Origin of the sequence: Paenibacillus alvei DSM 29 (assembly GCF_000293805.1) — a bacterium.
Classification (GTDB): Bacteria; Bacillota; Bacilli; order Paenibacillales; family Paenibacillaceae; genus Paenibacillus_B; species Paenibacillus_B alvei.
In genome coordinates this window covers 57,672-115,342 of record NZ_AMBZ01000004.1, presented here as the reverse complement: position 1 = coordinate 115,342, position 57,671 = coordinate 57,672, and the positions used below count along the sequence as shown (strand labels likewise).

Here is a 57,671-nt window from a genome sequence, read left to right as displayed (position 1 = left end):
TTGAGCAGTTCCACTCGGAACTGTTCGTTCATGACATACAGAGTAGATTGATTCTTGGCCGCAGCCTGCTTAATGACCTCCAGCGCCTCTGGTTGCTCTACTGTCGTCACAGCTGGAACTCCAGGCTTAATGATGCCCGCTTTCTCGAAAGCAATCTGCTCGATAGTATCCCCCAGTATGTCCATATGATCATGACCGATATTCGTGATAATGGATACGATTGGAGTCACGATATTTGTTACGTCAAGTCGTCCGCCAAGCCCGGTTTCCCATACAACAACATCCGGGAACGTCACTGTCGCATAGTACATAATGGCGAGCGTAGTAGATACTTCAAACGTCGTCGGCGATCCTAGCGGCGTTTGCGCGATTTCATCCACCAACGGCTTCAGTTTGTTCACAAGTTGAAGCAGCGTTTCTTCAGGAATGTCCTCGTTATTGTATTTTAAACGATTCGTATACTTCTCAATATAAGGAGAAGTAAAGGTACCGACATCATACCCGTTAGCAAGTAAAACACTCGTTAACATCGCACAAGTCGAGCCTTTGCCATTCGTGCCCGCGACATGAATGAATTTTAATCGACGGTGTGGAGAACCTAACCGCTCCATCATCAATTCTACCCGATCCAAGCCCGGACGGATTCCAAACGGAATTAATGAATTGATCCAATCAATTGCGTCTTCTACCCGAACAAAAGGAAAATCGGTTGCTTCCGTCTCATTTGTCTCCGACATGATCCTCATCCTTTATCAGATGTCATTAAACGGCCGAACCGGCAAGGAGCAATGCCCAAACCCGGATCGGCCATACATATCGCACAGGTTGTTTACGCTTCTGTTAATTCTGTAATACGCGCCAATACTTTGTCTCTCTTCTCGCTGTAATCACGCTGCTTGGCACGCTCTTCCTCGATGACCGAAGCAGGAGCCTTCGCGATGAAGCCTTGATTAGCAAGCTTCTTATCGACACGTTCAACTTCTTTGTTCAGATGCTCGACTTCTTTCTGAAGACGGGCAATTTCTTGTTCAATGTCAAGAAGGCCAGCAAGCGGCAAATACAGCTCAGCTCCAGTAACAATGGCAGTCATTGCCTTGTTCGGCGCACCAGCCTCTATGCTTACCTCCAGCTTGGATGTACCACAGAAACGCTCTACGAACTCTAGGTTATTCGTAATGTTCGCTTCGATCGTGCGATCAGCCGGCTTCACAATCAGCTCTACCTTCTTACTCATTGGCACATTCACTTCAGCACGAATATTGCGCACTGCACGGATCATATCCATAAGAAGCATCATCTCGCGGACTGCTTCAGGCGCTTCGAATTCGGCATGGTATACAGGCCATTCCGCAAGCGTTATCGTTTCGCCGGAGTGCGGCAAGTGCTGCCAAATCTCTTCTGAGATGTATGGCATGAATGGATGAATCATGCGCATTGTACGGTCAAGCACATAGGCAAGGACAGATTGCGTCTTTTTCTTCGCTTGTTCATTCGAGCCATACAAGCTGAGCTTCGCAAATTCAATATACCAGTCACACAGATCGTCCCAAATGAAGTTATTGAGCACACGGCCTGTTTCGCCGAACTCGTATGCATCCATGAGGCGCGTAATTTCACGAGCCGTCTCGTTCATACGGTGAAGGATCCAGCGATCCGCTGTGCCCAATTCGCCTGTAATGTCGATATCCTCATAGGTCACGCCCTGCAAGTTCATTAAAGCGAAGCGCGATGCATTCCAAATCTTATTCGCAAAGTTGCGCGCCTGCTCGACACGTTCCCAACGGAAACGCAAATCTTGCCCTGGCGTACTGCTTGTGGAAATCATGAAGCGCATTGCATCGGCTCCGTACTTCTCGATAACTTCAAGCGGATCGACGCCATTGCCAAGCGATTTGGACATTTTTTTCCATCAGCATCACGCACCAAGCCGTGCATCAGAACGTCCTTGAACGGAATTTCATCTGTAAATTCCAGTGCCGTAAAGATCATGCGGGACACCCAGAAGTAAATAATGTCATAGCCTGTAACGAGCACGTTCGTTGGATAGTAGCGCTTCAGATCTTCCGTCTGATCCGGCCAGCCAAGCGTAGAGAACGGCCACAACGCAGAACTGAACCATGTATCGAGTACATCTTCATCCTGCTTCAAATGGCTGCTTCCGCACGATGTACATGCAGTTGCATCTTCTTCTGCAACATGAATGTGTCCGCAATCCTCACAATACCAAGCAGGAATGCGATGGCCCCACCACAGCTGACGAGAAATACACCAGTCGCGCACATTCTCGATCCAATGCAAATACGTCTTCTCAAAGCGTTCCGGCACGAAATTAACGCCTTTGCCCGTTTTTTGCGCTTCGATTGCGCGCTCTGCGAGCGGCTTCATTTTCACGAACCATTGTGTTGACAAATACGGCTCTACAACTGCGCCACTGCGCTCGCTGTGTCCAACCTGATGGGCATGATCCTCAATTTTGATCAACACACCTTGTTCTTGTAAGTCCTTCACGATCTGTTTCCGGCAATCCGCACGATCCATTCCTTGATATTGACCAGCCAGCTCATTCATTTTGCCGGACTCATCCATTACCGTTATTTGCGGCAATTGATGGCGAAGTCCCATTTCGAAGTCATTCGGATCATGGGCTGGTGTAATTTTAACCGCACCGCTTCCGAAGTCTTTATCTACATATTCGTCTGCAATTACAGGAATCTCACGGCCTACAATCGGCAGCACCAACATTTTGCCAATCATATGTTGGTAACGCTCATCCTTTGGATGAACCGCTACTGCTGTATCGCCGAGCATAGTCTCTGGGCGAGTTGTTGCAACAGTAATTGAGCCGCTGCCGTCTTTAAGTGGATACTGCAGATGATATAGATGCCCCTGCACTTCCTTGTACTCAACCTCAATGTCGGACAATGCCGTGCGCGCTGCCGGATCCCAGTTAATAATATATTTACCGCGGTAAATGAGCCCTTTCTCATACAGCTTCACAAATACTTGGCGAACCGCACGGGACAGACCTTCATCCAACGTAAAGCGCTCACGGGAGAAGTCCAAGGACAGCCCCATCTTCGCCCATTGTTCGCGGATCGTATTCGCATATTGCTCCTTCCAATCCCATACACGTTCCAGGAACGCTTCACGCCCCAAATCATAGCGTGTTACTCCTTCTTCGCGCAGCTTCTGCTCTACTTTCGTCTGCGTTGCAATACCAGCATGGTCAGAGCCTGGAAGCCACAGCGCATCATATCCCTGCATCCGCTTGAAGCGAATAAGAATATCCTGCAATGTAAAGTCAAGCGCGTGACCAATATGAAGCATGCCGGTAACGTTTGGAGGCGGAATCACGATCGTGAACGGTTCAGCATCCTTGCGAACACCTGCTTTAAAATACTCGCCTTTCATCCAGAAATCATACCATTTCTGCTCCGCTGCCTTCGGATCGTACGTCGTTGGCATGGACAGTTGCTCTTGATTCTCTGTCAATCAAAATCCCTCCGTTACTTAATCATGAGTGTCTAATCGACAATACTATGCCTATAGAACCGAAGCGAATAACAACCCTGCGCTGTCTCCCATAACACTTCCTCAAGCGTCTAAACTATGGCATTTGTAAGGGATGCATTCACTTCTGCAGGCAAATAAAAAACCTTACGTCGCAAAGGACGAAAGGTTTATCTTCCGTGGTACCACCTTTATTCCGCTCTTATATACAGACTTCCAAGCATACAGATTCTGCTGAGCGGCACTTCAGTTGCAAATAACGGCTGCGGCCGGCCTGTTCTAGCGTATGAGGAACACGATGAACACAATGTTCATACATTACCTTGATACGTTCAAATGGGCAACTCCCAGGTGACTTCAGCGCTGGACGATCCTGCAGGCGTTGCACCGTGTCGCTCTGCTCTCTGTAAGGGGCCGATCGCTTACTAATCCTGTTCATCGTTTTTCAATCAGTCAGCTATGAAAGTAAACAATAACATTTACGATATATTGTACCTTCGCACAACCTGCGAGTCAATAGACGGAGCGCAAAAGGATGCTGATAATTGGTTCCCTATTAGTCATAACCTGTTTTTCGTTTTTCATAACATGTACTATAGGAGGTGTTTTATATGGAACGGTGGTGGTGTCGTGTTCGAGGTTCCATTAAAGGGGTTCTTTTCCCCATCATTTGCTTGCAATTTATCCGCACGTTGCTTCTGCCAACAGCATTTGACGTATTTTTGCTTTTTGTACTATTCCTCATTTTCATTGGATTTTTGTGGGACGTGTATTGAAGCTTGTACAGCTGCATGCAGACACAAAGAAACCCGTCGCTCAATGAGCCATACGGGTTTCTTGCCTTTATGGAGATATCGTTACGAGGTGGGAATGTAGAGAACTTGCCCTTCGGATACATCCGATTCCGCCAAGCGATTGTAGAGAGCAATCTCTCGTGAATTCATGCTATATCGGTCTGCTATCGTGTCGAGCGTTTCGGAACGCTGCACAATACACAAGCGCACTTTTTTGAATGCACGTTCATCATCCAAACGTTGGAGGAATAACGACTGCCACTTTACTTCCTCTCCAGAGGCCTCCGTATTCGTCGCTGCCTGCTTCGCAGTCTCCTCTTCCGTCTGAACCCGATCCGGCTCTTGTGGCTCCCGCTTCATCGAAAGCAATGAACTGAACCCGAGCGGCTCGGCTGCTTCTGGCTCACTATTTTTCCCCTTGCCAATCGCAATCTTCATTTCCTGCTTTACTGCAGCTGCCGGATCAGCATCCGACTGTTCATTGACAACAGATCCGGCTTCTACACTCTCCCGCTCATCATCATGAGTTGAGACAAGTGACTCAAGCTCTTCTGACAATTGGGCAGCCGCTGAATCATCCGTTTCTGTAGAGGATACACGTTCCTTACGCTCACGCTTGTCATGGCTTGCAACGGGTTCGCGAGCATGGGCTTCCTCAGAGAATGTATGGAAATCAGACGGAGCTCCCTTCGGTGTGCGCACATGTTCACCTTCATGCGAATCAGCATTCGTTTCGCTTGATGCCTGCCGCTCGTCCTCCGAAGCTTCGGCACTTTGGCCTTCCATTTGCTCTTCCGCTTCTAGAATCTCCTTGTTCCATTGGGAACCACTCCACGTCAGTGGAACTCGTTGAGAATTGGATGAAGTGGTGTCGGATGGCTCATGATTTGATTGAGCAATCAACTGCTCATCTTCAGTTTCATCTTCGCTGGCTTCCAGTTCTTCTGCAGCTCGAGTATAAGATTCAGATTCTTCTTCCTCTTCATCTTGCATAAACTCGTGATCCTGTTCCTGCTTTTGTTCTTCGGAATTCCATGCAGAGCTGTACTCTCTATATTCCTCTCTTGGATCTGCATCCGATTCTACATTCGATGATTCGTTATTCGATTCATCATTCGATCCTCCGTTGCTCTCAGACAAACTCTCTTCATGACTCGATGTAAATGCCGGTGTATATGTACCGTAGTCACGCAGCCATGAAGGTTCCTCCTCATCCTGCTCGATCTCTGTTTGATGCACGACCGTAAATTGCTCAGGTTCCCAAGCTGCAGGCTCGATACTTTCCATCGAGATGCCGCGCAGCGATAAAATTCCTGTTATATTCAATGTTCGTGTCGATAATAGATCAACATCAAAGTGCTCAATGTCGACCGAAATATCTTCTAAGCTGCGCACCCGGTTTAAGGGCAGTGTGATTTCAACTGGTATCCAATGCTCAAGCGAATGGCTGCTTCGCAATTCATCGGCACCTACGTATGCTCCTGCCAGCAGCAAGCTGCCGCGCACCGTCACCTGGTCACCAGCAGGAATGACCTGAATGTGCGGTGTCAACTCCACTTCTTCCAATTGATCAATGCCGACCACTTCGTCGGACAAATGCACACGTTCATAAATATCAAATCGCAATCCATATGATTCATCGTTCACAGACCGCTCCTCCTCCCGCAGTTCATATGCCATCCTCCCTTGTGACCAGCACACATGCAATTCGACAACGATGTTAAGCTACAGTCGCAAAGTCAGACTCGTATCACTACTTCATCTATATGGGAAGAAAGAGAGGAGCATGACTATATTTTTGCCGTAAACGCAACATGTCCTCTGGCCACGGGACATCCACCTGAATGTGTTCTCCCGACAACGGATGGCGGAAGCGCAAGCTTTCTCCGTGAAGCGCTTGTCTGCGAATCAGCTTGTCATCCCCGCCGTACATCACGTCTCCTGCAAGCGGGTAGCCCTTTGCACTCATATGCACCCGAATTTGATGTGTTCTCCCTGTCTCCAGAGACAACCGAACTAGAGACAGCTCTGAACCAGGCTGCAACGTATCATAATGAGTGATCGCACGTACCCCACTGTCACTTACCCGATATTTTCCGCGGTGATGACGATCCTTTCCTATTGGCGCATCAATTGTTCCAGAAGCCGGAGTCGGCGTTCCGTGAACAATCGCATGATAGATACGTTCAATCTTTTTTTCGCGCATCATTTCATCAAGAATAACTTGCGAACAGGGCTGCTTTGCATACTATACGGGCCCTGTTGTATCAACATCAAGCCGATGGATATGCAGTACCTTAGCCGACTGTCCTGTCCAAGCATAATGGCATGCTACAGCATGAGCCAAACTGTCCCGTCTCTTGGCCTGCTCAGGTGTCGAAGGATGAACTGCCATTCCCGAAGGCTTATAGGCAACAAGACAGGCATCATCTTCATACAGCACCTCTGCAGGCTCATCTGCAGGTTCATAGGAATCCGATTCACGAGTAAACCATCTCAGCCTCAGCCTATCTCCAGCCGTGCGAATATCTCCCTCATGCTTCATTCTTTGAACGAAATTTTTCGGCAAGCGCAGCTCTCCGATTAACCAAGAAAATGTTGACTCTTCCTCTTTGAGCACTCCCTTGCCAGGCATGAACTCTACCCATTCACCTTGGCGTCTCCAATACCGTGTCATGCCGCACCTCCACTCTATTTCCTTTTCATTTCATTTCAAAGCCCGGCACTCCGCTAGAGACGGGAATCGCCGGGCTTATCGTCGTTCTATTCCGTTGCAGGGTGTAGTCTAAAAGACTATCTTTCTACCCCGTTTTAATTCACTCTATGCTTAGATAGACTTTTTCAGTGCTGCGTAGTGAGCTTGTATCGTAAACTCAATATCTTCATCAGTATGAGCTGCTGATACAAACATCCCTTCGAATTGCGAAGGCGCTACATTGACCCCTTCATCCAACAAATGCTTGAAATAGCTGCGGAACAATTCCAAGTTGGAAGTACGTGCCGTATCAAAGTTCGTGACCGCTTCATTCGTAAAGAACGGGCATACCATCGAGCCGATGCGATTGATTGTACATGGCACTCCAAGCTCCTGAGCATTTCGCGTGAAGCCCTCCTCAAGCATTGCGCCCTTGCGATCCAGCTCATCGTACACCTCCGGCGCAAGCAAAGACAATGTCGTGTAGCCCGCAGCCATCGCCAGTGGATTGCCGCTTAACGTGCCGGCTTGATAGATCGGTCCGCTTGGCGCAATCTGCTCCATGTATTCGCGTTTTCCTCCGTATGCACCTACTGGCAGTCCTCCGCCAATAACCTTTCCAAAGCAAGTCAAATCCGGTATAACGCCAAACAAGCCTTGCGCACAGCTATAGCCTACACGAAATCCGGTCATGACTTCATCGAAAATGAGCAAGCTTTCAAACTGCTCTGTTAAATTCCGCAGCCCTTCCAAAAATCCTTCATTCGGCGGAACAACTCCCATGTTACCTGCTACCGGCTCCACAATGACACAGGCTATGTCTTCGCCATAGCGTTCAAAGGCCAGTTTCACTGCCTCCAAATCATTGTAAGGAACTGCTATCGTATTGCTGGCCACCCCTGCAGGCACCCCTGGGCTGTCCGGCAGTCCTAATGTAGCTACACCAGAGCCAGCCTTGATCAGCAAGCTGTCTCCATGACCATGGTAGGAGCCTTCAAATTTAACAATCTTACTCCGCTTCGTTATTCCACGGGCCAGCCGGATCGCACTCATTGTTGCTTCCGTTCCCGAATTAACCATGCGGACAATATCTACCGAAGGCACACGCTCACATACCAGCTTGGCCATAGCCGTCTCGATCTCAGTAGGCGCACCAAAGCTTGTCCCTTTCGCCGCCGTTTCTTGGATTGCACGAACGACCTCTGGATGCGCGTGACCCATAATTAACGGCCCCCACGAACATACATAATCGACAAATACGTTGCCATCGATATCATACAGTCGGGAACCTTCCGCCCGCTCAATATAGGCAGGCGTTAGTCCGACAGATTTAAATGCGCGAACAGGGCTATTCACACCGCCAGGTATGTATTTTTTTGCTTCTGCAAATGCTGCCTGCGAACGAGTGTCTACACGGCCAGATTTTTTTCAGACATGTTGGTAGCTCCTTCTTATTTATTCCTCTGTTCTATGTTACACTAGTAAAAAATCGGCTTGGCAAAGAGGGGAAAGTCATGATTGAATTGCTAAAACGCGTCCCACTGTTCTCTGATTTGACTGATGAACAGCTGGAAATCGTATCGTCCATCACATCCCGTCGGGAGTATGCCCCACATACGATTTTGTTCCAGCAGGGAGATCCAGGACACACATTCTGCATCGTATTACGCGGTGCCGTCAAAGTATACACATCCAACAAGAAAGGACAACAAAAGATCCTTTCCGTCTTCAAGAGCGGCGACAACTTCGGCGAGCTTGCGCTTATTGATGGCAAGCCGCGTTCTGCTACAGCAGAGACACTGGAGGATACCGTATTATTGACCGTTACTTCTGAAAGCTTCCATCTATTGCTGCGAGCCCATTACGACATTGCGAAGCAGGTTATGATTCAACTGTGCGGGCGGCTTCGTTCGACGAACGGATACGTCTATGACTTAACGTTCCTGGATGCTCCTAGCCGCATCGTGAAGAACATTGTCCGTATCGCTCAGCAGCAAGGCGAACGCCGTGGAGACAAAATCTACATCCGTACCGCCTTCGATCCCGATGCCATGTCAGGGCTTGCTGGTGTGCATCGCAACGTATTAGAGCAGGTAATCCGCGATTTGGAGCATCAGCGCATCTTGACGCTGCAACCTACCGAATACACACTGGATGTATCCAAGCTGTTCCAGAGTCCTTACGTAAGCTAGCTTCCTAAATGATTGGGCAGACAAGTACCCCTCCGCTGCATTTCGCTAAATGTGCTGGAGGGGTGCTTGCTATATATTCCATCCGCTTGCCCTGATAATTAGGAACGATCTGACAGCCAGCGCGCTGCATCCTTCGCATGGTACGTAATAATCATATCCGTTCCTGCACGCTTTAAACCAAGCAGCAGTTCAGTAACTATTGCCCGCTCGTCAATCCATCCAAGCTTGCTCGCAGCCTTCACCATGGAGTATTCGCCGCTCACATTATAAGCGACCAGTGGCAGATCGAACTGATCCTTTATCACACGGATGACATCCATATATGCCATGGCCGGCTTCACCATCAGCATGTCCGCGCCCTCCAGAACATCCTCTTCTGCCTCGCGAACCGCTTCACGCACATTAGCAGGATCCATCTGGTATGTCTTGCGATCGCCAAATTGCGGTGCGGAATGCGCTGCATCCCGGAATGGGCCGTAGAATGCCGAAGCATATTTCACAGAATAAGACATGATTGGCACATCACTGTAGCCCGCTTCATCCAGTCCTGCTCGAATCGCGTGCACGAATCCATCCATCATATTGGAAGGCGCAATGATATCGGCTCCCGCTTCGGCCTGGGATACAGCAGTACGAACTAAGTACTCGAGCGACTCGTCATTATCGATTTCGCCAATTTCACAGCCATTCACTTCATGCACATGTATCATGCCGCAATGACCATGATCAGTATATTGACAGAGGCAAGTATCTGCGATGACGAGCAGTTCGGGATGAGCAGCCTTTATTTGTCTTGTCGCTTGCTGTACAATTCCGTTCGTGTCGAACGCAGAACTTCCGACAGCATCCTTCGATGCCGGAACGCCAAACAACACGATAGCTTGAATCCCTACTTGTACGATTTCATTAATTTCTTCATCCAGACGATCTAGCGAAAAGTGGTACACGCCTGGCATGGAGCTGATTTCTTCCTTAATATTGGTGCCATGCGTTACAAAAATAGGCATAATTAAATCATTTACGGTTAATACTGTCTCGCGTACCATATTGCGGAGAGCTGCCGTCTTCCGTAGGCGGCGTAATCTTGTAGTTGGAAATACCATATTAGCAACCTCCTTGAATGTGTATATTTGACTTTTCACTATTGCATAGCTTGCTCATTGCTTCTACCAATCCTTTTATGGTAGAACGCTCGGCTACTGCATCAACCTGCAAGCCTAATTCGCGCGCTGTACGCGCTGTAATATCTCCGATGCAGACAACCTGAGCGCCGCTCAGTTTCGCTACTGGATTCGACACGCCCATGCGTGTTAACGACGCGATCAGGTTCGTTACAGTCGAAGAACTCGTAAAGGTAATAAGATGAATGGCGTTATCCTCAAGCAGTTCTAATAAGCAAGGATCATCCTCTTCGGGCAATACAGTCTCGTACAGATCGATCTCATCGACAATAAGACCATGCTGATGTAGGGTCTCCTTTAGCCAAGGACGTGACAAATCCCCGCGCGCTAGCAGTACGCGCTCCCCTGACGCAACGAGCGGGCGCAGTACGTCCCATACCCCTTCTTGACTAAACTGAGCAGCAGATACATCCGGCTGTACACCGTATTCACGAAGCGCCTCAGCCGTTTTTGGTCCAACCGTCACAATTCGTGCGCCAGCCCATTGACGAATGTCCTGGCCTTGATCCTGCAAATGCTGGAACCAATACGAAACACCATTCACGCTCGTTAGAATGAGCCAGTGATACTGCCTAGCCTGCAGGAATGCCTGTTGAATCGCCTGCTTCTGCCGCGCCGAGACAGGCGCACGCATTTCAATGACAGGAAATTCATAAGGCTCCCCTCCAAGCTGTTCGACGGCCCGCACAAGCTCGCTTGCTTGGCTACGGCTTCTCGTCACAAGCACACGCTTCCCGAATAATGGCCGCTCTTCTGCCCATGTAAGCTGTTCCCGCAGCTTAACAACGTCACCTACGATAATGATTGCAGGCGATTCAAATCGGATCCGCTCTGCTTCATCCGCAATCGTCGCTAAAGTTCCAACAATGGTGAACTGCTCTGCCCGTGTTCCCCAGCGTATCAATGCAACAGGTGTCTCCGCTGCCCGCCCATGGCTCATTAATCGTTCTACTATCGCACGCAGCTTGCCAATCCCCATAAGAAACAACAAGGTGCCTGCTGATTGAGTCATCTGTTCCCACTCAATGAATTCGTCCAGCTTGTCAGGATTTTCGTGTCCTGTGACTACGCAGAAGGAAGAGGCATACTCACGATGTGTCACGGGAATGCCGGCATAAGCCGGAACCGCCACCGCTGAGGTGACACCCGGAACGATCTCGAATGATATCCCATGCTCCTTCAGCACAGCCGCTTCTTCTCCTGCTCTGCCAAATACACATGGATCTCCTCCCTTTAAGCGAACAACCCGGTGTCCTTCCAGAGCCAGATCGGCAAGAAGCTGATTAATGTCCGCTTGCTTCATCGCATGCCTATCAGGCAGCTTACCGACATAGATCCTGCGTGCGCCGGGCTTCATATGCCTAAGCAGCTGAGGACTGGAAAGGCGATCATAGACAACAACATCCGCTTCCTGCAAACAGTTCAAGCCTTTGACCGTAATCAAGCCAGCATCTCCCGGCCCTGCGCCTACTAGATACACGATACCTAATTCAGAGGAATGCCGTTCCATTCTTATCAGCCCCTTAATTGGGATAACATTTGTTCCGCTCCTTGATCCAGCAGCCGCTCTGCAACTGCAATACCAAGTTCCTCTGGATGTTTACCTACCATAGTGTCGCTCACAATCGTATTGTCCTCGGCTGAGCCGACAAGGCCAGTCAAGCGCATCGTGCCATCAGCACCATGAAGCTCTGCATATGCCCCGATTGGAACTTGGCAGCCGCCATTCAAACGTCCTAAGAAGGCACGTTCTGCCTGAACCGTAAGAGCGGTGTCTGCATCGTGATAACGTGCAAGCAGCGCCAATACTTCTTCATCATCTGCGCGGCATTCAATCCCCAGTGCCCCTTGGCCTACTGCCGGCAGGCTTACTGCTGTGGGCAAGTAAGATGTAATGCGATCCTGCCAGCCCATCCGGTGCAGTCCTGCTGCAGCAAGAACAATCGCATCGAACCCTTCCGTATCAAGCTTCTTCAGCCGCGTATCAATATTGCCGCGCAATGGCTCGATTTGCAGATCAGGACGCTGCGCCTGTAATTGACAAGCTCTGCGCAGGCTGCTGGTACCCACCTTGGCGCCTATGGGCAAATCTTCGATCGAGGTGCCCGACTTCATAATCAAGCAATCTCTCGGATCCTCCCGTTTCGGCACTGCGCCAACCGTAAGTCCATCCTGCAGCTCCCATGGCATGTCTTTCATACTATGAACCGCAATATCAACTTCCTTGTCAATAAGCGCCTGTTCGATTTCCTTTACGAACAGCCCCTTGCCGCCTACCTTGGACAAGGTCACATCCAGTATGCGATCGCCCTTGGTTACGATCTTTTAATTTCGAAGCGATACGGAAGATTATTTTCTTGGCAAATGGCTTCCAACGCTGAAATAACATGCCCGGTCTGCGTCAGCGCCAAGGCACTCTGCCTTGTTCCAACAATGATAGTACGCATCTAGTTGCCCTCCTGCTTGCCTATATTATGGATTCATTTATTGATAATTGCGCGAGCCATGCCTCTATCCACTCTTCCCACTTGGGAAGCGGAACGTGTTGCTCATAAGTTCGCCAGCATTCCACTGCATAATGCCGCATTGCACGCTGGCGCTGGGCTGTGTCAGGCAGTACCGTATGGGCAGCTTTACGTGCATGCAGCAGCAGTTCCGCAACTTGCGCCAACTCCTCGTCCATGAGCTTGGACAGCTTAGCAAGTATGCTTCGCGTCAAGGTGGGACTCGCACCGCCCGTCGATACAGCCAGATGGACATCACCATGCTGAATCGCCCCAGGATTGGCAAAGTCACTATGATCCGGACTATGAGCAACATTAATTAGCGCACCGCATCGCCTTGCCTCTGCTGCCACCCGTTCATTAACTTCACTATCGTCTGTCGCAGCAAACACGAGCAGCGCTCCGATAGCGTCCCCCTCCTCATACTCTCTTGCAACGTGCATAACGATTCCATTATTCACAAAATGCCAAAGCTCCGGAGTCAATATGGGACTGACCACCTTCACTTTAGCACCACTTGCCAGCAAATGGCGAATTTTGCGGGCAGCTACCTTGCCGCCGCCAATAACGGTACATGGCTTGCCGGCAAGCTTCAGCATAATCGGATACAGAGGGGAATCTCCCATTCGCTACACTCCAATCCAGCGATGAAATGTCGATAATGAATTCAATGCGAAATTGAGCATGATTACCGCATAACATCCTAAATTCAACAAAGAAAGTCGAAATCCTGTTGAATCATAGCGCGAGCGTTTCACAACATAGGAGCCATACAGCAGAAGCGCTGCTAATGTAAACCATATTTTTAAATCGATCAGCAGTTCCGTACGGTTGTCCAGCAGGATAGCTCCCACCGCTACAGCAAGCGACAACAGGAACATCGGAATGCCGATTACCGCTGCCAGGTAGGAGAATCGCTCAATTCGTTCAAGACTAGGCAAGCGCCTCACCGCATCCGACCACTGCTTGGCCTTAAGCTTATGATGCAGAAATACATACATGCCTGCAAATACTGCACTAACCGTCAAGGCTGCAAACCCAAAGGCCGCAAGCGAGATATGAAAGGAGAGCAAATTGCGCATCATCTCCCATTCCTTCATCGATGCAGGCATCGTTGGATCATTAAGCATGTTTACCAGCAATAAAGCAAAACCAATCAGGTTTACAAAGAATACGATAAATTCGATATGAAAAAACCTGCTAATAACAATGGATACGGTCACTAAGAACCATGAGAATAAGAACATGAATTCAAAACTGCTAAAAACAGGAACATCCTGATGTCGCACCATCCTCACAATTAAGAAAATGGTCTGGAGTACCCATACAAAAGTAAGAAGCCCTGCGCCCATCCGCTTCGCTTTCCGATTGACTCCTACCACATCGGAAAAATAAAACAGAAGGCTCAGGGCGTATGTGTATATAATCGCATCGTAAATCCAACTATTCGTAACCATCGATGCCTGCCGCCTCCTGTTCTTCCACTACCATGTGACGGCTGCCCAAGACAGCACAGACTTCCCCCGTTCGGGTTCAGCATTCCGATTCACGGGGACTTGCGTGGAGGGCTGTTCCTCTCCTCGCTCCTTCTTGCCATCCGCTTCCGGCTCCTCAAGTGCGAAGATTTGCGAGAACAATTGCAATGCCTCGTCTCCATTCTTCTCTGCGGCGAGCTCTTTAATTTGGTTAATTGGGTCGTGCATCATTTGATTCAGCATACTTTTCGTCAACCGGCGTATCAGCTTCGCTTCCCGGTCGGACAGCTCTGGTAGCTTATTGAACAAGCTTTGGAGCGTATCCTGATGAATACGGTCTGCCTTGGCCTGCAATGAGCGAATCATCGGGGTTACACCTAGCATTTTGAGCCAATGGCGATGCTCCTCGAGTTCATCTGCAATAAAAGCTTCAATCTTTGCCGCTTCCTTGCGCCGCCGAGCCAGATTGCTTTCTACAATACCTTGCAAATCATCAATGTCATACAAGAATACATTCGACAAATCGCTAATCGCAGGATCCAAGTCACGCGGTACGGCAATATCAATAAAGAATAGCGACCGAGACTTGCGCTTGCTCATCGCCCGCTTTACATCATCCGCCGATAACACATATTCCTTAGCCCCAGTAGAGCTTATAACGATGTCTGCTTCAGCCAGCATTAGATCAACCTCGTCGAGTGTCCCCGCTCGTCCATTAAATTGCTTCGCCAGTTCCTCCGCACGAGATAATGTACGGTTCGCTACCATCACCTCAGCGGCACCGTTCGCATACAAATGCTTTACGGTAAGCTCGCTCATTTTGCCTGCGCCAAGGATGAGCACTTTCTTGCCATGGAATGATCCGAATATGCGCTTGCCAAGCTCAACAGCAGCATAGCTGACCGATACCGCATTTTCGTTAATGCTTGTTTCGGCATGTGCTCTCTTCGCGAGTGTTATCGCCTGCTTAAATACCGTATTGAGCCACGTTCCTGTTACCCCTTCATGTTGCGCAAACAAGAAGGCATTGCGGATCTGACCAAGAATTTGCGTTTCACCGATGACCATGGAATCCAAGCCGCAGCTGACCCGGAATAAATGTTCAACGGCCTGATCATCTTCATATATATAGAGGTACGGTGTAAATTGCTGTCTAGGGATGCCGAACCATGTCTCCATAAAGCTGCGGATGAAGTAACCGCACATGTGCAATCTGTCGACAACCACATACAGCTCTGTACGGTTGCATGTCGACACCATCACACATTCGAGCACGCTCTTCGTCTGTCTCAATTGTCTCAGCGCCTCTTGCCATTCACTTTCGGGCAGCGCGAACTTTTCCCGAATCTCTACGGGCGCTGTACGATAGTTCATGCCGACGACGATGATGTGCATTCATTTCACCTGCTTTTCGATATTTAGTACATTCTCAGATGATAATCATTATAACATACATCACAGAGAACATTCGTTCGTAATTTGAAAATATTATGAAATGCATGTCAAATTTTAGTTTGTACGTGCTAACTGCACCTTATACTAACATTGCTGCGACCTAATGTCATTCTTTTTTATGCACTTTTTGCCAAACTATTACGGTGCAAAATAAGAATCCAGCACACTTATGAGCTCTTTATCGGCCAAGATGAGCTCTTCACGCTGTGACGCAATCCAATGTCCACTGCTGTTATAAATGAGAGCGTAACTGTCAACTAATTTGTTCGCTGCATCGGCGGAGGTGCTTATCACCTCTTTTTCACTGTCTGCAAGCGGGCGATCCCCATTTAATTGCAGCAATGTTATCATCTCTACAACCTTATTCATACTAGAGAGCTCTGGCAGCTTATCCTTGCCAACTGCACGCACCAGCCGTTCATGTGCAAAGGCTGCTGAGTAGGCAACCAGCTTCAATTTTTGCAATTGATCGGTTGTATGAACCCGTTTAGCTTCCTGCATCGATCCTTTTAACAAATTCATTTGAAATTGAGCTACCTCATACAGCATTTTTAGCGGATCGGATGCTTCTATCTTCGGTGACAAGAAGTTGTACACCTGAATAGAAGGCCATATAAGCAGCATGAACAATACGACCATCCATACGACACCGCTTCGAAATCGCTTTGGTCTCATAGGCATTCTCCTACTATATATGATTATGTATATAGCTTATGGAGCTGCAAGTGGACAAATAACCAGGGTAAAATGAATAAAAAAAGCCCGCTCAACCCGGTGCCAAGCACTTAAGTGAGCGGGACTTTATTGTGTTCTATACCAATTCGGATACTTTCATATCCGGAGTAACCACTTGCAATTCGCCTAATCCGCGAACGAGCTTCTTCGCGTACGTTTTCTCCGGTTTCAACATAGAGACCAGGTAATCAATGGCTAGCTGCGGGTCTACTGTTTCTCCGCAAGTGTAACAATCGATTGCTGCAAATCCACGTTCAGGATAAGTGTGGATTGAAAGATGACTTTCTGACAACATAACTAGAACTGTTGCCCCTTGTGGGTCAAACTGTTTAGATTGAACAGACAAGACGGTTGCACCACACGCTTCAGCGGCTTCTACCAGTTGTGCTTCAAGCAATTGAGCATTGTTCAGCAAATCGAAGTCGACTCCCCACGTGTCAACAGCAACATGTCTTCCGAAAGTTGAGTATTCCATCTTCCGGTTCCCCCTTCCTAGGAATAAAATGTTTGAAAAAAATAATTTCATCCGCTAGGACCTACGTCATTCACTTCCCGAGGGAAAAATCTCTCGCAACATGCAATGTCCTGAGTGAATCCTGGTTCCTATATTGTTTTCAACGAGATTAAAAATAACATCTTATACACATAAATGCAACACTTTTTATTCGCTTTTCACCAGACCATTTGTAATTCCCTGTCTACTATATGGAAAAAGCAGCCGTTAGGTGTTTATTTTCTTCCGCCCAATATGTGCAGAAAATAAAAAGAACTTAAGGCGCATGCCCTAAGTTCTTTTCTATTCCAATGCCGCTCAGGCTTCCAAGATGAACAATTGCTTTGCCATTTCTGCCAGCTCATGATCCACAGCTTGAATCTCATCCGCCGACAGACTGTGATTTCGCTTATCGAGGAGGCTGTTGATGCGCTCCTTGATACTCGCAATACGTATTTCTACACGATCGTTACGGTACATATTCTGCAAGTCTAGCACCGTATCCTTATGTTCGAAAATAACGCGAGGCTCTTCCTTCTGCTCCACAATCTTGCGAACTGCCCCATCCACGTAATAATAAGTGATTGTAAATCCCGCAAAAATCCGATTGACTACCGCTTCGCCACGGAATGTCGCCACAAGCTTATGCATCACTTGCGTCAATTTCGGATGAACCAAGCGGCAAGACGTTACACAGACATACCGATTGCCTTGTTTCTCGAACAGGAATATGATCTCATCACCCTGGCCGTCCTCAAGAACCACCTCTTGATTACCGTTTTCTAATACTTTCACCCGCCCTACAATAGATTGCTTCGCGAGCGATTGCACAAATCGGGTCAACTGAGCTTCCGTTAACTGTAAACTGGCTTTCACATACTCTGTGGCTAACCGCCGAGCCATAAAAACTCTCCTTAAACCGTATTCAACAAATTATATTTACACATCTTTATTATACTACAGGGATCACATGAATTCCTGTTCACGAGCCGCCATTTTATGGTGCATTTCGCAAAAAAACGGACTGAGGACGGAACTATCCCATATTTTATCCAACATGCTTACGAATTAACGCCTGCATGTTGATTAATAATCTCCCATAACTCTTCTCGGCCTTGTCCAGTTTCCGAGGAGAACATGACGAAGGGAGCATCTGGTGATAATCCGAGTGTGGTTCGGACTTGCTTTACATGTCTTGGAAGGTGATTCTTTGAGATTTTATCGGCCTTTGTAGCGACAACGCAGACCGGAATGCCATAATGCGTCAGCCAGTCATGCATCATACAATCGTCCGCTGTAGGAGCATGACGCAAGTCAACGACCAGCAGCACAAGCTTAAGTGTCTCACGTTCTTGGAAATATGCCTCAATCATGCGTCCCCAAGCAGCGCGCTGTGTCTTTGACACCTTTGCATATCCATATCCCGGAACGTCTACGAAATACATATTGTCATTGATGCGGTAGTAGTTCAATTGCTGCGTCTTGCCTGGCTGCGAACTTGTGCGCGCCAAGTTTTTGCGCATTATCAACCGATTAATCAAGGAAGACTTACCGACATTTGATCGACCTGCCAGTCCAATCTCGGGAAAACCGTCGTCAGGATACTGTGATGCTCCAACAGCACTAATAATAAATTCTGCATTTGTTATTTTCATGTTCGATTATCCTCACCTTACATTCTGTTCTGTCCATTGTACAATTGTACACGATTCCCGTCATTTCACAAAAACAAGAAAAACGGATGCGCTTACGCGCACCCGTCTACTTCTACATATTTATGAGGAAGCTTGCTCCAGCAAGGCATGCCGCAGCACTTCATCCATATGAGAAACCGGTATAAAGGTTAACTCCTGCCGTACCGTATCCGGGATATCCGCAAGATCACGTTCATTGTCATGCGGGAACAGAACCGTCTTGATTCCCGCACGGAGCGCGGCCAGCGACTTCTCTTTCAATCCGCCAATCGGGAGAACGCGCCCGCGCAGTGTAATCTCACCAGTCATTGCAACATCCTTGGATACGTACCGGTTGGTGAACGCCGATACAAGTGCCGTCGCAATTGTGATTCCGGCAGAAGGACCATCCTTCGGAATCGCCCCTTCCGGTACATGGACGTGAATATCCAGCTTCTCATGGAAGTCTGGCTCCAACTCCCACTGCGCTGACTTCGAGCGGATGTAGCTAAATGCAGCCTGTGCAGACTCCTTCATGACATCGCCAAGCTTACCTGTCAATTGAAGCTTGCCAGAACCAGGGACAACGGTTACCTCAATGTTAAGCGTGTCTCCCCCCGCTTCCGTCCACGCAAGACCTGTCACCGTTCCTATTTGGTCATCTTGTTCTGCCAGCCCGTAGCGATATCGAGCTACACCTAAATATTCAGATAATTGCTGGGCGTCAATCTGAATCTCATTTACCTGTTCAGACACGACACGCTTAGCTGCCTTCCGGCATAACGCTGCCAATTGCTGCTCGAGCTGACGAACGCCAGCTTCACGTGTATACTCGCGAATGACTTGCAGGATGCCCTCCTCTGTAACGGTCAACTGACCTTCCTTCAGCCCGTGCGCTTCTTTCTGCTTCGGAAGAAGGTGACGGTTCGCAATTTCCAGCTTCTCCAGCTCTGTATAGCCAGACAAGTTAAGCATCTCCATACGATCAAGCAGCGGACGCGGTATATTATGTACGGCATTAGCGGTTGTAACGAACAAAACTCGTGATAAATCAACCGGCAGTTCGACGAAATGATCGCTGAATGCGTTGTTCTGCTCTGGATCGAGCACTTCCAGCAATGCTGCTGCAGGATCCCCGCGGAAATCCGAAGCCATCTTGTCAATTTCGTCCAACAGCATCACAGGGTTCATCGTGCCCGCATTTTTGAGAGCTTGCACGATCCGACCCGGCATTGCCCCTACATATGTACGACGGTGACCGCGAATTTCTGCTTCGTCACGCACTCCACCTAACGAGATACGGACAAACTTCCGGCCAAGCGACTTCGCAATGGATCTCGCAAGCGAGGTCTTTCCTACACCCGGAGGGCCAACAAGACACAAAATCGGCCCTTTCATTTCCTTGACAAGCTGCTGTACGGCCAAGTATTCCAGCACACGTTCCTTTGGCTTCTCCAATCCGTAGTGGTCTGCCTCTAGAATCGACTCAGCCTTACCGAGATCAAGGTCATCCTCCGTCATTGTTGACCACGGGATTTGAAGCAGCCAATCAATGTAATTGCGAATGACCGATCCTTCTGCTGAGGAAGCAGGCATTTTCTCCAATCGGTCGATTTCTTTGCCGATCTTCTCTCGAACTTTATCCGGAGCATCAAGCTCCTTCAATTGGGCACGCAGTTCCTCAGCTTCCCCTGCACGTCCTTCTTTATCTCCCAATTCCTTTTGAATCGCCTTCATCTGCTCGCGCAAATAATATTCCTTTTGCGTCTTTTCCATTTGCTTTTTCACGCGCTGGCCAATTTTCTTCTCCATCTCCAGCACTTCGCTCTCATTATTGAGCAGCTCAAGCAACTTGTGCAGACGAGCCTTACTGTCCACCGTTTCCAGAAGCGCCTGCTTATCCTTCAGCTTGATTGATAAGTGGCTGGCGATTACATCTGCCATCCTGCCCGGTTCCTCAATGTCCGTGACGGATGCAAGCGTCTCCGGCGACACCTTCTTCGACATTTGCACATAATTTTCGAATTGAGTTAATGCCATGCGCATGAGCGCTTCGGTCTCTGAAGACTGATTTGCCTCTTCATGCAGGACACGCACCTGAACCTCATAGAATTCATCATTTGGCACATATTCAACGATTTCGGCACGCTCTACTCCCTCAACAAGCACACGTATCGTGTTATTAGGCAGACGAAGCATTTGGCGCACCTTCGCTATTGTACCAATGCGGAAAATATCATCCTGAGACGGCTCCTCGATGCTAACCTCTGACTGCGTACACAACAGCAGAAGCTGGTCCTCCAGCATCGCATGTTCAAGTGCCCGTACTGACTTATCGCGTCCCACATCCAAATTCAACACCATGCTCGGGTACACGAGCAAGCCTCGTAGCGGGAGCAGAGGCAGGTGGCGGTCTTTATTCGATTTAAGCCCCATCGTTCGGCACCCCCATGGCTATCATGATCTATCTAGTATATTGCAAGCAACATTTTATCAAATGTTCATCTAAAACACCAATTTTAGGAGCGACCGATCAGCTATAGCTATTCCCGTCGCGCGGAATTGCCGCTCTTCTCAGACGCTTCTGCATGAAGCAGCGGCAAAGAAGCACCCGCAGCTCGTTCGTATGGCTGCGGCTTGTGCTGAGCATCTCCCTTCCATTCGCTGCCGAACGCATGCTGGAAGCTTTCCTCAATATGTTCAACCGGAATCACCTGAACACCTTCCAGGCCTGCGAAAATTTCCTGCCAATTCTCCTTCGGAATGAGCACGCGAGTCGCTCCCGCTTGGAAAGCAGCCTCAACCTTGGCAAGCACTCCACCAACTGGCTTAATTCGCCCATGCAAACTAATTTCACCCGTCATCGCAAGCTTGTTATCCACAGGCCAGCCATTCAGAGCCGACGCGATCGCAATCGCCATTGCCATCCCCGCCGAGGGGCCGTCCACCGGCGATCCGCCTGGAAAGTTAATATGCAAATCGAAGTTCGATGTTTCATGTCCCAAGCTGCGTAGCACAGTTAATACATTCTCGATGGAACCCTTCGCCATGCTCTTGCGGCGCAGCGTTCGGCTTCCTCCACCCAGCTCTTCTTCCTCCACAACGCCCGTAATCGTATATTTTCCATGTCCGCTCTTCACGCGGATCGCACTCACTTCAATTTCCAATAGCGCCCCCATGCTAGGTCCATATACAGCTAACCCATTCACAAGGCCAACCTGCGGCTCTACAGGCACCTTGCGATCAGGACGCGGAGCAATCTGACTGCAATTGGCTACCCACTCTACGTCAGCCGCATCTATGGAAGCGCGACCTTCCGACATCGCGAGACCCGCTGATAGCTGCACAATGTTGACAGCCTCTCGCCCATTCGTAGCGTACTTCTTTACCATATCTACCGCTTCCGGTGAATGTGGGAACCCGATTTTCTTCAGTCCATTCTCTGCGATGGTTCCGATTTCATCTGGCAGCAGAGGTCTGAAGTATATTTCCATGCAGCGAGAACGCAGCGCTGGCGGTAGCTCTTGAGAGGAGCGCGTCGTCGCTCCAACCAGTCTGAAGTCCGCAGGCAGCCCATTTTGGAAAATATCGTGAATATAAGACGGTACATTCGAATCTTCTGAATTGTAATAGGCGCTTTCTAAAAACACCTTCCGATCCTCAAGCACCTTCAAAAGCTTGTTCATCTGGATCGGGTGAAGCTCCCCAATCTCATCAATGAACAGCATGCCGCCATGCGCCTTTGTAACCGCTCCCGGCTTCGGCTGCGGGATCCCTGCAACCCCCATCGCTCCTGCTCCCTGATAAATCGGATCATGTACTGAGCCGATTAACGGATCGGCAATGCCGCGCTCATCAAATCTAGCTGTCGTTGCGTCAATTTCTGTGAACTTCGATTCCATGGTGAACGGAGAGCTTGGATTCTTTTTCGCTTCCTCAAGCACAACCCTGGCTGCCGCCGTTTTCCCTACACCTGGCGGACCGTAAATAATGACATGCTGCGGGTTTGAACTGCACAGAGCTGCCTTCAACGCCTTCAGCCCATCCTTTTGTCCGACTATATCACTCATAATCGCAGGTCTTGTTTTCTCTGCAAGCGGCTTCGTCAAAGATATAGACCTCAGCTTGCGCAGCTTATCCATCTCTTTGCGAGATTCTCGATCCACAGCCGTGCGGTTGCCTTTCTGGCTGCGCAGCAGATTCCAGAAGTATATGCCGATAACTACGGCAAAGAACGCATTGATTAACATCAATATCACGCTTAAATTCATCGTTTCATCCTCCCATAACGCCCTCGTAAGGACAAAAAATCCGGCAAAGTTAACTACTTGGTAGTATTACCCTTTGCCGGATGCATTATAAGCGTATGTGATTATGAGTTGTTATTTCTTTCCCAACATTCTGCATGCTTCAGCCCTGGAACAGCATCTGCATAGAAGACTGGCTCCTCGCCGCGCTTACGCTGACTCATATAATCTTTCAAAGCCGCAAATGCCACTTTACCAAGCAGCATAATGGAAATGAGATTAATGAACGCCATGAAGCCCATGAACAAGTCTGCCAAATTCCAAACTAGGGTCATCTTCGCAACAGAACCGAAGAGAACCATTGCTACAACGCCTAACCGATAAGCAAGCATCCATCCCTTTTTCTTCGTAATGAATTCGATGTTGCTTTGACCGTAATAGTAGTTTCCGATAAGTGAAGTAAATGCGAATAAAAAGACAGCTAATCCAATAAAAATGTGCGCCCAATCTCCAACCTGAGTCGCAAGCGCATGTTGTGTCAATCGAATGCCGTTCTGCTCGCCCGTCGTTGAAATCCCGGAGAACAGGATAATGAACGCTGTTGACGAACAAACAAGCAATGTATCGACGAATACCCCGAACGACTGGATCAAACCTTGCTTGACTGGATGGCTAACATTGGCCGTTGCCGCAGCATTGGGAGCACTACCCATCCCGGCCTCGTTCGAGAACAGACCACGCTTAATTCCGTTCATCACCGCTGCGCCTACACCGCCAGCCAGCGCCTCCTCAAATCCAAAGGCGTTTTTAATAATAGAAGCAAATACGGCCGGAATTTCGCTAAAATTGACCAGCATGACGAACAAAGCAATCGCCATATATGCTAGCGCCATGATAGGGACTACGGTCGCAGTAACCTGCGCAACCCGCTGAACCCCTCCGAATATCGTCGGGATGACAAGGATTGCCAATACGATCCCCATCCAAATCGGATCCAAGTTAAATATATCCTGGAACGCCGCACTTGCTGTGTTAGCCTGTACAGAATTGAAAACGAATCCGAAACTGAAAATGATGAGGATGGCAAAAATAATGCCTAGCCAACGCGCGTTCAACGCCCGTTCCATATAGTAAGCCGGGCCGCCTCTAAAATGCTTGCCATCACGCACTTTATAAACCTGTGCCAATGTAGATTCGACGAACCCCGAAGCCGCGCCAATAATTGCAATCATCCACATCCAGAATACAGCGCCAGGGCCGCCTAACGAAATGGCAATAGCGACTCCGGCCAAATTCCCCGTACCAACACGCGAGGCTGTACTCATTGCGAATGCTTGGAAGGAGGAAACGCCTTGCTTTTCACCGGAAGACTTTCCTTTATCCCGCCCCAAAATAAGACGGAATGTTTCTTTAATTGCGGAAAGCTGTACAAAGCTTGTACGTAATGAGAAATAAAGTCCTGCTACTACAAGAACAAATATAAGCATTAAATACCATAAATCATTAAACTTCCCGATCCAATCCTGAATTTGATCAATCAATATATTGCACCTCACTTGTTGTCTAGTCCTAAGCCCGCGATATGTCAACTTTGCTAACACGGTACTAAATGATTGTAGCGTAAATCGAGCATAATGGCAAAATGTTTTTTATCATTTTTCAATTAATGATAAAATTTACCTTCCCCACCTTTCGACACAAACCGATTTTAATGTCGATTCCACACAATATCTACTTACTTTTCGCCGAAAATCATGTACAATAGGAATGTTATGTAAACATATTAGCTTATTTTACCTTGGAATCAATAAGGAGGAATCCTTGCAATATGGCGCAAGCAAACGATCGCCGCTGGACGTGGATGCTCATGCGCGGGCCAAATCGACCCGTTATACAATACAGTGTTCCAACCGTTGTTGTTAGGCTTGTTATGTTTATTGTCATTGGCGGAGTTGGCGCATTATTTCTTTCGTTGGTTATTCAGCGCTTTGCCATGCATGATATTGTTGTACGTCATGCACAATTGGAACAGGAACTGCAGAAGAAAGATCAGCTGTTAGCTGATATGGACAAGCAATTAACCATTATTACCGCCTCTTCCAACGATATGAAACAACGAATGGACAAGATATCTCAATGGGAGCAGCAGCTGCAATCTTACTTACAAATACCGACCGGCACTGGCCGGCAAAAAATAACAATTCAATATCCAAAACAAGTCATTCAACGACTAACTCTGCAGCCTCCAAGCAAGAAACTGCCTCCCTTCCTCCTCTGCCGCTCGGCGGCGAGTATATCATGCTTCCAGCAACGAAGTTGTCTCCACTGCTATCCCCTGCCACAGAGAGCAAGGGCATTATTCCACCTGCCTCTCCTCTAGCAGCATGGGTAAGTATGAGCAAGCAGTTGCAAGACATGAATAAGAAGCGGCAGGAATGGGAGCAATCCATGCCCCAGTTATTTAAAAATGTAAACGCCTTCCAGCGGCAATTGAACGCTACGCCTACTTTATGGCCGACAGAGAGTACGCGTATTACGTCCTTATTCGGGGAGCGAAGCGATCCATTCCAGCGCAGTGAAGCTTTTCATGCAGGCTTGGATATTGGAGGAGATACAGGGGATCCGGTATACGCAACTGCCGAAGGGGTTGTCCTTGCATCAGATAGAGATGAATTGAAAGGAAATTATATCATCATTAGCCATGGGAACGGACTTACAACCCGATACTTGCACTTAAGTGAAAGAATGGCAGCAAGCTGAGATAAGGTGAAGAAGGGAACACAGGTTGGCAAGGTTGGCACAACCGGTCGCAGTACGGGGCCACATTTGCATTTTGAAATTCGCAAAGACGGCGAGCCAATCGACCCAACCACTTATGTGGGTACGCCTGAATAAAAGCAATCAGAAAGGAAAGGAGCAGACATGTTCGCAAAAACATCTTCCGGCAAAAAACAATCGGTACAGACACCTTAATTGGGCAAGCGACTACAGTGGAGGGCAAGCTGGTATGTGAAACTGATCTGCGGATTGAGGGGACAATTACTGGAGATGTTCACTGCAGCCAAAACGTGATTATAGGGGAATCTGGCAAGGCTTACTCGAATATTCATGCTTCCAGTCTTATTATCGCCGGTCTGATGCAGGGCGATGTCAGCGTAACAGAGACCGTCATTATCGAGAGCTCCGGTAGATTAGAAGGCAATATATTGTGCCGTTCCTTTATCATCAAAGAAGGCGGGAAATTCAACGGCAATAGCCAAATGCAGCAGGACACCACTGCAGTGGCAAACATTTCTACATCTACAGATATCATCACTTCTGACCTATAAATCAGAGACCGTAACAAAATCGTATAAGCACAATAGGAACACCCGACAGCAGCCAACCTGCATGTAGGTGTTCCTATTTTTCGTAAAATAACTGGATTATCTATTTGTCTATTCCCGATTAGTGCTTGCGTCCAGGAATAGTGCCTGTCCGCTCATACTCAGCAACAATGTGGTCGATCTCTTTCTTCAATTCGGAGACAAGCTGATCCTCTGGCACTTTTCGAATCATCTCTCCGTAACGGAACAACAATCCTTCGCCACGAGCTCCAGCAATACCGATATCTGCTTCGCGCGCTTCACCCGGTCCATTTACCGCACAGCCCAGCACCGACACCTTAATCGGAACCTTCACCTTAGAGATATATTCTTCTACTTCGTTCGCAATCGAGAACAAATCAATATCAAGTCTGCCGCAAGTTGGACAAGAGACAAGTGTAGCCGCATTCGAGATTAATCCAAAGCACTTCAGCAGTTCGCGTGCGACCTTCACTTCCTCTACCGGATCCGCACTTAAGCTAACGCGTACTGTTGAACCGATACCAAGCGACAGCAAGGCACCTAGCCCCGCAGAGCTCTTAATCGTACCAGAGAACAGTGTCCCTGCTTCCGTAATCCCCAAGTGAAGCGGATAAGGAATCACCTCAGCAGCCTTGGTATACGCAGCTATAGCCATAGGAACATCAGACGCTTTCAGCGAGACAATAATATCATGGAAATCGAGCTCCTCTAGAATTCCGATATGGAACAGAGCACTTTCTACCATGGCCTCTGGCGTTGGATATCCATATTTCTCAAGCAGGTGATTTTCCAGCGACCCTGCATTAACTCCGATCCGAATCGGAATACCGCGTTCTTTGCAGGCCTTCACGACAGCTTCCACTTTCTCACGACGCCCAATATTGCCCGGATTGATCCGCACCTTATCGATGCCGTTCTCAATCGCCTTCAAAGCCAGTCGATAGTCAAAATGAATGTCTGCTACAAGCGGAATGGAGATACGCTTCTTAATCTCCTTAATCGCATTCGCCGCATCCTCATTGTTGACAGTTACACGGACAATCTGGCATCCAGCTTCTTCTAGTCGATGAATCTCTGCAACAGTAGCTTCTACATCTGCCGTCTTCGTCGTGCACATGCTCTGAATGACAACTTCATTGTTGCCGCCAATCGTTACATTGCCTACTTTTACAGCTCTAGTCTGATGTCGCAAATACATGATACATTCTCTCCCATGTCGGAAACGGACGGAAAAGCGCCTATTAGGCGCTTTCCTCTTGTTTCTTATCTGTCGTCAGTTCCGGAATCATTCGTTCTTTCACTACTTGCTCCGTAATGACACACGTTGTTACATCGTCGCGTGACGGCACCTCATACATCACGTCGAGCATAATGCCTTCGATGATGGCACGCAATCCACGAGCTCCTGTATTCCGCTTAATCGCTTCCCGAGCAATGGCCTCCAATGCTCCAGACTCGAAGTCAAGCTTCACGTTGTCCATCTCCAGAAGCTTCTGGTACTGCTTCGTCAGTGCATTCTTTGGTTCGCTCAAAATACGAACCAGTGTATGCTCATCAAGCGGCTCCAATGTCGAGATAACTGGAAGACGACCAACGAACTCTGGAATAAGACCAAACTTCAACAAGTCCTCTGGAAGTGTCATCGTCAAATATTCGCCAGGCTTCAAGTCCTTCTGACCGCCGTCAGCATTGAAGCCGATAATTTTCTTACCTACACGACGCTTGATAATTTGTTCCAGTCCATCAAATGCACCGCCGCAAATGAACAAGATGTTCGTCGTATCGATTTGGATAAATTCTTGGTGCGGATGCTTGCGTCCACCTTGAGGAGGAACGGAAGCAACAGTGCCTTCCAAGATTTTTAGCAATGCTTGTTGTACGCCTTCGCCGGATACGTCGCGCGTAATCGAAGGGTTTTCGGATTTGCGGGCAACTTTATCAATCTCATCGATGTAAATAATGCCGCGCTCCGCCTTCTCTACGTCGTAATCTGCAGCTTGAATCAGCTTCAACAAAATATTTTCAACGTCTTCGCCTACATAGCCTGCTTCAGTAAGCGATGTTGCATCAGCTATCGCGAATGGCACGTTCAAGATTTTAGCCATAGTCTGCGCCAAGAGCGTCTTACCGGAGCCGGTAGGCCCTACAAGCAAGATGTTACTCTTTTGCAGTTCTACATCCTCAATCTTATTCTGTGTGTTGATCCGCTTATAGTGGTTATATACCGCTACGGACAACGACTTCTTCGCTTGCTCTTGACCAATAACATACTGATCAAGAATAGCACGAATTTCCTTTGGCTTTGGAATGTCTTTCAGATCGACTTCCTCTTCGTGACCGAGCTCTTCCTCTACGATCTCATTGCAAAGCTCGATGCACTCATCACATATATATACGCCAGGACCGGCAACCAACTTGCGCACTTGTTCCTGCGACTTGCCGCAGAACGAGCATTTCAATTGCCCCTTCTCATCATTAAATTTAAACAATCGGTGTCCCCCCTTACTTCAAACCCGGGCTTGCCGGATGCAAAACTTGGTCAACAAGGCCATATTCCTTCGCTTCATCAGCGCTCATGAAGTTGTCGCGATCCGTATCGCGCTCAATCTTCTCGATCGGCTGACCTGTGCGTTCCACATAAATCTGGTTGAGCTTATGTCTTGTCTTCAAGATCCAGTCTGCGTGAATCTTAATGTCGGACGCTTGACCGCGTACACCACCAAGCGGCTGGTGAATCATAATCTCACTGTTCGGCAATGCGATACGCTTGCCTGGCGCTCCAGCTGTTAACAAGAGCGAGCCCATACTGGCAGCCAAGCCGACGCAAATTGTAGATACGTCCGGTTTGATATGCTGCATTGTATCGTAAATTGCCATGCCGGCCGTAACTGAACCGCCCGGTGAATTGATATACAAGAAAATGTCCTTCTCTGGATCATCTGCTTGGAGGAACAGCAATTGCGCAATGACGCTGTTCGCTACGTCATCATCGATGGCGCTGCCCAGAAAGATAATGCGATCTTTCAGCAGACGCGAGTAAATATCATAAGAGCGTTCGCCGCGATTTGTCTGTTCGATGACCATCGGGATTAAATTCATGGTACCGACCTCTTTTCTTTACATAGCTTTACATTTTTATTTTAACATTTTCTGACCGTGGTGTCATTTTTACACCGATTACCATTATTGTATGTGCGGCAAATGTCCGTAATCCCTACAGATAAGCTCTATATTACAGCTCATCCACAGACGGAATTCACCTAATATGTTACATATTGATTATGTACACCCATAATAGGGTGGTGAAACGTTATGTGGTCAATCAAAGAACTTACAATTCACAAACTTTCGCCAAGCAGGTGGTAAAAAATAAGGCACGCCCTTGAAAGTAACGTGCCTTATCCTGTTACGCCACGCCCGCATTTTCCATGCGTTGCGTAGCCGATATGCAATTAATTTTTGCTATTGTCCACGATGAATTTAACTGTTTTGCGAAGAGCTGCCTCTTCACGCAAGTTTTCGAGCGTACCGTTTTTCTCCAAGATTGTGCGAATTTCCTCCGCAGAACGTTGGTAGGAAGCTGCCATTTTGTCAAGCTCTTCTTGAAGCTCTTCATCGGAAATCGTGATGTTTTCCTCTTTAACGATTTGCTCAAGAACGAGGTTGTTTTTCACACGCTTGTTAGCCTCTATTTGCATTTGCTCGCGCAAGTCTGCAATAGTTTGGCCGGACAAAGTCAAGAACATGTCCATGTTCATGCCTTGCATGCGAAGACGGTTGTCCAAATCTTTTACCATGTGCTGAATTTCAGTTTCGATCATCGCACGTGGAATTTCTACTTCTGCGTTAGCAGATGCTTTTTCAACGAGTTCAGCTTCACGAGTTGCTTCCAGTTCGCGTGTTTTGCGTTCTTTCAACTGTTTTGTAAGATCAGCTTTGTACTCATCCAAAGTTTCGAACTCGCTAACGTCTTTAGCGAACTCATCGTCAAGCTTAGGAAGCTGCTTGCGCTTGATTTCATGAATTTTCACTTTGAATGTTGCAGGCTTGCCAGCCAAGTTTTCTGCATGATAGTGCTCAGGGAATGTAACTTCAACGTCTTTGAAGTCGCCTGTTCCAAGGCCAACCAATTGATCTTCAAATCCAGGAATGAACGTATTAGAGCCAAGCTCCAATGTGTAGCGCTCACCTTTGCCGCCTTCAAATGCTTCGCCATCAACGAATCCTTCGAAGTCGATAACAACGCTGTCGCCTTTTTGTGCTGTTTCTTCATCAACGATAACGAGTTCAGCATGACGCTCTTGCAGACGCTTCAACTCAGCGTCAAGCTCTTCTTCAGTAACTTCAGCTTCCTTAGTTTCCACTTCAAGACCTTTGTAGTCTCCAAGCTTAACTTCAGGCTTAACAGTTACTTTTGCTTTGAATTTGAACGTTTTGCCTTTTGCAAATTGTTCAACTTCGATTTCCGGCTGATCAACCGGTTGGATGTTTGTTTCTTTTACAGCTTGTGTGTAAACTTCACCCAAGATGATGTCAATTGCATCTTGATACAAGCTTTCCACACCATATTTAGCTTCGAAAATTGGGCGAGGTACGCGACCTTTGCGGAAGCCTGGAACGTTTACACGCTTTGACACTTTTTTGAATGCCAAGTCCAATCCTTCTGCTACGCGATCTTCATTAACCTCAACTTCTAATACCCCAACGTTCTTCTCTATTTTTTCCCAAGTTGCTTTCATTTTATGCCTTCCCCTCCAAAAAAGATCATGGCTAGAGTGTACCTACCATAACACGTCCTGAATAACCATTTTAGTATAGCCGACTATGATAACTTTTTCAAGGAGTGCATCATTCCTACATTCACCCTCCTTGGAAAGCGCTATCGGCCGCCTGTTGCTTAGCATCCGGATCCTATGATTGCACGCGCAAGGATCGATTCAGCGATCGAAGTGCAAGCTCATATTGGACGCGCATCTCATTACGAATGCCGTACAATTGCTTTACTTCCACTTCTTCATCTATATGCAGCATTCGAGCTATGATAAAGTGCAGGGCTGCTGCCCATGCGACTGACTCCTCCTGCCCATGCTCACACAACTTCTCGTAAGCGGATGAACCGTAAATATGCTTCACATATTGCTGCCATAGCTCTTGAGCAAAATAGGCTAATGACGGCTCTCTTACAGAGGCAGCCTCGTTCACGCGCTCTGCGGGTGCCTTCGCCGCTGCCGGGAACGCCGTATAGTCAAGTGGCGTATCCTCTACTCGAACGTTCAACCATTCCTGCCCGCGAGGGAATCGAATTTCGCCATGTATCCCCCTCCGCTTCAAGACTTGAAGAATTCCGAACTGAAGCAAAGAGCTCAGTTCCTCCTCCTTCAGCAGTTTGACCAGAGCTTCGTCAATCCCCGCATCTTCTGCTGCCGCAAGCTGCTCCAGCACAAGAAGTTTACGATCATCCATTTCCCCATCCGCAAGTGTCGCGAGCAATCGTTCCATATATTGTCCATCTGCATTCAACTTCTGCTGAAATTGACGTCGCAGGATATCTTGTTCGGTTTCTTCCGATTCCTCTTCTGCAGTTGATTTCGTCCAGCCGGCTAATCCCTCTGGTATGTCCAGTTCGCGAGCATCTCTCTCTGCTTCTGGAAACGCCGATACGAGCCATTGAAGCAGCGCATCCCACTCTTCCCGAATCCGTGCATCCTCGCCATCACAAGTCAGCAGGAATTGAAGAAGGGCAATGGCTTCACCGTAGCGTTCAGATTCCAGCATCCGTGTTAACTCAATTTGGTAATAATCATGAGTTTTCGGAAATAGGATAACGTTGTTCCTGGACGGCTCTTTGTAATCTTCTGACATACGAACACCTGCTTTCTGTACTGCGCCTATATATTGCAAAAATCTCTGCTATGTATGCAACTGTATCAATTTATTCAGGCAAGTCTCTTATACGATGCATTATATCATACTCGCCCTTTATCCTGCGCGGTTGCCACAAGTGCTTTCCTGCACATCCAACTGTAAATATGATAGGTAAAATATTTTTTGATTTTTATGTTGCTAAAATTCAAATTCTTTGCTACAATAATACATGTTCTAAATTTACTTAACTTATGTCCCAGTAGCTCAGCTGGATAGAGCAACGGCCTTCTAAGCCGTCGGTCGGGGGTTCGAATCCCTCCTGGGACGCCATTTAATCTCAGATGTTCAAGTTTAAAAACTAACTCACAGCCCTAAAACCCTTGTAGTATCAAGGTTTTGGGGCTTTTTATTTATATCCCTCACCTACTTTAGTTTCCGATAGAATCAGATAGAAATCAGATTTATTTTACACACGTTTTACACATTGTATGTACCATTCTCACTCGACCTCTGACGTTGTATTTCTACATATTATATAGTAGCCGTACAAATATCATTGTAAGAACATAAAAAAGCCCTGGCATATGCCGGGCTTTATCTGTCCATTATCCATATACAGGCTTTCCACATTTAGTACAGGTATATACTCCGTCCAACCATTTCCCCTTCATAGCAGCTTTACACCCACATAAGTGAGGTTGCACTGGGGCAATGGGCTTTCGAGTTGATGGTGTTCGTTGCAGTTCTTCTCTCCAGTCCCTCATGCTCTTACCCCCAAGATGTCATCCATCTTAACCCATTGCTTTTCTCCATCAAGAAGCAGTTTGACGCGTCGACCTTGAGGATCAAGATCTATCACCTGAGCTGTGAGCTGACACTGCTCAAATGGATCATACATTTGAAGTGTGATTGTCCCGCGCTCGCTCATGGACTGCTGCAGAAGTGCTTCAATCTGTTCACACTCTTGTTCATCTAATGTTGGGCGGATGCGGCGTTTCTGTTCATTTTGTAGCTCCCTCAGGGCTTTTTTATGCTCCGGTATGAAAAACCCGTTCCACAATCCATCACCAAGCTTTGAAGCCATACGATCATCTCCACAAGAACATTTGTTCTTATTATATTCATGCGGAGTCATTTTAACAATGTTAATTTTGAGCAAATATAAAAGCCGACGAGGGCAATCCTCTTCGGCTTTTATTCGTTCTCAGAAATGTGTCTCATTAAATCGGCAGGTTGGCATTCAAGCGCATCGCAAATCTTATCAAGTACATCAACTGGTATGTGCTTGATTGTTCCAACTGCAAATGCTGAAATGGTGGGCGGTCTTATGCCTGTTTTCTCTGCAAGTTCTTTTTGGGTCATCTCGCGCTTGGCAAGCATAACCTTAAGGTCGAACTTAATCATGATATCACCTCTCACCACATTATATACGATATACGTATTATATTAATACTATTATCGTATATATTTTTATATAAAATACGTTTTTCGTATTGTTTTATTACGTCATTCGTAGTATAATAAGAGTATAGAAAGGAGGTGAACACAAACATGAGTAAGAAAAAGAAAAAGACTCCGGCACCACCGCCAGAGTCAGAAAAGAAAGGCGACCGAATCTCGGTTCGCGAATGGGTATTGCTCACCACAGCGTTCGCCCAACTCGTAACCGCGGTCATCAGCCTCTTTAAATAAGAGGAAAGCCACTCGCCCTTAGGGGCGGGTGGTGATTCGGTCGCCTGTCTCAAGTATAACACAATCGGAGAAATCGAATACAGGAAGGGTAGATGAGCGTGAAAAAATCAATAAGATTGACGTAGCGATTGGGCTTATGATGTTGTCTCTCACCATCAATATCATCAACCTGTTCAAATGAGTAGTTGGCGTATGCGGGGGCAGCAGCCCCCTTTCTCCAAACTCGAAAGTGTACAAGACTTCGTTGATCTTTTCCAGTGCACCCGGCTTGATTACGTAAGTTGGGGCGCGGATATTGTCAACGTCCTGACCGTCTCCTGGGTGAGCTGCATCCTGGATGACAGATATACAGATAATCGCCAGAAGGTTCGGCGATTAAAGAACCTTTTGGCAGCATCAGCTAAAGTCCATGAATGAAAATACTCTGAGGGGGGCTTCTGCCCCTCTATATTTATGTAGGAATATTTGATGAAGACTTATGAGGAAATTACAGCTAGATAAAAAACAGAGTCGCAGGGATGCCCTCCCATACGACTCTGTTTCGCGTGGTAAGCACCACACGTTTCCAGTATATCACATAATTGAGATAATGGAATGAACCGTTCGACCATCACCTCGGAGGCTAACGGAGTCGTAGCGGAGTTGAGATGATCCACTTCCATCTAAAAAGATCCCATCTACGAGCGTGCCGCTGCCAATCTTCTGCTTGATGGCCGTCCGGAATTCAGAAGCATTACAGGCCGTATTCGTAACGACTAGCCACAGACTTAGGCCGGATCCATATACAAGACCAGTACGGTACACCTTCCCTGACATGTTCGGCATGTTCTGCAGGCGTGCTCTCTGCTGCCAATGCGCATCGTCTTGCAGCGACATTGATATGCCGCCCTGTGCCCAGTACATACTCCTGTCGGATACCTGTAGCTCGTCGGCAGACTTGACAACTTGGATGCTATAACGGCGTGCAGCTGCATCCCATATCAATGTACCTCGGGCATATTTAGCATTGTGCCAGCCGCTGCCGTAACCGCCACGGTCACCTTTCACTGGCTTGTCATTCTGGACAGTTATAGACAGCAATGCCCCACTAGAAAAATCAAAATAGCCACCATTGATGGCAGCTAAAGGCTGGCTATATACATTTGTCCGGCATGGCCGCAGCTGTACATCGTTCGGGCTGCATTTGAGCGTGTGAAGCACGACGCCGTTCGACGCCGTGCATTTGCTGTACACCGCTTTGCTCACTGTGCCGCCCCCTTCGTGAGGGTTACTTTCTTATCTGACTGATTCCATCCTACCTGAAGGCCACAGGCTTCTGCAATTGAGCGAACCGGAGCATAGGTAACGCCGTTCACTAGGATGCCATCTTTCACCTGTCGTCCGTCCATCTCGATTGTAACCACGTTTTTTGACGGCTCCGGTTTAGGTGCTGGTTGCTGCGGCTTGTCCAGGCTAATCAATTCACGGTCAATCATGTTCAAGAATTGACTCCATTTTGGCAAGATGCGGCTTGGGCAGTTTTTGCCCGTCCAATGCTTATGCGGAACTATTTTGTTCAATGGAATGCCGTATTTCTTAGCCAAGCGAGCAATAAGCCAAGCGGCATTAGCCCATGCCTTCTGCTCATCGATCCCCTTATACATGCAAATCTCAATGCCAATGGACAACGCATTGCCTGGACCCGATCCATCACCGGCATGCCAACCCTGCTCGTTATCGCGCAAATGCTGGAAAATGTCCTTGTCGTCTACCGTGTAATGCCAGCTTTTCTTCTCCCCACCACTGCCGTTCAACAAATACCTTGAATGCGCTTCGGCTGTTGCCCCTGCATCCGTATTGTCCGTGTTATGGATAGTCAGCCACCCGGGTGTCATTTGCTTGTTTGGCTTGTTAGCCCTCCCATCTGGTAACAGCCTTTGCTTAATTTCGATTGCCATCGTTATCCCCGCCCTTTCCTTTCAAAACCTCGACTGCCTGCTTAATCACACCAGGAATCGGCACTCCTATGCGGCCACCATTCTCGATAATCGACAGCAGCTCGTTCGCCATATAGAAAAACACTGTAGCGTCCCGGAGCATGTGCTGATCACCTAGAACCGTGTCAACCTGGTGTGCAATGGAGATAATTACAAAGATAAATACCTTACGGGCGATACCGACAAGTCCACGACTGCTGCGTAGCTTGCCCTCAGTTCCGGCAGCCATAATACCAGTGATAAAGTCAGCAACCGTCATAATCAGAAGCACCTGCAGCAGCAGCGGCCAACCACCGAACAGGTATGCCCCAATAACACCAAAACCACCAGCTGCAGCTACTTGCTTTGTGCCGTAGTCTCCTACGAGTTGTCCAACAAATTCAATAAAGCGATCCATATAAATCCCCCTTTGAAATAGAAATAGCCCCCGACAATTAGCCGAGGGCACAATAAAAGCGCTGACCGTCTATGCGGTAGCGCCTTAAGTTTCAAGCATATTTTGTACAGCATCTCGCCATGTGAGTGGTACTTGCTCAATGCTTCGCAATCCAATCCTGATTAGATCACAATATATCTTTGCCATGTTACTTTTCACCTCCTGCAACCAACTCGGCAAGCTCGGCTAGAGCTAACTTTGTTTTTGTGCCATCTGCCTCTTGAGTCTCTGCAAGCTCTGCGACTGCTAACTTCAATTTGTGGATCTCTGATGTATTATCGATTGGTAAGTCAGGAATTGCTACATAGTCAAAATAAATCTCCTTCGTATCTATTTTCACCATTGGTTTAGAAGTAAACCCCGGCTTTTCCTCCGCTTCCGGAATGGATTCAATATAGAATCCGTTCGACTCCATTTCTATCTGCTCTGGTACGGGGTTGTGATATATCGCCCGTACCCTACCAGTTTTTTGCGACACAATATCGTAAGCAATATACATTTCTTCACCTCACATGTGCGTTATTGTACATCTCGCATCAAAATATGAAACTTCATTGCCGCCTGATCTAATCGTATACCCAAGCTTCATCGTTGTGTTTTGATTGAATTCCGGTTGGATATTCCTGCTGAACACCGCGTGCCCATCCGAACTTCCACTGGCGGATGCTGTTCTGCCCCAAAAGTCCAAAACTAACGTGTCAATACTTATCGACACACTATTTCTAGCAATTTCGATTTCATTACCAAGTGCATCTCGCAGCGAAAGGGCTATAAAGCCATGGCTCCAAAAGAAGAGGCTGCTACAGTCTGGCTTTGTTAAAGTTATTAGTTTGACACCGGCTGAGATGGTCGCCAACTCAACAAAGGTAACCTCCCCGGGTACACCCGGACGTTGCCCCGAGTTGTACGTAATGCTTATCCTCCCAGGTACAGCACGTTCTGCTGTTCCTTGCACACCTAGGATATTTACGTCTTTGGGCAGGTTTTCAGGCTTGAGTTGCGTCGCAGGAGCCGTTACCCACGAAGCCCCATCATAGTAGCCGTGTGGAGGCTGCAGAAACACCCTATCCCCTGGCCAAACCGTATGGGCAGTGCTAGGCATGTGATGATTCTCTGCTGACCGATTCGGCATAGTCCCAGTCAAAGGTACACCGCCATCATTTGTGAACGTCTTACCTACCAACACATCAACTGGTTGAGCATTGCCCGAACCCTTTATGATGTTACTGATTTTATCGAACAAGGTAGCCAGCGATTCTGTTGCCGTAGCAGAGATACCCTTTGCTACCAAATTGGATGCCCCCACCGCTTTAGCATCGTTGATCTTTTGTGCTAGTTGGTCACCCGTATCTCCTCCAGTGGCGGGAGAGCCAATAGCAGCGGCGACCTTCGTTTTTATGCTATTGGCAAGCGACTTTAAATACTTCAGCACTCCAAGCACGTTCTTGTCAGTAAACTCAGGATCATCAACCATTATAGCTGCCGCGGCATGAGCTGCTGTACTTTTCAAATGGTCGTCCAGTTTGGTTGCAGTCTGCCCGATGTTTTTTTATCCTGTTCCGACATCAGGCCTCCTACTGTTTCAGTGGCGAATGGAATTACATCTGTCCCCCCAGGAAGGTGTGTCTCCGCATGCGGACCAGGCGTAGCGTCTCCAGTCGCTGTCACCGTTACCTCATTTGTATCGGGATTAGAGGTGACGGTAATACCGATGCCGCCTTTAATTTTGAGTGAGTCTGTTTTGCTTTTAGCAGATACATCATTGACCTTCGAAAAAGCCAACTGGTTAACTTCAGCCCCTTCCTCGATGCTGCCGAGCTTATCATGATCATCTTGAGTAACATGGACAACCTTATCAGCTACATGAGTGTCTAACTCTGTCTTTGTATTGCCTGGAGCCTTCGAGTCCCATTCATCCTTTTTAGCCTTTGTGACATGGATGTCTCCGTTATTCTTATGGGCATTGAAATCAGTTAGTGTGCTACCTGGAGCCTTGCTGTTCCAATTGTCCTTGTCGGCCTGTGTGACGTGGATGGTCTTATCAGCAATATGTGAGTCAGCTACCGATTTGTTACCTTCCATGTCCTGCTGTACTTTATCAAAGCCGATATTGATATTCCCGAAATCCTCGCTGATCTTTTTGGTGCCGATTAGGTTGCAATACTTATTGGCCAATAGCCTCATCTCCTTTCTTGCTTAATTGCTTCAGTCGCTTCTCAATTGCATTCTGGACACCAAGCAGCAAAGCTTCTTCTTGCCCTGGATGGTATGGGACCACGGCCATAATGACGGCGCATATCTCGGGCACAGGCTGGGTTGGATCCAACTCGATACGAATGATAGGTTGTACTTGAGCCATGAGATGCCTCCTTCCAAACAAAAAGGCCTCGCTATAAGCGAGACCTGAATAGTAGTTATATTTGATTATTTCTTTGTCGCCAAAGCTTCCTCAACTAAGCGGAGCTCCTTATTTGCTCTGGCAATGATTTCGTCGTATTCGGCAAGCTGCTTTTCTTTTGCCTTTAGCACAGGCACTTCTCTTCCCGACTTTTCTTCCTCTTTTCTCAGATCCTCAATTTCTTCGACAAGGCTTTGACGCTCCTCAACAGCAGGCTTAATTCTGTTATTCTTAATACTATCTCTCAATACCTCTAGACTCTCTTTGGAATCCGCCATATATTCATTTGCATCAGCTTTAGTTGATCCACCAGCCGTAGCACTTGCCGCTTGTTTAGATGTTACCAATATCTTTTTTCCTTCCACTCGTATTTCAGCTCCTAACGCCTGAGAAACCCCGCGTACAGGGACGTTGGTTTTACCATCAATCACTGCTCCTTTATCTTGGAGTTCTTTTCCGTTTACGATTACCGTATACTCACCAGTTACCTTCTTCCCCACTATTGACTTGATTTGATCAGCAAATGCACTTCCTGCAGTTGCAATCAAAGAACCAATGACAATACCACTTACTAGATACGCCCATTTTTTCATATAGAAAATCCTCCGTAGCAATATTTACCTCTATCATATCACTACGGGGTCGACGTTGTGAAGGTTCCACCCCAGTTTTGGTTCTGATTGTTGCCATGGTTATGAGTTCCGATATTAACAGTGTGACTATGGTTACTGAACGAGCGGCGAAGACCATCAATCTGAGACTGTAATGAATCTAACTTATCACGCAATCCAGCTATATCACTAATCCCCAAATTCAATCCAGATACCGAGGATGTGAACTTAACTGGCCCCTGCAAGTATATCGTTCCACTTGCCCCAAGACGTAAATCTCGGTTACCAATTACATGCATTTCTTCAGTGATAGCATACACAATCCCCATCGGCGAACCGCTAGAATTATAGTACGTGTGTCCGGAAATGTCCGCTGCCGAGTTCCACCCCAGCTTTACCCTCTGTCTACCAGAGTTGTCATAGAACATGAAACCGTTGGGATCAAGCTCAATCCTTCCCCCAGATACTGCCGTCTTTATGGAAGAACCGATAATGGTTGTTCCGTTAATCGTGCCACCGTTTATAGTAGATGCAGATATGGTTCCAGAGAAATCACCGTCTACACCGCGAAGCGTCCCTGTAAACGTTCCGCCAGCGGCCTGCAGGTCGCCAGCAAAAGTCCCCCGTGCTGCTCGAAGCTCACCGCTGAAGTCTCCATCCACTCCGCGAAGAGTGCCGGTAAACGTTCCACCTGCAGCCTGTAGGTTGCCACTGAATACGCCGTCAGTCGCCTCTAACGTACCGTTAAATTTGTATCGTCCTGCCCAAGGATCGAAGTAGATTTTATCTTGTCCATCAGCCTGGAAAGAGAGCTTATCGCTGTTCAGGATGACCTTCGAGCGATGATCTTCACGTTCAATGATGAGCCCCTCTGTTCGTGTAATTGTTGCGCCAAAATAGTTCTTTCCCTCTTTAACTGACGTCTTGTCCAGCTTGTTGACCTGCTGTGACAATGACCCCTCTACGACAAATTCACTTTGCTGCGCCGACACGGACGGAGCTTCCAGCGACATACGCAGCCCGCCCGCGAAGCTAAATACCTGGTGCAAGATTATTGACTTGTACCGGACAATGCCATCCCAGGGTATGTGCGTATCCTGCCAAGCTGAAACCGTATCGTCCCAAGTGGCGCCCTCCTGCTGCTCAAAGGCAATAACGTCTCCTTGTTCCAGCTGCGGATATCCACGAGCATCCATAGTCAAAGGCAAATAAGAAAACCCGTTCAACTTGGCATGCAGATCATTAACCATGCTCTGTGTCACAAACGGGTTTTCGATATAAAGGGTATAGTTTTCATCACCGCTTCCAACCTCGTATTGCAAATCATCTTCGGTGTTGTACGTGGCCACTATCCTGGTATATGTCTTGACCGGATTGGTCTGCTTAGCGCTGACATAATCTGCTGTGGTCATGGCGAATACAGGCTCCTCGCTGGCTGTAAACCGTTTGAATTTGAGGGTGCCAGCTTTATCAATGTAGATGCTTGCGCTATTGGCCGCAGCGATGTAGGCAAGCACCTGACGCATGCTGTAGCCCGCTGGTCCGACCTGTATCTTGTAAGCTGGATTAATCTGCACGCTGCTGTCATAAGTCCAGCCCAGCCGCGCACAAATCTCGTTAAATACGGCCTGCTGCGTAGCCGGATAAGTCAGGGATGATACATAAGGTACATCAGCAAAAACTAGCTTGTCATAGCAGATGTAAGTCCATACATCATTAACCCGTTCGCGGGAATCTACATAAAACTCTCCCAATGGCAGCCAGTTCGTACTAGTACCATTCCAATTGATATCTACGTCCTGCCATGGATACTGCGCCTGCAGCCAGGTTAAACCCGACATAGACAAGGACAGATACGGCACGACCCGAGCATTCGGCGGAACAATATAGTTCGTTCGCAGCTTAATGGTGAGTTTAGACGGGATGGCTGTTCCGAGCTGGAACCCATCTGTCAGGCTCAAGCTATTCTCGATACTGAAATCCACGATTCGTGTATTATCAAATTCCTCTGATCCCACGGTTACCTTGACGATAAATTCCCGGTCTGGCCGCCGTAAGTAATCAGCATAGAGTGGCGATATTGGATACAATCAGATCACCTCTCTGTTAGGGTCAGCTTCAGACCATTCCAGTGAACCACTCCGTTACTGATCACACTGAACGGAGCTGGCCGATTGCCTACATACATTTTCTTAGTGAGGCTTCCGCCTGCCATTGGATCTGGGAATGTGAAATCGAAAAATACATTCGACATGGCTTTTAATATACTTGATATCTGCTTTTCGCTCAGTACGCCCCAAGTCATGTCAATCTGTCTCTTAACGGCCACACGATCCCGGTTTAGGGTTCCGTTTGCTGTCCGGACAGATGAATTACCGTCATCAATATCTAAGATTGTCACCTGAAAAGTTGACGGATAGGCGGCAATCTCTTGGCCGTCGATCATGATTTTCATGCAGCGCCCCCTCTCTATGTGGTTAATGGTGATCGACCTGTACGCCGTGTAATATCGTTGAGTGCATTTGCTACAACTCGTCCTAGTACCGTACTGTCAACTTGGATGACTTGTCCCTGACTGTTCTTCTCAAGAGCTCGTAATATTTGCATTAGCACTTCCAGCATAGGCTGATTATTAGCTCCTATCATGTCCTGCAGCTTGGAAAGCGGCGAAACAACTTCAGGGTCAACGCCTGCTCCCTTGTTATCCCCTACCATAGCCAGTGTCGGGCCATATGCCAGGCCGCCCTTAGCAAGGCGTGGTATTTTCGGGATCTGCGGCACACCGATAGAGCCACCGCCGATTTTATGGCCGAAAACCTCGACTTCCGGAATACTAATGCTAATGCTGTTGAAACCGTCAATGACCGAGTTAATGGCGTCAATGATCAAGTTCAGCGGTGCCTTAACAAGTCCGTAAAGGGAATCAAAGATACCTCCAAAGATATCCTTAACCCCAGTCCAAGCCTTCTTCCAATCTCCCGTAAAAACGCCTGTGACAAAATCTATAATGCCGCCCAGCGTTCTGAGCAGCCCCTTGATGATATCTCCCACACTGGATATGACTGTCGTCACGATATTAAGCACGATGTTAAAACCCTTCACGAAACCCGGAGCAAGCTGATCTACGACGTAGTTAATCAGTGGACTGATAAACTTGTTGTAAATATCCAGCGCCGCTGTCACCAGCTTCATGACCACCTCGCCTACTTGCTTGATGATCCCTTTCAAACTACCTTCCCATATTTCATTTAGCTTTTTCAGGAATGGCTCGATAATCGGCTTCAAGATGTCATCCCACAGCTTTTGGAACGTATCCCGGATGTTCTCCATTGCCTCAGAGAGACTGGTCAGCAATTCTGCACCGTATTTATCCCAGAGCCCCTTTATCGTCTCCAAGGTGTCCATGACAATCTTTTTGATCAGATCGAAAACAGGTTTCAGCACCGTATTATAGACATCGTTGATAATACCTACAGCCCATTCGAATGTGTTGGCAGCTTCCTTAAATGCCCACACAAGCGTATCCGTAAACACCGGCACCAGCGTATCAATCACCTTGGCCGAGATTGGGATAATGAAATCATTCAGCGCATAATCAACGAACGGTTTGATCGTCCCGTCCAGTAACTTTTCAAATGCTTTTCCTATCTGCGGAATAACGTCCATAAACATATCGCGAAGCTTCACTAGCGAAGGGAACAGCGTGCCCTTCCACAATTCATTAATATGATTGACTGCGTTAGTCGCTGACTTCGCAAATGTCTGGAATGCCCACACCAACGTATTTGCGTAGATAGGTACGATAGTTTCTGTAATCGTTGTAGACAACGGTATAGCAAAGCCATTAAGCATGAAGTCTACAAATGGATTGATAGTGTTGGTTAATAGGCTTTGCAATGCTCCAGCAATAACCGGCATTGCCATTACAAATGCGTTCTTGACCCGATCTAAACTTGGCAGCCACACAGTATCCCACAGTTTGATGGCTTGATTGGTCACATTGCGGAATGTCTTATCAAATGTCTGAAACGCCCATACTATCTGTTTTGCAATGACTGGTGCAAAAGCTTTCGTAAACCCGATTACGATCGATGGGATAAAGTTACCTAAGATGTACTTTGCAACAGGTACCAGGAAGCCATCTTTCAGCCGTTTGAACGTATTCCCTATATTGATGACAGACTTACCGATCGGATCCATCATGTCTACAAACGGCTGTAAAGCCGGAGCCATACCGGACCAGCCAGCAGATATGAAACTCCAAGCCTCGGAGAACCGAGATTTCAAGTCTGCCAGGAACGCAGCCACCTGCTGCTTAACCGGATCAACGTTGATGGTAGGCGTGCCTAGATCAAGATTACCCAGGCCAGCAAATGCCCCAAGGCCGCCAGCTCCATCCGCTGCATCATCCACCGCCCCCGCTGTGGATTTTGCCAGCGTATTCAATTGGTCAAACCCGGCCAGGCTATTCTTCATGTCCTTGCCAGCCTTCTTACTCTTCTTGCCTGCCTTTTCTGCCGCCTTACCCGCCTCGTCTACCGCACCAGCAGCGCCAGTGGCTGCATCGGCAGTATCATTCAGCGGTGCGACAGCTCCAGCTCCACCGGCATTCACCGCATCCCCGAAGACAAGCTCTGTAAACGCCCTAAAATACGCTGCGGCAATCTGCAGCTTGGATATCAGCCAGTTTAACCCCTGAATAATCGGAGACAGGATATTAATGAAACCTGCCCCCATCGTACCCTTGAAGATGTTCCAGCGTTCGGTCATAATCCGAACTCTGTTCGCCCAGCTGTCGCCGTTCCTTGCAAAGTCGCCTTGGGCATCGCCTGTCACCTTCAACAGGTATCCATACCGCAGCATGGTCTGCTCAGCCTGTGTCATGGACATCCACGACTTTGTGATCCCCTGGGACATGGCGTATGCTTCCATATTCACGACGGACATATTGACGCCTAACTGCTTCAGTGGCTCTGTTTCGCCGACCATACCGGAAAAGACCTTGTAATAGGCTTCATCGTTTTTCAGGTTATAAAAAGAGGCCATGTCGGCAGATAGCTCTGTCAATTTGACAGACATCTCCTTCATGGCCTCTCCGGTTAAACCAGACGATTTAAGCATCGCGCCCATTGTGGACGCATATTTTTTTGCAGACAACTCAGACAAACCAAAGCTGTCAATAAGGTTCGACGACCAGTTATTAATCTGACCAGTCATCGATCCAAAAGTGACGTTTACGACGTTCTGCACTTCTGCTAGGTCAGATGCCAGGTTAATGGCTTCACGGCCGAAATTGACAATGCTATGAACCGCAAAAGCTCCAGCTATAACGCCTCCAAGGCCACGAAAAGCCCCACCTACTAAGTTGGTAGCTGTACCAGCGATTCCGTTAAGTTCCTGCCGGAAGGGGCCGTAATTTAGCCCTAGGTCTAAATCTATCTGTCCTACACTAGACATCTACGCCACCCCCGAACATGCGGGCCATTGCAGTCTCCAGAGCTTGCATTTCTTGATTCAGTTTGACCTGGTCATCCAGCTTTCGCTCCGCTCGGCGTTTACGCCAGCCGTTGTAAATACGTTTCTGGTCGGCGTTGAATCCCTTGATTACCTTTGGATCATTCTCGGCCCTAATCGTAACCACAGACCCTAACGGTGTGTCAGGCATCAAACCGCTCACCAAGGTGCAAAACTCCTCCCACGGCATGTCCCCGTGCTGCCGAATGCGGATACCATACTGCTTGGCAAGACTCGCCTCGATTAATGGCCAATCTTCTCGCAGATCGTACCAGTTATCCGGCCCGCTGCTACTGTTGAAATCGCGCAGCAGCTTCCTCGTACGTCAACCCTTGCATTGCTGCTACCAGGCCGGACATAAGAACTTTCAAATTCGCAACGGTCATTTTGGAAACACCAATTTCATCCACGGCTTTCTTGCCAAGCGCCCCTTCGATAGCATTTAATAACCCTTTGACCGTTGCACCGTCTGCCAGTTCCTCAAAACCAAGTACAGCTTCTACGCTATTATTGATTGGATACTTTTTATTGCCGATCTGAATTGAGGACACTTCGTCCTTCACGAATTTATCTGACAGGTTAATAATTTTTGACATGGATTAATCCCCCTTATGGTTTGGTTGATACTACCTTATGGTTTTACTGGTGCGGCCGTAAATGTTGGCTTGCCATCTGATAGCAGTTCAAATTCTAATCCATCGATGTTGGTCGAATCGCCTCCACCAGGCTGCGTAAGATTGATCACACAGTCCATGGTGAGCTTCGCCCCAGATGGCATGATCCACTCGAATTTCGTTTCAACCTCTTGTCCGGTTCCTAATAGTAGTCCAGCGATGTAATCATTCCCTGGGTCACCGTAGTGACGTTTACCTGAAAAACTGAAGGTCAGCCCTTTCCCGGTTACCGCACGGCGTGTCCATCCCCCCTGATCCATCGGTGTCCACTCTTCTGTGTTACCGTCGATACTTGGACTAAATGTCTCCAGGTCCTTCACAGTAACCATGTCCCCTGGAGCGACTGAAGCGCGTCCATTGATACCAATCTTAAAAACGTTATTGTGTACTGGGAAAACACCAGTAGTCGCCATACGCTCTCCCTACCTTTCATAGTAAATAGTTGTCTCTATGACATATTCGTATATGCCCTCATCATCCGTACCGACGTTGACAGGCCCAGGTGTCCGCATGTCAAATGTAATTACGCGACGGCCGCTGATTCTCGCATCACCACGACCAAAAAGCGAAGCGTAGACCTCATGGGCCTTGCGCTCCGCTTTATCGGCGTTCTTTGACCAATGTATTAAGATGGATACGGCTTTCATGGCGTATGACGTATTATCCAGCCCGCCGATTGCAATATATGGCCTTCCGCCGGTATTGATATTGTACAAACCGATACATTCCGGTTTGCTACCGTCTATCTTGCCGATATACCAATTGGGGCTCTGTATTTGAGTCTTCATCCAATCGCGGATTTCCGATAGCATCAGCGTCATTTAATAAATCCTCCTGCAAGCCGCTTGACCAGCTTCTTAAAACGGCCTACAAGTGACTCCGTCTTTTCACCATTGACCCATGGTTCCAGCCACTTGCCTTGCGCATTACGGTTTTTATCCTGCCTGAAGCGATATTCAGGGTGCCAGTAGAGCCTACGTGCATACGGCGTGTCATATACGATCTTAACCTTGCCACGCTTGAGCCCCGTCTTGTCCACCCAGGCACCGCGCTCCAGTTCACCGGTCTGCTTCGGAACGACCTGTTCGTTCGCGATTTCAGTCAGGATGCCTTCCGTTTTCCCATCCACAACTTGTTCCAAGGCTTGTAGCTGAGCCGACGAAATCTTTTGGATGGCACGGCAGTTCATCTTCGTTTTAACCTTCACCATCTACATCAACTCCAATTCTGTGGAGAAGATGCTCCCATCTGGATTGCGTGGCCGCTCTGTTCGGAAGATCGTCCGTTCGACACCAGCAACGCGAACAAGCCCCTCGATCTGTTGACCGGGGGCGATATCGCCTTCAATGATAACTCGGCCTGACAAGCGGATCAGGCGACGTTCCTTGTCCAGTACCTGCTTCGACTTCTCATCATAGTTGCATGATCCTGAATATATTAGCGTTTCGACAGACTCGCCGTCCTCTGACAGTTCTGTTCTCAGCACTTGCACCGTTGCATTATTAATCCATTTTGGAAACGGCAGCTTCCCCCGCATCAGCACAACCTCCGATCTGTCAGCCCTGTAGCGCGTAGCAAGCTTGTAACTGCTTCTGTAGTCCTTACCCCGCCAGCTCCCTCGATAGCCTTAAATGACAGGCTGATGCTGCCTGCAGAGTATCCAGCTAGAGGAGCATCCAAGTAATCACCATACTGGTACTGGAAATCAGCCTGCTGACAGACAGCCTTGACTACATTGGTACGCTGAAAAGGCGTCAAGCTATCGAAGCCGCACGTCACAATACGGTTATATGTCATACTGTCTACTTGGTCAGATGCTCGCTGTAGCGCCTTATCCAGAACACCTATCGGGATGTTGCCGTTACCGTACCGTTCATACTCGTCCGTTGTTGCATAGGCCATATCGCTCACCTACTTTCCGGCTTTTGTGCTTCTCGATGGCTTCTCAACAGTTTCAACCTCTGCTTGCTCTCCATCTCCTGGAGGCACAATGGGATCAGGAGAAGGGGAAATGTCAGTTTGATTATCCTGTTCGACAACAGGCTCCCTCTCAACCTCATACCCATTTGACTCAAACCAATCGAGTAGATGTGGGTTATCCGTTTCTCCAACCCCGTGAGCAAACGTTACACCAGCAGAAATGCCGGTGTATTCTTTGTTCGGTGCAATTACTTTAGCCATGTTTTATCATCTCTCCTTACGATACTTTGATCTTGCGCATAACGCCTGCTGCTTTAGTAGCCTTGAGTGCAACAGCAGCAACCATCTCAACTTCACCTGTCTTAACAGCTCCAGATGTCGTATAATCAGGCAGCCATGTGCGAACAGGCGGTTGTCCAGCCATCGAAACACCATGGAAACCATCCAAGCCTAAACGCACTGCGAACAACGAAGTTTCCCCAGACGCTTTCGTTGCAACAACAGGGTCATTAGTACCGGTTTTTGCCCCAAGGTCAACAAGCGGCGTCTCATTGTACTTTTCAACTTGACGGCCAAACTCATCACGCGAGATCGTATACATACCAGCACGGCGGGCACATGCGCGAATTTTTGCGATCAGTTTCAAGTTACCCATGATGCCAGAAGGTGTCCCGTCTAGTCCCATGAGGAACTCATCCAATTGATCCAAGAACACTTTATAGTTCTTATCCACTGCTTCGGATGTTGACAAGTCGATGGCATCTGTAGGGAGATACTCCGTGCTAGAACCTGTCAGGGCCTTTTCTAATCCATCAAATGCCTTCGCTTCTACTGCGGAGTCTCCGTTAATTACCGTGTCGTTAAACAGTGCCTGTGCAGCCTTTACCTTCTGTTCCAATTGCAATTGCACCTCAGACACAATGCCACCCATTCCGGCGATGATTCGGTCAATTTGGAACGTGCCACCGAAGATCTTCAGATCCACGTTATGCCGCTGCTTGGTAACTTCCTGCGGTGTGTACTCTTCATTTACGGCACGGAAAGCGGCCGTCGGTTGAGTGATAAGACGTGTGTAGCCATAGGTCAATGTGGCACCGCCACCCGTTGGTGACACTGCATCATCAAACGTCAGGTTTTGCAATAAAAAGTTGCTCTTCTGAAATTCATCAATCACGCCCATCGTTAGGGCATCTTGTACGTTTTTCTTTGCCTCACTCAGTGTTACTGCCATTATTAATCACTCCTAATTATTATTTTTGAAAATGAGCTGCTATTGCATCTTTGAGAGACGCTGTTGCAGCCGGTGGGTTCGGGTTGCCGTCACCACCTACACGGAATCCAGGAGGCGTCTGCTGCTGTTGTTGGGTGTCATCCTTGAAAAGATACGCATCAGAGGTCTTCAGTTTCGTAAGCTGTTCCTCTAGTCCTACAATCTTGCCATCATCCCCTACGACCAACTTCTCTCTATTGATCAGTCCAGTTACAACCTTCTCATTGTGTACCTTACCGTTGAGTGCAGCAGAAATAGCGTTAGTAAGTGTGAGCTCCTTTAGTTCAGCAGCGTGCTTTTCGGCAGCTTCTTTATTGGCTGCAGTCAATGTCTCAATCTGCTTTTTCAGCTCTTCACTTACTCCCGCAGTTTTGCCCAGCTCCTCAATCTGCTTGTCGCGATCCGAGGCATCTTTCTCGGCTTTCTTCTTGGCCTCGTTCACCTCATCAAATCGAGATTTTGGCACAAATCCCTTCAGTTCTTCCTGGGAAGCAGCAGCGGCTTTCTCCGCCTGTTCCTCCGTAAATCCAAGAGAAATAAACTGTTCTTTATTCATATCCCTTTCCTCCCTGTTCGTCTTCGCTTTTTACCCGGTCGCGCCCGGTGACGTCCTGTTATTTACCGCCGACAGTACCGAAACGGCGAACAGGCCCCAGCAGTCTCAGCCAGAGCCTAATCTATACATGTATTCGTTCGCGCCTAGAGTCTCGCCGCAAATGCTCATTCGCCTTGATATGCTCTCTGAGGCGTTTCTGCCACTCTTTCACCTTGGCATTGGCTGCCTCCTGATTGGCCAAATCAATGCTGCCAGCCTCACGGCGTTTATACTTCCTGATCTGTCGTTCCATGTAGCGCTGTTGCTGTTCAGCCTCGTAGTTTTCCAAAGCTTCTTCATCATCCACAGGCTGCGGTAGTCGGCTCTTACCTGGAACAAATGTCGTCATGTTGTGCCTGCACCCGGGATGAAACAAACCGTTTGCTATTGCCGTGCTGAGCAACGGGTACTTACCATCCTTCTTCGTACCCTTGCTATATACGTCATCAATGAATACTTTGCCCTGGTATGGCAGACAGAGCTTGGAGCAATTAGCGTGCGCTGATATGACCACAGTCCTGATGCCCAACTGATCACGCTTGGCTCCTTCACCGGCAAACACAGCGCGTTGTGAGGATGTCCGCAGCGCCATCTCGGCATAGGAGGCTACATTCATTCGCCGTCCATTCGAAAACTCAATACAATCGAAGCCTTTATCAAGGAAGTCCTTTGTGGCCATGTCGACAGCCTGATTAAGTGAAGCGGCTCCACTGTTCATGTACACCTGTGCCTTGAATATGGTCTGTCTGAACACGTCATCAGCCTGACGCAACATGGCGTGTCTGGCTTTCTTCAGATCATTTTGAGATGCAGCAGCTAGAGCGTTCACACGGGCCTCATTCACCTTGAAGAAGCTGGAATCCGAGCCGTCTTCTGCTTCGACCTTTGGCTTCTTCCCGGTGATCTTATCCCATAGGTTACGGACACGATCCACCCCGCGCCGAAATGCCCCCTTGATACCTGTATCAACAACCTGTTCGACTTCTGGCTCATATTTTCTGACGATCTGCCGCGTTTCCTTACGGTACTTCTGCAAATCCTGAAGCTTCCGCTGCTGCCACTGTTCCCACTCGAAGCCCATTTCCTCTTCTTCGTCCTCATGACGCTTAAGGTTACGCTGCATAGACTTGATTAGGTCGAGTTCCATTTCCGCAAATATGTTGCGAATGTTGTACTTGCTCATTCGTCATCATCCAAATCGTCTGGCGGATCATCACGATTCAGAGCTGGTTCCTCTACGGGTAGACCTTGCTCATCCTTCAAGCGCTGAACCTCTTCAGCTTTCTGCTCATCTGTCCAGGTATCCCCATACAACTCATCAACAGCGCGTTCAACGCTCATGATGCCATATGTCCGAGCCTTACCCACGCTTTCAATCACTGAGTCAAATGACGGCGATGCATACTCACCAAAGGATACAGCTGCCTGATACTCTCCAGCACTTCGACCATTCATCGTGTTATATACCTTCAGAACGACATCGACGAGCTGCGGAATAACCCCGTTTAACCGTTCGATAATCTTGCCACGAGTGTACAGTGTGGCCTTCTCCTTCTCGCGCTGCGCCTCGGCATTGTCTGTCTTCTTGAGGTCGATACCAAGGGTAGATGGGCTAATAATGCCCTGCAGACACATATCCAGAGCGCTGGCATAGCTGGCCACAAACGCCTCATACAGGATAGCTGGCTGAACCATATCTATCTGCCCCTTGGCATCCTCGGCCATTACACTGCCGACACGAATGAACTGATTATCAAACGGATTCGGCCGCATCAACGAGCCATCTTTCGGATTTTTTGGTATCAAATCCTCAGGAATGTACTTTTGTACCCGTCCGGCGCGTATTGCATCCACCCATTGGCTAATGACCTCATCTAGCGCATCGAAACTGTCGGCCTTGCTGTCGAATATCGACTTACCACGGCCCTTCCACTTCTTATTCCGGAAGAACATGAGCGGTACGGCCATGATGAAGTCACCTGAATATGTAACCTCCTGCAGCTCGGCCGTCTCAGGCACCGTAGACAACGGCACTTCCTTTCCTTCCGAGTTAAGCAGCCGATACCGGATATATCCACGCCCGAACGTCTCTTCAAGGCGATAGTCCTTATCCTTAGAACGGTAATCGGTGTAGAAAATGACTTCCTGCAGTCGCCCACGTTCTCGCTTATAGCTAACCTGGTCGCCGCTGTAGAACTCTATGATCGGATACTCAGTAACGTCCGTGTCCACCGTAATCTTGAATGCCCCATCGCCAGCTACAAGCGTCTCAATGATAGATTCGCCAACCAGCTCGTCGAAGTCGTTATCCTTGGCTATCTCATCCCATAGATCCGTCTGCTCCTGGCTCTCTAACTCGATGCCGTCCAGGTCAGCCACGACGATATCAGACAGGCGCTCAGCAATCATTGCAGGCAGTCCCGAATGGATCTTCCTGATAGCTAGATCGGCGCTCGGGACGGCAGCCCAGAAGCGTGACTTACTCACTGAATCACCGGCTGTCTGCTTATAGAACTGATCCAGTTCGGACGGATCCCCACGATACCAGAGCCGATTCCGCAGCACGTTCGTATTGTACGAAAATGGCTCCGTAATCGTAATGATTCGATTATCAGGCGCTGGATTAATCCTCAACATCTTCATGATCATGTTCTTAAACCACCCCACCTTCTATACCTCCAATCTCCGTTTGAACGGCTGCACAGCATACTCGCTACTGTCCAAGCAGTCCACTGGATAGCTGCCGTCATCCGTTCGCACCCACTCGCCTTTCTGGCGTTCCTTCTCGTCCCATGTCGCGTTCTCCAGCGCTTCAAGCCACTGTTTGAGATGAGCCATGACTTTGTATCGCCCCTGGTTGATCAGAATGCTGGTCAAACGAATCCGATCCACAATACCCTCTTTCTTGTATGCTGGCACAACCTGAATATGGATACCTCTCCGCTTCAGCTCATTGGCCAGAGCCTGACGGAACAGCTTATCAGCGGATTCCGCGAAGATGTGAGTACACGACAAAAAGGCCGGATAGGTTTCCGACCACTCGACGATCTTATTCACGATTTCATTGGCATACCGGTCATGCGTATAGCCTGTTTCTTTACCCTGCTTGTGATAATAGCCATCTAGCAGGATAACGTCCTTGTAGCCCAGCGTCATGCCGGTCAGTGTAGCAACCGTGGCGTCTGTACCCCCGATATCGATGCCGATGCTGAACTCAATGAACCGCTTGCCCTTGATCTCGTCAGGCGTAATGACAACACCTTGCTTTGTATACCCTGTGTAGATCCGCCCCGTTGCCGCTGTACGTTTACCCAATATATCTGCTTGATACCACAGGCTGCCTTTATCATACTTGGATAGCACGGCCTTTAGGCGGTCATCCGGGATGCTCAAATTGCCTAGCACAGTGAAATGTCCGTAATTATACCCCGGATTTTCCCCACGCTTCAGTAGCTCATCCTGATAGTCTAGGATGTCCCGGTAAAACCAGTGTGATGGCGGCATTGGGTTAAGGTCAAAGAACAGCTGCCGTCTTGAACTCGCCAGCGTTCGGTCAAATACCTCCTGCACAAATGACTGATGGCATTCGTTGACCTCTGTACCATATACCGTGCCGTAACTGTTCCCTTTGATCCGCGCTGCGTCGTTCGCTTTGCCCCCGCCTGCGATGATAATGACCTTCTCGCCGGTCTTAGTCTGGATGTATAGGGCATCTCGATTCTTGTACTCGCCTTCCCTGCAACGCCCCGCGAAAAGATGCTGCAGGCCGAAACCATTGGAATCGATAACGTTCATCTTGGCCGCACCCAGGCTCACCCCGAACACAAGATGCAGCTTATCCGGATGTACTTCCAAGCACATGGCGTATGCAATCAGGTTGATGATGTTCTTCCCGGCCCGTTTGCCGCCCTCTGCTACATTGAGCCAGGCGTCCTTGCTGCAACGTATATACTCGGCTTGATTAACCGTAAGTGGCGCATACTCAATCATCATCCAACACCCTTTCAGGAGCTGGATTGTTGATTAAATCAGCCAACGCCGTTATCTGAGCATTCGGATCAACGCCATCCTTATTCGGCACCTTTGAACGCAGCACCTCAATACGTGCCTTCTGCTCCTCAGTTGCCAGCTCTGTCCTCAGGAGCTCGTCATACTGTTTGATCAGGCTTTGAAGCGTAGACATAGCACGACTCTGCGCTTGAAGGAAGGTCGCCTGCTTGTCCCATGCCTGTTGCACTTCCCAGCGCTCTCCACTGACTTTGCCGCGCTTCTCTTCGATCCGCTCAATCGTCTTATCGTCCTGATCCCGGACGTACATAATTTGCTGGGCCCTAATGATGGCCGCATACTGGATCATGATGTTATCCCATACGATATCCAGCGGCTGCTTGGTTTCAAGCTGCTGCATGATCTCCAAAGACTCTGCCGGTAGATACTTGCTAAAGAAGCCATGCTTCTCAGCATTCTTATTTCCTTTGGGAGCCGCCCCGCCCCGGTTACCCTTGGCATTCTGATTCCCTCTAGGCGCTCCACCTTTATTTGTGCGCACACTTTTTTCAGAGGGTGCACCCTTATTGCGATTCCATCCGTGCCTCTGTTTCCATGATTTCACGGTATTGAGAGAGACACCATGTTTCTCTGCAATGTCTTTGTACTTCATGCCATTCTGATAATCTTGCTCAGCTAAAATGCGCGATTCCGCCATCTACATCATCACCACCCCCGGCGTTATGTTTGTTTCGTTATAGTTATTAACCTATATCCAAGAACAAAAGCCCCTGAATTGACTCGTAAGTAAAAGAAGAGCACTCAAAATGAGCGCTCTTCCAAATCAATACCTTATTGCACTCCCGAACGTAAAAACATTTTTGAAAATCTCATCAATATTTCTTTTACTAATAAATCGATCGGGTTGACCTCTTCTCTCATCCGGTTCCACAAAAACATTCCCGTTGTGAATAAATTCTGTCACTAGTCTCTTTTCTTTTTCTTCATGATCAAATGACCCTAGATAAATTTGATAGAATTTCACGGTAGTATCTTGGAAATCCACTTCAAGTATTCGATCATAAATCTGATATCGATAAATGCCTTCGTTTTTATGCACTTTCGATAACTCTTTTACAGGTTCAGCTAACTCATTAAACTCTTTATTTATCACCCTGATTACATCTTCTTTATTCTTTAGGCTATCCTCAAAACTTTTTTGCACAACATGACTGTAAAAACTATTTCTCCATTCTAGCATTTATATCCCCACCTCCCTTCATGCCATACTTCGACATAAGGAAGGTATTTCCTCCTAGAACTTCAGTCTTATTTCAAAGCATCTAGGGAACATACAGTACTGCTTCGTGCCTTCCCATCGTCCCATCGTCCCATCGTCCCATCGTCCCCACCTACAGCCGATACATTTACCAGGCTGCTGTGGTTTTCGCTCAGGCGGCTGCAGCTTGGCTCTCTTGTTAGCTATTGTAATCACCTCAAATTCGCAAGCGCTTGGGAATATGAATAAAAAGAAAAAGCACCGCAATGGGTGCTCTCTGTTTTTATCTATTTTTAAAGAAGGAAACAAAATTTCTACCAAAATCACTTATCCTAAAGCTGGTTAAATCATATTTTGGTGGATAACCAACTTCGTCAATTCTTTTCGGTAAGTAGCTTATTTCCTCCTCATATTCTATTAGTCCCATCCTGAATAGTTTACTGTCTACGTATTTTTTATAGCCTTGTAACTGTTCAAAATGTAATTGTTCCTCATTACTAACGGGCAGTCTAATATCTAATGTTAACTGCTCCTCACTTACGTATGTACCTGCGTATTCCCTTAGTAAAAGGTTCAATTCCTTTAAAGTTAACTCTTTAAGTACATCGAAGTAGGTAATAGCTATATCTTCTTCAGTTAGTTTGAAGCAGGTAATGTATTCAACGCCGTTTGCGAAAATCTTAATTTTATCATCTTGATTACTCTCTGAAGCATAGTCAAAATATAACGGTAAAACAGTATTTTTAATAAATTCATATTGCTCGTTATTAGCCTCACTTAGAGACGCTTCAATCTTTTCTTGTCGAGAAGAAAGCTCTTTTAGAGCTAATAGCATTCGTTCTTCAAATTTCTTTTGCTTGTATGAATTTTTGATCGCCACTAGCCCAGGAGCTATTTGGCCGATAGTTCCTTCTAGAAATAAATCAGAAATTATCGAGGTTCCAGTCTCAGCTGTAATGTCAACCGTATCTCTGATTATTTCCGATAGTTTTTTCTCTCTTTCAATTTTACCCCTCCTCATGTCGCCATACTTCGATATAGTGGAAGGTAAATCCTGCAATGAAAAACCGCCTCACTATGAGACGGCTTTAGAGAGAAAGAGAAAATAACTTGTTAATACCAGCGCTAGGAATCGAACCTAGGACATCCAGAGTCTTGTTATCGACGTCTTCTCTGTGCTCTACCGCTGAGCTACACTGGTATATTGGGCGGCAAGACGGGCTTCGAACCACTGCTTTCCTCCGGCAGCTCCCATCGGATTATCGCGAATTATGATGGGGCTTATTGCAAGAGGCGTTCTACCAACTGAACTACTCACCGCATAAAAAGAGATGTGACCGCTTGGTGCAGAGTAGCAAACGACCACATCTCTAATTCTTCTGACACTATCATATTAGCACGGGTAAAACGGGGTTGTCGTCTCGTTCTATTATCAATTCTTTATCGCTTTTTTCTCACATTTTTATCGGGACAAGGCCATCAATCAATTTTCCATAAGCTTGAAGCGCCTGACGACGCCATTTGTACATGGTTGGGAGTGATACTCCCATCTCATCTGCGATATCCATCGGCTCCTTAAATTCAACGTACTGCATGCAGAGAATACGACCGTACTTACCCCCTAGCGTTTCTAACGTCGACTCAAAATACTTCTTCTGAGACTCGAGTTCCTGTAGTTCACTGATTCGCTCTAGAACTCCCTCAAAATCATCTACTTGCCCGCCACCACGCGCATCAATCACATTTTGTATCTTTCTTGCTAACTCCTTTAAAAGTTTCTCGTCTTCTGCATCTGCTCCCTTGCAACTCCTGACTTCGTTTAATTGCGCCCGAGTACCGACAGGGTACCTAGACAAATACGCATGCGCTGTTTGCTCTAACCGCTGTTCATGTTTTGTCAGATACATGTATGACGGCAGCCCTTTCAATTTGCTGTGGAGCTCCTGCAGACGATCATCACTCGCTATAGTCTTTAACAAAATACCACCGGTAACCGGGTATGTCTCTATGACTCTAATCCGAGTAAGCAAACGCTTATATGCCAGCAGTTGATCTAATGCGTGTTGTTCAGTCATCTTTGCTTTCAGTATCATCCTTGATCCCCTCCACATATGTAATGAGTCGTTCCAAATACCATCGTGCTTTTCTCAGATCCTCGAGACCGTCACCTTTCTTAGCAAAACGACTAACATATTTCAAAACGTTTCCGCGGCAATATCCGCCAAACTCTTCAGCGGATAGCTTCGCTTGAATGTAATCTATCGTTTCAATCCCGCCAGCTGTGTAGTGCGCGGGGTTATTTACTGGATCACTTGTCATTCCATTTACCCTTTCTGGATTTTATTTATCCGTGCTTTAACTGCCTGCATAAGCTCTTCTTGCCCTGTTGCCTTACGCTCCAGTGCCTCGACGGCTTCCTCGTCCATTGTCCCTTCGGCTACCAACCTCATTACCACAATACGTCGTGTCTGGCCTTGCCTGTGGACGCGGGCGTTAGCCTGCTGATCCTCTTCTAGGCTCCATATTTGGTCATACCAGACTACCGTCTGACAGCTTGATTCCTGGAGGTTAAGGCCATGGCCAGCTGACTTAGGATGAAGTAGCAGCAAAGGTATTTCGTCATTGTTCCAAGCCCTGATATCCTCGTTCCCGTCTTTCCCTTTTCGTAGAATTCGGGCTTGCGGGAATCTCTCTTGGATTCGTGAAAGGCTATGTTGGAAGTTATAGAACACCATGACTGGCTTCCCTTGTGCTGCCTCGATGATGTCCTCCAGTGCATCAAGCTTGGCGTCATGAATCAGTTTGACGCCTCGATTCTCATCGTAGACGGCCCCGCTGGCCATCTGCAGAAGCTTGTTCGAAAGCACCGCCGCCGTGCTTGCTACCACGTCGGCGTCGATATACTCCAGCAGCAAGTCCTTCTCTAGTTTCTCGTACAGCTCCCTAGCTTTCTCCGACATCTTCACAGGAACCGCCCGATCAATTCGTTCAGGGAGGTCAAGCCAATCCTCTGCTTTCATGCTTACCGCTAAGTCATTAATGGCTTCGTAAATCCGTTCTTCTGATTCTTTCTTTTGCTTCCAGTTGTAAACGATATGGCCGCTCCGCTCTCCTGGCGTGAAGTACCGATCACGATAGCCTGTTATCGTCTTG

The 57,671-nt window shown here is 47.9% G+C and carries 58 protein-coding genes, 2 tRNA genes, 5 pseudogenes and 1 other annotated feature (2 of these 66 cut by a window edge); of the genes and pseudogenes, 7 read left to right on the top strand and 58 right to left on the bottom strand.

The window, feature by feature from the left end:
- Both PAV_RS14280 and PAV_RS14275 read right to left on the bottom strand, forming a co-directional pair.
- On the bottom strand, positions 1-737 hold the 5' portion of the coding sequence (locus tag PAV_RS14280) for a bifunctional folylpolyglutamate synthase/dihydrofolate synthase (protein WP_005547355.1). Its footprint begins 643 nt before the window's first position; the window shows 737 of its 1,380 coding nt (coding positions 1-737); it begins with the start codon at positions 735-737; the stop codon falls past the left edge of the window.
- Between the two features lie 92 nt (positions 738-829).
- A pseudogene (locus tag PAV_RS14275) lies at positions 830-3,465 on the bottom strand (valine--tRNA ligase).
- 199 nt (positions 3,466-3,664) lie between these two features.
- Positions 3,665-3,958 (bottom strand) — a binding site (T-box leader).
- 163 nt (positions 3,959-4,121) lie between these two features.
- On the opposite strand from PAV_RS14275, the gene PAV_RS35285 reads away from it, so the two are divergent.
- Positions 4,122-4,286, top strand: a complete 165-nt coding sequence (locus PAV_RS35285; RefSeq protein WP_005547353.1) for a hypothetical protein — start codon at positions 4,122-4,124, stop codon at positions 4,284-4,286.
- A gap of 81 nt (positions 4,287-4,367) precedes the next feature.
- On the opposite strand, the gene PAV_RS14270 is transcribed toward PAV_RS35285, so the two are convergent.
- From PAV_RS14270 to hemL, 4 genes and pseudogenes are all read right to left on the bottom strand, one after another.
- Entirely contained in the window at positions 4,368-5,951 is a 1,584-nt protein-coding gene (locus tag PAV_RS14270; protein ID WP_005547351.1) for a LysM peptidoglycan-binding domain-containing protein, read from the bottom strand.
- Positions 5,952-6,066: 115 nt separating this feature from the next.
- Positions 6,067-6,537 (bottom strand): annotated as a pseudogene (locus PAV_RS37290) (RluA family pseudouridine synthase); the annotation flags it as partial.
- Between the two features lie 15 nt (positions 6,538-6,552).
- Entirely contained in the window at positions 6,553-6,981 is a 429-nt protein-coding gene (locus tag PAV_RS37285) for an RluA family pseudouridine synthase (protein ID WP_005547347.1), read from the bottom strand.
- A 150-nt stretch (positions 6,982-7,131) separates the two neighbouring features.
- A pseudogene (hemL, locus tag PAV_RS14260) lies at positions 7,132-8,415 on the bottom strand (glutamate-1-semialdehyde 2,1-aminomutase); the annotation flags it as partial.
- A 98-nt stretch (positions 8,416-8,513) separates the two neighbouring features.
- Here hemL and PAV_RS14255 point away from each other — a divergent pair.
- Positions 8,514-9,191, top strand: coding sequence for a Crp/Fnr family transcriptional regulator (locus PAV_RS14255; protein ID WP_005547342.1), 678 nt, complete (start codon positions 8,514-8,516; stop codon positions 9,189-9,191).
- Between the two features lie 98 nt (positions 9,192-9,289).
- Here the strand turns inward: PAV_RS14255 and hemB are convergent, their stop codons facing one another.
- The 13 genes and pseudogenes from hemB to PAV_RS14190 form a co-directional block, all read right to left on the bottom strand.
- Positions 9,290-10,294, bottom strand: coding sequence for a porphobilinogen synthase (gene hemB, locus PAV_RS14250; RefSeq protein WP_005547340.1), 1,005 nt, complete (start codon positions 10,292-10,294; stop codon positions 9,290-9,292).
- A gap of 1 nt (position 10,295) precedes the next feature.
- Positions 10,296-11,882: a uroporphyrinogen-III C-methyltransferase gene (gene cobA / locus PAV_RS14245; protein WP_005547339.1), complete on the bottom strand. Its 1,587-nt coding sequence runs from the start codon at positions 11,880-11,882 to the stop codon at positions 10,296-10,298.
- A gap of 5 nt (positions 11,883-11,887) precedes the next feature.
- A pseudogene (gene hemC / locus PAV_RS14240) lies at positions 11,888-12,819 on the bottom strand (hydroxymethylbilane synthase).
- A 20-nt stretch (positions 12,820-12,839) separates the two neighbouring features.
- A complete protein-coding gene (locus PAV_RS14235) occupies positions 12,840-13,502 on the bottom strand; it encodes a precorrin-2 dehydrogenase/sirohydrochlorin ferrochelatase family protein (RefSeq protein ID WP_005547336.1) in 663 nt (220 codons plus the stop codon).
- 3 nt (positions 13,503-13,505) lie between these two features.
- Complete coding sequence (ccsA, locus tag PAV_RS14230; protein ID WP_005547335.1) at positions 13,506-14,333, bottom strand: cytochrome c biogenesis protein CcsA; 828 nt, start codon at positions 14,331-14,333, stop codon at positions 13,506-13,508.
- A 27-nt stretch (positions 14,334-14,360) separates the two neighbouring features.
- Positions 14,361-15,746 (bottom strand): glutamyl-tRNA reductase, encoded by a 1,386-nt coding sequence (hemA, locus tag PAV_RS14225; protein ID WP_005547329.1) that lies wholly within the window; start codon positions 15,744-15,746, stop codon positions 14,361-14,363.
- A gap of 198 nt (positions 15,747-15,944) precedes the next feature.
- Positions 15,945-16,481: a hypothetical protein gene (locus PAV_RS14220; protein ID WP_005547327.1), complete on the bottom strand. Its 537-nt coding sequence runs from the start codon at positions 16,479-16,481 to the stop codon at positions 15,945-15,947.
- Positions 16,482-16,617: 136 nt separating this feature from the next.
- Positions 16,618-17,016, bottom strand: a complete 399-nt coding sequence (speD, locus tag PAV_RS14215) for an adenosylmethionine decarboxylase (protein ID WP_005547325.1) — start codon at positions 17,014-17,016, stop codon at positions 16,618-16,620.
- Positions 17,017-17,352: 336 nt separating this feature from the next.
- Entirely contained in the window at positions 17,353-17,937 is a 585-nt protein-coding gene (locus PAV_RS14210) for a hypothetical protein (RefSeq protein ID WP_005547324.1), read from the bottom strand.
- A 158-nt stretch (positions 17,938-18,095) separates the two neighbouring features.
- Positions 18,096-18,689: a ribosome biogenesis GTP-binding protein YihA/YsxC gene (gene yihA, locus PAV_RS14205; RefSeq protein WP_005547321.1), complete on the bottom strand. Its 594-nt coding sequence runs from the start codon at positions 18,687-18,689 to the stop codon at positions 18,096-18,098.
- A gap of 120 nt (positions 18,690-18,809) precedes the next feature.
- Positions 18,810-21,143 (bottom strand): endopeptidase La, encoded by a 2,334-nt coding sequence (gene lon / locus PAV_RS14200; RefSeq protein ID WP_005547319.1) that lies wholly within the window; start codon positions 21,141-21,143, stop codon positions 18,810-18,812.
- A 107-nt stretch (positions 21,144-21,250) separates the two neighbouring features.
- Complete coding sequence (gene lonB / locus PAV_RS14195) at positions 21,251-22,978, bottom strand: ATP-dependent protease LonB (RefSeq protein ID WP_005547317.1); 1,728 nt, start codon at positions 22,976-22,978, stop codon at positions 21,251-21,253.
- A 101-nt stretch (positions 22,979-23,079) separates the two neighbouring features.
- Positions 23,080-24,495, bottom strand: coding sequence for an alanine/glycine:cation symporter family protein (locus PAV_RS14190; RefSeq protein ID WP_005547315.1), 1,416 nt, complete (start codon positions 24,493-24,495; stop codon positions 23,080-23,082).
- Between the two features lie 287 nt (positions 24,496-24,782).
- On the opposite strand from PAV_RS14190, the gene PAV_RS34670 reads away from it, so the two are divergent.
- The 3 genes and pseudogenes from PAV_RS34670 to PAV_RS14175 all read left to right on the top strand — a co-directional run bounded on the left by PAV_RS34670 (position 24,783) and on the right by PAV_RS14175 (position 26,283).
- Positions 24,783-25,334 (top strand): hypothetical protein, encoded by a 552-nt coding sequence (locus PAV_RS34670; protein WP_005547313.1) that lies wholly within the window; start codon positions 24,783-24,785, stop codon positions 25,332-25,334.
- Positions 25,253-25,849 (top strand): annotated as a pseudogene (locus PAV_RS36160) (M23 family metallopeptidase). The gene PAV_RS34670 and the pseudogene PAV_RS36160 overlap by 82 nt, the downstream one beginning before the upstream one ends.
- Positions 25,850-25,944: 95 nt before the next feature.
- Entirely contained in the window at positions 25,945-26,283 is a 339-nt protein-coding gene (locus PAV_RS14175; protein ID WP_005547312.1) for a bactofilin family protein, read from the top strand.
- 118 nt (positions 26,284-26,401) lie between these two features.
- Here the strand turns inward: PAV_RS14175 and ispG are convergent, their stop codons facing one another.
- The 5 genes from ispG to PAV_RS14150 all read right to left on the bottom strand — a co-directional run bounded on the left by ispG (position 26,402) and on the right by PAV_RS14150 (position 32,163).
- Positions 26,402-27,499 (bottom strand): flavodoxin-dependent (E)-4-hydroxy-3-methylbut-2-enyl-diphosphate synthase, encoded by a 1,098-nt coding sequence (ispG, locus tag PAV_RS14170; RefSeq protein WP_005547310.1) that lies wholly within the window; start codon positions 27,497-27,499, stop codon positions 26,402-26,404.
- 43 nt (positions 27,500-27,542) lie between these two features.
- Positions 27,543-28,790 (bottom strand): ATP-dependent protease ATP-binding subunit ClpX, encoded by a 1,248-nt coding sequence (gene clpX, locus PAV_RS14165; protein ID WP_005547308.1) that lies wholly within the window; start codon positions 28,788-28,790, stop codon positions 27,543-27,545.
- Between the two features lie 13 nt (positions 28,791-28,803).
- Entirely contained in the window at positions 28,804-29,400 is a 597-nt protein-coding gene (clpP, locus tag PAV_RS14160) for an ATP-dependent Clp endopeptidase proteolytic subunit ClpP (protein WP_005547306.1), read from the bottom strand.
- A gap of 353 nt (positions 29,401-29,753) precedes the next feature.
- The gene (gene tig / locus PAV_RS14155) at positions 29,754-31,040 is read right to left on the bottom strand and encodes a trigger factor (protein WP_005547303.1); all 1,287 of its coding nucleotides are present in this window, start codon (positions 31,038-31,040) and stop codon (positions 29,754-29,756) included.
- Between the two features lie 172 nt (positions 31,041-31,212).
- Entirely contained in the window at positions 31,213-32,163 is a 951-nt protein-coding gene (locus tag PAV_RS14150) for a hypothetical protein (protein WP_005547301.1), read from the bottom strand.
- 256 nt (positions 32,164-32,419) lie between these two features.
- On the opposite strand from PAV_RS14150, the gene PAV_RS14145 reads away from it, so the two are divergent.
- Positions 32,420-32,496 (top strand) — tRNA-Arg (locus PAV_RS14145).
- Between the two features lie 430 nt (positions 32,497-32,926).
- Here the strand turns inward: PAV_RS14145 and PAV_RS14140 are convergent.
- Together PAV_RS14140 and PAV_RS14135 are read right to left on the bottom strand one after the other, a co-directional pair.
- Positions 32,927-33,250, bottom strand: coding sequence for a YolD-like family protein (locus tag PAV_RS14140; protein ID WP_005547299.1), 324 nt, complete (start codon positions 33,248-33,250; stop codon positions 32,927-32,929).
- A 110-nt stretch (positions 33,251-33,360) separates the two neighbouring features.
- On the bottom strand, positions 33,361-33,570 hold the full coding sequence (locus PAV_RS14135; protein ID WP_005547297.1) for a helix-turn-helix domain-containing protein: 210 nt from the start codon (positions 33,568-33,570) through the stop codon (positions 33,361-33,363).
- Positions 33,571-33,717: 147 nt separating this feature from the next.
- Between PAV_RS14135 and PAV_RS35280 the strand changes: the two genes are divergently transcribed.
- The gene (locus PAV_RS35280) at positions 33,718-33,858 is read left to right on the top strand and encodes a hypothetical protein (protein ID WP_005547295.1); all 141 of its coding nucleotides are present in this window, start codon (positions 33,718-33,720) and stop codon (positions 33,856-33,858) included.
- 573 nt (positions 33,859-34,431) lie between these two features.
- On the opposite strand, the gene PAV_RS14125 is transcribed toward PAV_RS35280, so the two are convergent.
- The 32 genes from PAV_RS14125 to PAV_RS13975 all read right to left on the bottom strand — a co-directional run.
- On the bottom strand, positions 34,432-35,103 hold the full coding sequence (locus PAV_RS14125) for a phosphodiester glycosidase family protein (RefSeq protein WP_005547294.1): 672 nt from the start codon (positions 35,101-35,103) through the stop codon (positions 34,432-34,434).
- Positions 35,100-35,795 carry an N-acetylmuramoyl-L-alanine amidase gene (locus tag PAV_RS14120; protein ID WP_005547293.1) on the bottom strand — a complete coding sequence of 232 codons (696 nt, stop codon included), beginning with the start codon at positions 35,793-35,795 and terminating at the stop codon, positions 35,100-35,102. Before PAV_RS14120 ends, PAV_RS14125 begins: the two co-directional genes overlap by 4 nt.
- The gene (locus tag PAV_RS14115) at positions 35,779-36,231 is read right to left on the bottom strand and encodes a phage holin family protein (protein WP_005547291.1); all 453 of its coding nucleotides are present in this window, start codon (positions 36,229-36,231) and stop codon (positions 35,779-35,781) included. The genes PAV_RS14120 and PAV_RS14115 overlap by 17 nt, the downstream gene beginning before the upstream one ends.
- 84 nt (positions 36,232-36,315) lie before the next feature.
- Positions 36,316-36,417 (bottom strand): CD1375 family protein, encoded by a 102-nt coding sequence (locus PAV_RS37620; RefSeq protein WP_372515474.1) that lies wholly within the window; start codon positions 36,415-36,417, stop codon positions 36,316-36,318.
- A 1-nt stretch (position 36,418) separates the two neighbouring features.
- Positions 36,419-36,769: a hypothetical protein gene (locus PAV_RS14110; RefSeq protein ID WP_005547290.1), complete on the bottom strand. Its 351-nt coding sequence runs from the start codon at positions 36,767-36,769 to the stop codon at positions 36,419-36,421.
- Between the two features lie 9 nt (positions 36,770-36,778).
- Complete coding sequence (locus PAV_RS14105) at positions 36,779-37,780, bottom strand: hypothetical protein (RefSeq protein WP_005547287.1); 1,002 nt, start codon at positions 37,778-37,780, stop codon at positions 36,779-36,781.
- A complete protein-coding gene (locus PAV_RS14100; RefSeq protein WP_005547285.1) occupies positions 37,777-38,445 on the bottom strand; it encodes a hypothetical protein in 669 nt (222 codons plus the stop codon). Before PAV_RS14100 ends, PAV_RS14105 begins: the two co-directional genes overlap by 4 nt.
- Entirely contained in the window at positions 38,435-38,629 is a 195-nt protein-coding gene (locus PAV_RS14095) for a hypothetical protein (protein WP_005547283.1), read from the bottom strand. Before PAV_RS14095 ends, PAV_RS14100 begins: the two co-directional genes overlap by 11 nt.
- 65 nt (positions 38,630-38,694) lie before the next feature.
- Positions 38,695-39,261, bottom strand: coding sequence for a stalk domain-containing protein (locus tag PAV_RS14090; protein ID WP_005547281.1), 567 nt, complete (start codon positions 39,259-39,261; stop codon positions 38,695-38,697).
- Between the two features lie 41 nt (positions 39,262-39,302).
- Positions 39,303-41,369, bottom strand: coding sequence for a translocation/assembly module TamB domain-containing protein (locus PAV_RS14085; RefSeq protein ID WP_005547279.1), 2,067 nt, complete (start codon positions 41,367-41,369; stop codon positions 39,303-39,305).
- Between the two features lie 5 nt (positions 41,370-41,374).
- Complete coding sequence (locus tag PAV_RS14080; protein WP_005547277.1) at positions 41,375-41,734, bottom strand: DUF6711 family protein; 360 nt, start codon at positions 41,732-41,734, stop codon at positions 41,375-41,377.
- Between the two features lie 14 nt (positions 41,735-41,748).
- Complete coding sequence (locus PAV_RS14075) at positions 41,749-44,736, bottom strand: phage tail protein (protein ID WP_005547275.1); 2,988 nt, start codon at positions 44,734-44,736, stop codon at positions 41,749-41,751.
- Positions 44,729-45,058, bottom strand: a complete 330-nt coding sequence (locus PAV_RS14070) for a Gp15 family bacteriophage protein (protein WP_040735972.1) — start codon at positions 45,056-45,058, stop codon at positions 44,729-44,731. The genes PAV_RS14075 and PAV_RS14070 overlap by 8 nt, the downstream gene beginning before the upstream one ends.
- 25 nt (positions 45,059-45,083) lie before the next feature.
- On the bottom strand, positions 45,084-45,389 hold the full coding sequence (locus tag PAV_RS14065) for a hypothetical protein (protein ID WP_005547271.1): 306 nt from the start codon (positions 45,387-45,389) through the stop codon (positions 45,084-45,086).
- A 35-nt stretch (positions 45,390-45,424) separates the two neighbouring features.
- The gene (locus PAV_RS14060; protein WP_005547270.1) at positions 45,425-45,880 is read right to left on the bottom strand and encodes a phage tail tube protein; all 456 of its coding nucleotides are present in this window, start codon (positions 45,878-45,880) and stop codon (positions 45,425-45,427) included.
- A 9-nt stretch (positions 45,881-45,889) separates the two neighbouring features.
- On the bottom strand, positions 45,890-46,288 hold the full coding sequence (locus PAV_RS14055; protein ID WP_005547268.1) for a phage tail terminator protein: 399 nt from the start codon (positions 46,286-46,288) through the stop codon (positions 45,890-45,892).
- A complete protein-coding gene (locus PAV_RS14050; RefSeq protein WP_005547266.1) occupies positions 46,285-46,677 on the bottom strand; it encodes a hypothetical protein in 393 nt (130 codons plus the stop codon). The genes PAV_RS14055 and PAV_RS14050 overlap by 4 nt, the downstream gene beginning before the upstream one ends.
- Complete coding sequence (locus tag PAV_RS14045) at positions 46,678-47,004, bottom strand: hypothetical protein (RefSeq protein WP_005547264.1); 327 nt, start codon at positions 47,002-47,004, stop codon at positions 46,678-46,680.
- Positions 47,004-47,369, bottom strand: a complete 366-nt coding sequence (locus tag PAV_RS14040) for a head-tail connector protein (protein WP_005547262.1) — start codon at positions 47,367-47,369, stop codon at positions 47,004-47,006. Before PAV_RS14040 ends, PAV_RS14045 begins: the two co-directional genes overlap by 1 nt.
- A gap of 9 nt (positions 47,370-47,378) precedes the next feature.
- A complete protein-coding gene (locus PAV_RS14035; RefSeq protein ID WP_005547261.1) occupies positions 47,379-47,648 on the bottom strand; it encodes a hypothetical protein in 270 nt (89 codons plus the stop codon).
- Positions 47,649-47,664: 16 nt separating this feature from the next.
- On the bottom strand, positions 47,665-48,618 hold the full coding sequence (locus tag PAV_RS14030; protein ID WP_005547260.1) for a major capsid protein: 954 nt from the start codon (positions 48,616-48,618) through the stop codon (positions 47,665-47,667).
- Positions 48,619-48,637: 19 nt separating this feature from the next.
- Positions 48,638-49,213 (bottom strand): phage scaffolding protein, encoded by a 576-nt coding sequence (locus tag PAV_RS14025; protein ID WP_005547259.1) that lies wholly within the window; start codon positions 49,211-49,213, stop codon positions 48,638-48,640.
- A 121-nt stretch (positions 49,214-49,334) separates the two neighbouring features.
- A complete protein-coding gene (locus tag PAV_RS14020; RefSeq protein ID WP_005547258.1) occupies positions 49,335-50,435 on the bottom strand; it encodes a phage minor capsid protein in 1,101 nt (366 codons plus the stop codon).
- Positions 50,432-51,919 (bottom strand): hypothetical protein, encoded by a 1,488-nt coding sequence (locus tag PAV_RS14015; protein WP_005547257.1) that lies wholly within the window; start codon positions 51,917-51,919, stop codon positions 50,432-50,434. The genes PAV_RS14020 and PAV_RS14015 overlap by 4 nt, the downstream gene beginning before the upstream one ends.
- A gap of 3 nt (positions 51,920-51,922) precedes the next feature.
- Positions 51,923-53,242 carry a terminase gene (locus tag PAV_RS14010; RefSeq protein ID WP_005547256.1) on the bottom strand — a complete coding sequence of 440 codons (1,320 nt, stop codon included), beginning with the start codon at positions 53,240-53,242 and terminating at the stop codon, positions 51,923-51,925.
- A complete protein-coding gene (terS, locus tag PAV_RS14005) occupies positions 53,235-53,957 on the bottom strand; it encodes a phage terminase small subunit (protein WP_005547255.1) in 723 nt (240 codons plus the stop codon). Before terS ends, PAV_RS14010 begins: the two co-directional genes overlap by 8 nt.
- Before the next feature lie 126 nt (positions 53,958-54,083).
- Positions 54,084-54,500, bottom strand: a complete 417-nt coding sequence (locus PAV_RS14000) for a hypothetical protein (protein WP_005547253.1) — start codon at positions 54,498-54,500, stop codon at positions 54,084-54,086.
- 301 nt (positions 54,501-54,801) lie between these two features.
- Positions 54,802-55,578, bottom strand: coding sequence for a hypothetical protein (locus tag PAV_RS13995; protein ID WP_005547251.1), 777 nt, complete (start codon positions 55,576-55,578; stop codon positions 54,802-54,804).
- Positions 55,579-55,635: 57 nt separating this feature from the next.
- Positions 55,636-55,719, bottom strand: a tRNA-OTHER gene (locus tag PAV_RS13990).
- A gap of 253 nt (positions 55,720-55,972) precedes the next feature.
- A complete protein-coding gene (locus PAV_RS13985; RefSeq protein ID WP_005547250.1) occupies positions 55,973-56,611 on the bottom strand; it encodes a hypothetical protein in 639 nt (212 codons plus the stop codon).
- Positions 56,586-56,837 (bottom strand): DUF3310 domain-containing protein, encoded by a 252-nt coding sequence (locus tag PAV_RS13980; RefSeq protein WP_005547249.1) that lies wholly within the window; start codon positions 56,835-56,837, stop codon positions 56,586-56,588. Before PAV_RS13980 ends, PAV_RS13985 begins: the two co-directional genes overlap by 26 nt.
- A 5-nt stretch (positions 56,838-56,842) precedes the next feature.
- On the bottom strand, positions 56,843-57,671 hold the 3' portion of the coding sequence (locus tag PAV_RS13975) for a DEAD/DEAH box helicase (protein ID WP_005547248.1). 548 nt of this gene lie beyond the right edge of the window; only the last 829 of its 1,377 coding nucleotides appear in the window; its start codon lies off the right edge, out of view; the stop codon is at positions 56,843-56,845.

What these genes read in the sequence shown, in the direction of transcription:
- ccsA (WP_005547335.1), bottom strand. Translation starts at nt 14,333, where the DNA reads ATGGTTACGAATAGTTGGATTTACGATGCGATTATATACACATACGCC.
- PAV_RS14075 (WP_005547275.1), bottom strand. Translation starts at nt 44,736, where the DNA reads ATGTCTAGTGTAGGACAGATAGATTTAGACCTAGGGCTAAATTACGGC.
- PAV_RS14045 (WP_005547264.1), bottom strand. Translation starts at nt 47,004, where the DNA reads ATGCGGGGGAAGCTGCCGTTTCCAAAATGGATTAATAATGCAACGGTG.
- PAV_RS13985 (WP_005547250.1), bottom strand. Translation starts at nt 56,611, where the DNA reads ATGATACTGAAAGCAAAGATGACTGAACAACACGCATTAGATCAACTG.
- PAV_RS14210 (WP_005547324.1), bottom strand. Translation starts at nt 17,937, where the DNA reads ATGGCTCGGCGGTTAGCCACAGAGTATGTGAAAGCCAGTTTACAGTTA.
- PAV_RS14090 (WP_005547281.1), bottom strand. Translation starts at nt 39,261, where the DNA reads ATGAAAAAATGGGCGTATCTAGTAAGTGGTATTGTCATTGGTTCTTTG.
- PAV_RS14150 (WP_005547301.1), bottom strand. Translation starts at nt 32,163, where the DNA reads ATGTCAGAAGATTACAAAGAGCCGTCCAGGAACAACGTTATCCTATTT.
- PAV_RS14000 (WP_005547253.1), bottom strand. Translation starts at nt 54,500, where the DNA reads ATGCTAGAATGGAGAAATAGTTTTTACAGTCATGTTGTGCAAAAAAGT.
- lonB (WP_005547317.1), bottom strand. Translation starts at nt 22,978, where the DNA reads ATGAATTTAAGCGTGATATTGATGTTAATCAATGCGTTCTTTGCCGTA.
- hemB (WP_005547340.1), bottom strand. Translation starts at nt 10,294, where the DNA reads ATGGTATTTCCAACTACAAGATTACGCCGCCTACGGAAGACGGCAGCT.
- terS (WP_005547255.1), bottom strand. Translation starts at nt 53,957, where the DNA reads ATGGCGGAATCGCGCATTTTAGCTGAGCAAGATTATCAGAATGGCATG.
- PAV_RS14060 (WP_005547270.1), bottom strand. Translation starts at nt 45,880, where the DNA reads ATGGCGACTACTGGTGTTTTCCCAGTACACAATAACGTTTTTAAGATT.
- PAV_RS14235 (WP_005547336.1), bottom strand. Translation starts at nt 13,502, where the DNA reads ATGGGAGATTCCCCTCTGTATCCGATTATGCTGAAGCTTGCCGGCAAG.
- tig (WP_005547303.1), bottom strand. Translation starts at nt 31,040, where the DNA reads ATGAAAGCAACTTGGGAAAAAATAGAGAAGAACGTTGGGGTATTAGAA.
- PAV_RS35280 (WP_005547295.1), top strand. Translation starts at nt 33,718, where the DNA reads ATGAGTAAGAAAAAGAAAAAGACTCCGGCACCACCGCCAGAGTCAGAA.
- PAV_RS14050 (WP_005547266.1), bottom strand. Translation starts at nt 46,677, where the DNA reads ATGGTGAAGGTTAAAACGAAGATGAACTGCCGTGCCATCCAAAAGATT.
- lon (WP_005547319.1), bottom strand. Translation starts at nt 21,143, where the DNA reads ATGGGGCTTAAATCGAATAAAGACCGCCACCTGCCTCTGCTCCCGCTA.
- PAV_RS14220 (WP_005547327.1), bottom strand. Translation starts at nt 16,481, where the DNA reads ATGAGACCAAAGCGATTTCGAAGCGGTGTCGTATGGATGGTCGTATTG.
- clpP (WP_005547306.1), bottom strand. Translation starts at nt 29,400, where the DNA reads ATGAATTTAATCCCGATGGTCATCGAACAGACAAATCGCGGCGAACGC.
- PAV_RS37285 (WP_005547347.1), bottom strand. Translation starts at nt 6,981, where the DNA reads ATGACACGGTATTGGAGACGCCAAGGTGAATGGGTAGAGTTCATGCCT.
- PAV_RS14080 (WP_005547277.1), bottom strand. Translation starts at nt 41,734, where the DNA reads ATGAAAATCATGATCGACGGCCAAGAGATTGCCGCCTATCCGTCAACT.
- PAV_RS14095 (WP_005547283.1), bottom strand. Translation starts at nt 38,629, where the DNA reads ATGGCTCAAGTACAACCTATCATTCGTATCGAGTTGGATCCAACCCAG.
- PAV_RS14020 (WP_005547258.1), bottom strand. Translation starts at nt 50,435, where the DNA reads ATGAGCAAGTACAACATTCGCAACATATTTGCGGAAATGGAACTCGAC.
- PAV_RS14035 (WP_005547261.1), bottom strand. Translation starts at nt 47,648, where the DNA reads ATGGCTAAAGTAATTGCACCGAACAAAGAATACACCGGCATTTCTGCT.
- speD (WP_005547325.1), bottom strand. Translation starts at nt 17,016, where the DNA reads ATGGAATACTCAACTTTCGGAAGACATGTTGCTGTTGACACGTGGGGA.
- PAV_RS34670 (WP_005547313.1), top strand. Translation starts at nt 24,783, where the DNA reads ATGGCGCAAGCAAACGATCGCCGCTGGACGTGGATGCTCATGCGCGGG.
- PAV_RS14025 (WP_005547259.1), bottom strand. Translation starts at nt 49,213, where the DNA reads ATGAATAAAGAACAGTTTATTTCTCTTGGATTTACGGAGGAACAGGCG.
- PAV_RS14140 (WP_005547299.1), bottom strand. Translation starts at nt 33,250, where the DNA reads ATGGCTTCAAAGCTTGGTGATGGATTGTGGAACGGGTTTTTCATACCG.
- PAV_RS13980 (WP_005547249.1), bottom strand. Translation starts at nt 56,837, where the DNA reads ATGACAAGTGATCCAGTAAATAACCCCGCGCACTACACAGCTGGCGGG.
- PAV_RS14115 (WP_005547291.1), bottom strand. Translation starts at nt 36,231, where the DNA reads ATGGATCGCTTTATTGAATTTGTTGGACAACTCGTAGGAGACTACGGC.
- cobA (WP_005547339.1), bottom strand. Translation starts at nt 11,882, where the DNA reads ATGGAACGGCATTCCTCTGAATTAGGTATCGTGTATCTAGTAGGCGCA.
- PAV_RS14030 (WP_005547260.1), bottom strand. Translation starts at nt 48,618, where the DNA reads ATGGCAGTAACACTGAGTGAGGCAAAGAAAAACGTACAAGATGCCCTA.
- PAV_RS14135 (WP_005547297.1), bottom strand. Translation starts at nt 33,570, where the DNA reads ATGATTAAGTTCGACCTTAAGGTTATGCTTGCCAAGCGCGAGATGACC.
- PAV_RS14040 (WP_005547262.1), bottom strand. Translation starts at nt 47,369, where the DNA reads ATGGCCTATGCAACAACGGACGAGTATGAACGGTACGGTAACGGCAAC.
- PAV_RS37620 (WP_372515474.1), bottom strand. Translation starts at nt 36,417, where the DNA reads ATGGCAAAGATATATTGTGATCTAATCAGGATTGGATTGCGAAGCATT.
- yihA (WP_005547321.1), bottom strand. Translation starts at nt 18,689, where the DNA reads ATGAAAATAACAAATGCAGAATTTATTATTAGTGCTGTTGGAGCATCA.
- ispG (WP_005547310.1), bottom strand. Translation starts at nt 27,499, where the DNA reads ATGTATTTGCGACATCAGACTAGAGCTGTAAAAGTAGGCAATGTAACG.
- PAV_RS14110 (WP_005547290.1), bottom strand. Translation starts at nt 36,769, where the DNA reads ATGTATATTGCTTACGATATTGTGTCGCAAAAAACTGGTAGGGTACGG.
- PAV_RS14055 (WP_005547268.1), bottom strand. Translation starts at nt 46,288, where the DNA reads ATGACGCTGATGCTATCGGAAATCCGCGATTGGATGAAGACTCAAATA.
- PAV_RS35285 (WP_005547353.1), top strand. Translation starts at nt 4,122, where the DNA reads ATGGAACGGTGGTGGTGTCGTGTTCGAGGTTCCATTAAAGGGGTTCTT.
- PAV_RS14120 (WP_005547293.1), bottom strand. Translation starts at nt 35,795, where the DNA reads ATGGCAATCGAAATTAAGCAAAGGCTGTTACCAGATGGGAGGGCTAAC.
- hemA (WP_005547329.1), bottom strand. Translation starts at nt 15,746, where the DNA reads ATGCACATCATCGTCGTCGGCATGAACTATCGTACAGCGCCCGTAGAG.
- PAV_RS14255 (WP_005547342.1), top strand. Translation starts at nt 8,514, where the DNA reads ATGATTGAATTGCTAAAACGCGTCCCACTGTTCTCTGATTTGACTGAT.
- PAV_RS14010 (WP_005547256.1), bottom strand. Translation starts at nt 53,242, where the DNA reads ATGATTGAGTATGCGCCACTTACGGTTAATCAAGCCGAGTATATACGT.
- PAV_RS14065 (WP_005547271.1), bottom strand. Translation starts at nt 45,389, where the DNA reads ATGTCAAAAATTATTAACCTGTCAGATAAATTCGTGAAGGACGAAGTG.